The following is a 56,737-nucleotide window of genomic DNA, read 5'->3' on the forward strand; positions in this document are numbered from 1 at the left end:
GACTCCCGAGACGGACGACGTGACTCCCGAGACGGACGACGTGACTCCCGAGACGAGCGACGTGACTCCCGGGACGGACGACGCGATTCCCGGGACGGACGACGCGATCCCCGAGATCGGCGGGGCGGTTCCCGAGGAGAAACCCTCGGTGAGGAAAGGGAACGACATGTGCCGAAACCGGGAACGGCCCCGGCGCAGAACGAACCCCCCACACCCGAGAACTTTGACGAGTCGATGCTGCCAACCAGCGTGCGTGCAGAGCTGAAAAGTCTCCCGAAGGACCTGGCCAACACGGTGGGGGCCCACATCCTCGCCGCAGGGGAGCTGCTGGACGTCGACCCGGAACTTGCCTACCGGCACGCGGAGGCCGCTCGGAGGCGCGCCGGGCGCCTGCCGGTGGTCCGGGAGGCCGCCGCCGAAACGGCCTACGTGTCCGGCCACTACGACATCGCCCTGCGGGAGTTCCGGGCCATCAGAAGAATGAACGGGGGAGACGAACTCCTGCCGGTGCTCGCGGACTGCGAACGCGCCCTGGGAAGGCATCACGAGGCGCTCGAACTGCTGGCGAGCCTGGACCCCGGCACCAAGAAACTGGGGCTCCGCATCGAATGCATCCTCGTCGAGGCGGGGATCCGCAGCGACCTCGGGCAAAACGGCGAGGCAATGCGGCTGCTGAAAGCGGCAATATCCCACCGGATCGGCCCGAAACTCGGGCAGGCACGCCTGCGTTACGCCTACGCAGACCTGTTGGAGCGTGAAGGCCGGCTCGACGCGGCCCGGGAATGGTTCGAGTCCGTGGCCCGGATGGATCCTGAGAACCAGCTCGAGGTCACGGAGCGGCTCGCCGCTCTGGACGGCATCACCCTGCCCGAGGACTTCGACCTGGAGCCAAATCCCGAGGAGAAACCCGAAACGGTTGAAGAGAAAACCGAAGTGGTTGACATGGAGGACGCGATAGAAACCCAGGTGATCGACCTGGTCAGTCCGGAGGAGGAAATCGCCGAGGTGCTCGCGGAGATAGACGGGAGCCGGGAGTGAAGGCGCTCGTATCGAGCTACGACGCCGCCCTGTTCGATCTCGACGGGGTGGTCTACCTCGGTCCGAACGCCATCGACGGGGTGACGAGATCCTTGGCGAAGTTGCGTGAGGTGGGAACCCGGTTGGGTTTCGTCACCAACAACGCGGCACGCACCCCCGCCGCTGTTGCCGAGCATCTGCGGGAACTCGGGATCCAGGCCGACGACTCGGATGTGGTCAACTCGACCCAGGCCACGGTGCGCATGCTCCGCGGGGAGCTTCCGGTGGGGGCGAAGGTGCTGGTGGTCGGAACCGAAGCGCTCGCCTCCCAGCTAGCAGAGGGTGGTTTCGTTCCGGTCTCGACCCTGGAGGAGAACCCGGTTGCCGTCGTGCAGGGCTATCATCCGCAGCTTCCCTGGAGCCTGTTGGAGCTCGGCGCCATCGCCGTCCAGAGGGGAGCGGCGTGGTTCGCCACGAACCCGGACCAGACCCGCCCGACCGAGCGCGGAATCCTGCCGGGCTGCGGCGCGCAGGTGGATCTGATAGCGGATTGCGTCGGGTTCCGGCCGCCGATGGCGGGCAAACCGTTCCGGCCGCTCCTCGACGAGACCGTGCTGCGTCTCGGGGCGCGGCACCCGATCTTCGTCGGTGACCGAATCGACACGGACATCGTCGGCGCGGGAAACGTCCGCATGGACTCGCTCTTCGTGTTCACGGGGGCGCACGGCAAGTACGACCTCGCCGAGGCCGACCCCATCGGCCGCCCCACCCACATCGGTTACGACATCTCGGCCCTGCTGGCGCCGGCTCGCGAGGCGGAGCCCGTCGGGAACGGGTTCCGCTGCGGAGCGGCGGAGGCGTGGATGATAGACGGCAGGGTTGTCGCGGATGTCGTGCCGGATGACATCGAAGGACAACTCGACCTGCTGTGGTGCGTGCTGCACGCCATCTGGCGGTTCAACGCCGAGGGCGCCGACCTGCTGGCGAGACTGGACCTGCTGCGATGACGAACCCCACCCCCCGCGACGCCGCCCCGGGCGATGTTCAACGCCTGCAGGCGATAGAGGAGGCCCTGCCCGGTGACGACGAACTCGGGGAGCTGCCGGTCGATGACGCCCTCGCACGCCTGGAGGCGGCACACCAGGTGCTCGTGGAGGCCCTCAGACCCGGGCCGGGGCAGCGGGAGGAACCCGGGTCCGGGACGAACCGGTGAGGCTGGACCAGGCACTCGTTGCCCGCGGCCTGGCGCGTTCCCGCACCCAGGCCACCCGGATGGTCACGGAGGGGCGGGTCAGGGTGGCCGGGGTCGTCGTGCGGAAAGCCGCGATGAACGTGAACGCCACGACCGAGATCTTCGCCGATCCCGAGAAATGGGTTTCCCGCGCCGCCCACAAACTCCTGGGCGCGATCGCGGATTCCGGAACCCGCCTGCACGGGCGCGTGCTCGATGCGGGGGCCTCCACCGGGGGATTCACGCAGGTGGTGTTGGAGCACGGCGCGGAACGGGTCTACGCCGTCGACGTCGGACATGATCAACTGGCGGAACCGATCCGTTCCGATCCGCGCGTGCGGGTCCGGGAGGGGCTGAACCTGCGCGATCTCACCCTCGCCGATCTGGACGGTGAACCCGTTGACGTCGTGGTCGGAGATGTCTCCTTCATCTCCCTGAAACTCCTTCTACCTTCGCTGCTGGGGGTTCTCCGCCCCGAGGGGGTGGCGTTGCTGCTGGTGAAGCCGCAGTTCGAGGTGGGGCGGGGACGTCTCGGCGCTGGCGGGGTGGTTCGTGATCCCCGGCTGCGTGAGGAAGCCGTGGAAGCTGTGGTGGAAACCGCCCGCGCCCTCGGGTGGGGTTGCGACTGGCGCGGGTCCAGCCGGTTGCCCGGTGTCGGCGGCAATCAGGAGTTCTTCATCCGATTGTGCTCGATTCGCGGCGCTTATTACCCTTGATGACCGTGGAAACCCGAACCGTCGCCGTGCTGCTGCACCCGGAACGCCCCGAGGCCCTGGAAGCGGCAACAGTTTTCATGGGTCAGATGCCCGGCTTCAGGTTCTTGAGTTTCTCCGATGACGTTGACCGCCTGAGGGAGCTCGTGCCCGGAGTGGATCTCGAGCCCATCGACGGGAAACCGGCGGAGCTGGCGGTCGTCTTCGGGGGGGATGGCACCCTTCTGCGGGCCGCGGAATGGGCCCAGCCCCTGGATGTCCCGCTGCTGGGGGTCAATCTCGGGCACGTCGGTTTCCTGGCCGAGCTGGAGACCTCGGACCTCACCTCGTTGCCGCAGGCGGTGATCGACGGGCGCTACGAAACCGAACAGCGCCTGGTCCTGCAGGTTGAGGTGACCAGCCCCTCCGGGAAGGTTCTGTGGTCCTCGTTCGCCGTCAACGAGGTGTCGCTGGAGAAACTGATGCGAGAGAAGATGCTGAACGTCCTCGTGCACGTCGACGCCCATCCGCTCTCCCGGTGGGGATGTGACGGGGTGTTGGTGGCCACACCCACCGGCTCCACCGCCTACGCGTTCTCCGGTGGTGGGCCCGTCGTGTGGCCCGAGGTGCAGGCGATCCTGCTGGTGCCCCTGTCCGCCCATGCCCTGTTCAACAGGTCCATGGTGCTCTCTCCCGACTCGCACGTCTCCCTTGAGCTGGGCGGTCCCGTGCCGCAGGGCATCATCTGGTGCGACGGCAGGCGCAGCTTCGACGTGGGGCCCGGGCAGCGGGTGGCGGTCAGGGCCAGCGGGCATCCACTGCGCCTGGCCCGGCTGTCCGAGCAGCCCTTCACGACGAGGCTGGTGCGGAAGTTCAAGCTGCCGATCGACGGCTGGCGACGCCCACCCCGGAGGTGAACATGCTGACAGAACTTCGTCTGAATTCACTCGGGGTGGTGGCGGAGGCCGTCCTGCCGCTGGGGCCCGGACTCACCGCGCTGACGGGTGAGACCGGCGCCGGCAAAACGATGATCGTCGCGGGGCTGGGTCTGCTGCTGGGGGCCCGGGCCGACGCCTCGCTGGTCAGGAACGGGCAGGACAGGGCGCTCGTGCAGGGGCGTTGGGAGGTCGGAGGAAACACGGCCGAGGCGGTCGAGGCCCTCGGGGGTGACCTCGACGACGGGGTGGAGCTCGTCACCCTCCGGCAGATCTCCTCCCAAGGGCGTTCCCGCGCCACGGTCGGTGGGGCGCAGGTCCCGGTTTCCACCGTGGCCGGCCTGCTGACCGACCTGGCGACGATCCACGGCCAGTCCGAACAGACCCGGCTCTCCACCCCGGAGAGGCAACGGGAGCTGCTCGACGCCTTCGCGGCACCGGCTGCGCTGGAGGATTACCGCCGCGACTTCGCGGAGCACCGCCGGATCACCGAGGAGCTGGCGGAACTCGAGGCCGATGCGATGAACCGGGCCCGGGAAATCGATGTGCTGCGGTTCGGGTTGGAGGAGATCGCGGCCGTGAACCCCCGGGAGGGGGAGGACGAGGCCCTGGCCGCGGAGGCGGTTCGCCTGGCCGATGCGGACGACCTCAAGGCCTTGGCGATGACCGCACGCACGGCATTGAGCGGTTCGGAGGAGGACCTCGACGCCCCGAACGCGCTCGGGCTGGTCGGGGCCGCACGCAAGGCCCTTGAAACGCTGGCCGAACGCGACCCGGAGGCCATGGATCTGGCGCGGCGCCTCACCGAGACGAACTACCTGCTCACGGACCTCGCCCAGGACCTCGCCAGCCATGCCGCGGACCTCGTCGCCGACCCGATCAGGCAGGAGGCCGTCGCAGATCGCCGCGGCCAGCTCGCGAACCTGACCCGCAAGTACGGAAACGACATCGCGGAGGTGCTCGAATGGGCGGGGCGGGCAACCGAGCGGCTGGCTGAACTCGACGGGGCCGACGACCGGATAGAGAAGCTGCGCGAACGGGCCTCGGCTCTCGACGATGCCCTCGATGCCGCGGCGGCCGGGATCTCCCGGGTCCGCAGGGAGGCCGCGGGCAGGTTCGCGGAACTCGCGTCCGCCGAGCTGAAGGCCTTGGCGATGCCGCACGCCAGGCTGGAATTCGCCGTCACAGAGGCCCCGCGCGGCCCTCACGGCGCGGACCGGATCGAGCTGGTGTTCACCGCCAATCCCGGTTCCGCCCCCGGCCCGCTGGGAAAGGTCGCCTCCGGCGGGGAACTCTCCCGGGTCCGGCTGGCACTCGAGGTGGTGCTCGCGGGCCAGTCCCCGGGACACACCTTCGTCTTCGACGAGGTGGACGCCGGGGTCGGTGGGGTCGTCGGCCTGGAGATCGGCAGAAGACTCAAACGGCTCGCCGCGGACGGCCAGGTGATCGTGGTGACCCACTTGGCGCAGGTGGCGGCGTTCGCGGATCAGCATTTCGTGATCGCCAAGTCCAGTGACGGGCAGGTCACGACCTCGGACGTCACCCCCCTCGGTGAGGAGGAACGCGCCGCCGAACTGGCTCGTATGATGAGCGGTAGTGGGGACTCCGACGCCGGACTGAGGCATGCGGAGGAATTGATCAGGAGCGCACGCACCGGATGGAGTGGTTCAGAATGATTCGTGCATTGATAGTCGTCGACGTGCAACGTGATTTCTGCGAGGGAGGGGCACTCGCAGTGACCGGAGGTGCGGAGGTGGCCGTGCAAATCAACCGGCTGCTGTCGACCGATCACGGCTACGACGTGGTGGTCGCCACCCGGGACCACCACGTGGATCCGGGTGGGCACTTCAGCGACTCCCCGGACTTCAAGGACTCCTGGCCCCCGCACTGCGTCGCGGGTACCCCCGGTGCGCAGCAGCATCCCGGGCTGGTCTTCACAAGGTGGGACGGTCTTTTCCTGAAGGGACGCAACGAGGCCGCCTACTCCGGTTTCGAAGGAACCGACGAGGCCACAGGCGAATCCTTGGCGGATTTCCTGAGGAAACGCGGCGTCACCGAGGTCGATGTCTGCGGGATAGCCGCCGACTACTGCGTCAATGCCACGGCCCGTGACGCCGCGGCGACCGGTTTCGACACCACTGTCCTGACCGACCTCACGGTTGCGGTGCATCCTGATTCCCTGGTGGATCTCGTGAAAGAGTGGGGCGTGGCGGGTCTGCGGGTGCGCAGATCCGGGGAATGACCGGTCGTCCCCGTCACCGGCCCGTTTGTGGCGGACCTTAACTTTCGGATAGCCTTTCCTGCCGGGTGCGCCCGGGTGCGCGCACCCGGGAGGAACGGGCATGAGGAAACGGATCCTGGTCGGTATTTCGGTCTTGGGGCTCGGGTTGGGCACACTGACAGCCCCCGCGGCGCGGGCCGAGGGAGCTGCGATCTTGAACCTGCACGCCGTCGGGGCCAGGACGGACGGCACATCCCCGGTGTGGCTCGGAGGGCGGTGCGGCGGCAACGCGTCCAAGGCGGTCCTGCATTTCTTCTCCGAGAAGGCACCGCTGCCGGAGGCCGTCGGGGAGAGAACGGCCGAGACCGGGGGCCCGGAGGGAACGAGCGAGACCCCGGAGGCCGACAGGGAGGTGGACGTGACGCTGGAGAGCGACGGCACCTTTGAACACATCTACGACGCCACGGGCCAGCAGTACGTGGTGGCGGCCTGCATCCACTCGGAGGGGGAGGTGGTGACCAACGGCGTCGAGGTCGACGCGGACAAACCGACCGAACCAACCATTACCGCCACGAGCGACCAGCAGGACTTCCAGCCCGGCGGGACGATCAAGGTCTCCCTCAAGGGATTCGCACCGAATCAAGGTTTCGAGGTGTACATGCACTCCAGGCCCGTCAGGATCGGGACCGGCACCACGAACCAGGACGGCAGCGCTGACTTGAATGCGAAGATTCCCGATGATGCCACGCCCGGAAAGCATCACCTGACGGTCCGGGCCAAGAATGCGCAGCAGGCGATTTTCTCTTTCATCCTGAAGAACAAATCCGGGGCGAAGAATGATGCCTCCGCCACTGAGGGATCCGCACAATCCGGGAGCGAGCAGCGGGGAAAGGCGTGGAAAACCGGTGGGCAGATGCCGGCGAAACGGGTGGCGCTAAAACCCGGCCTGCCCCGGACGGGACACTGACCGGCGGTTTCATCTCCGGTAAAACCCCTTGTGAACCGCGTTAAAGACGGGGCGGTGTGGCAGTGGTGTCCCGGCACGCGGTAGAGATCGCACCGGACCGCCCGCATCCGGGGGACGGCTTTGCCCGGCGCGGAGCAAGGGTGACCGCGGCAGGTGGCGTCTGTTGAGGTGACCTTTCGGCTATCCGAATGGGCCATCAATGGTATAGCGTAAGTCGCGTGCGCGGCACTGGGCCGCGCGAAACAGAGGGGAAGATAAATGAAGAAGCGTGTCCTTGCCGGGGCAGCCGCCTTGACCTTGGCCTTCGCCGGGTTCACCGGGATCAACCAGGCCTCCGCCGATGACGGCGTCGCGCCTTCGCTGACGGTCCGTGCCGTCAACACCGCCCAGGGCGATTCCTCGGCCTATCTCGCGGCCAAGTGCCCCGAGCACACCGCGAAGGCGGTCATCAAGGTCGGCGACTGGAAGACCGAGACCATCAACCTGAAGGACCAGCCGTCCGAGTTCGGGTACATGATCACCAGCACCCAGGGGCAGACCCCGACGTCGCTGACCTGCTTCGATTACCAGGACCAGTCCACCAACACCACCATCACCGTTGACCTGACCAAGGCCGTCGGCCCGCAGGTCACCGTCACCGGCGACGGCGTGGCTCGCAAGGCCGCTCCCGGCGGGAACATCACGGTTGGAGCCACCGGTTTCACCGCCGGCCAGGAGCTCGATGTCACGCTCTACTCCAAGCCCTACCCGCTCGGCAAGACCACCGTTGCCGCTGACGGTTCCGCCCAGCTGAACGCAGTCCTCAGCGGCGACGTGACCCCCGGCAGCAGCCACTACGTCGTCGTCAAGAACGACAACGAGGTTGGCCTGGCCAACGTCACGATCGTCAACAAGGACGACCTGAAGAAGAGTGGCCAGCCCGGAGACAACGGCGGGAAGAAGAACAAGCCCGGTCTGCCTCGCACCGGTGCCGCAATCTGATCCGACCAGCAACCGCCCCGTGCCGGAAGGCCCGGGGCGGTTTGCCGTTCCCGGGTGGATCTGGAAACCCGGGGTGCTGATCCTCGCGGTGGTGGTCGGCCTGGTCACCGCGGGGGCGCTGCTGAATGCCCGGGCGAACCGCCTGGACGTGAGGCTCCACGCATCGCGGGACGACGGGCGAACCCTCCTGGTGGTCGGGATCGACGACCGCTCCCTGGCACCCGAGGGCACCACCGACTTCGGTGAGCTCGGCGACGAACACGGTGCCCGCGCCGACCTGATCCTTGCCCTGCACCGGCAGGGAGGACAGATCCGCGCCGCGAGCATTCCCCGCGACCTTGTCGTCGAGGTCGCCCCCAACGAATACGACCGCCTGGCCACCAGCTGGCTGCGCGGCCCGCAGGCCTTCGTGGACGGCCTGTGCCGCAGCCTCGCCATGCCCGTGGATCACGTGGTCGTGGTGAACCTGCGCGGATTCGTCACCCTCGTCGACGCGGTCGGGGGAGTGGACGTCACTTTGGAGCACCCTTTGCGGGACGAACACGCGCACATAGACCTGCCCGCGGGAACCCAGCGGCTCGACGGGCGTACGGCGCTCGGTTTCGTGCGCAGCAGGCAGGGGGAGATCCTCGTCGACGGCACCTGGACCGCCGATCCCGAGGGTGCAGCGGGGCGGCAGCGACGCGGCGGCGAGGTGTTCCGGGCCTTGCAGGGGCGGCTGCCACGCAACCCCGTGACCCTCTACTCGCTGGCCTGGAGGACGCTGCCGGAAACCTCACTCAGCGACGGCACATCCCTGCTGGACCTGGCCGGGTTCCGTGACCTGCCGGGTGATTTCGCCCGCATTCCCGTCGAGGGCGGCAGGGACGCCGACGACTGGGTAGCAACGGTCAACGACCAGACCCGCGCCGCCCTGGCCGAAACCGGACTGGCAGGTGGCTGTAGCGTCTGATGGGTGCGGGACGGATGACACCGCACCAGGACAGCAGCCAGGAGGAACCGGATGAGCTGGGATCGACCCGTCGCGTGGGAGGTCAGGAAACGAGTCGAGCTGGGGAGAGGGCGCGTTTCCGCGTTCGTCGACGAGACCATAGCCACCCCCTCCGGGGAGGTCATCACACGCCAGTACCTGACCCATCCCGGCGCGGTGGCGGTGGTCTGCTGGGATGAGGAACACGACACCATAGCGGTGGTGCGCCAGTACCGGCACCCCGTGAGGTACGAACTGGTGGAGATCCCGGCCGGGCTGCTCGACATGGCCGGCGAGGACCACGTGGCGGCGGCGCGGCGGGAACTCGCGGAGGAGGCCGAACTGGCCGCCGGGCGCTGGAACGTGCTGGTGGACATCACCACCACCCCGGGGGCCTGCGAAGAATCGCTGCGGATCTACCTGGCCCGCGACCCCAGGGACGCATCCCGCCCGGACGGGTTCGTCCTGGAGGGTGAGGAGGCGCACATGCGTTCCGAATGGGTTCCGCGCGCGGACCTGGTGGCGGCGGTACTGGCGGGGCAGTGCCAGTCCCCAACGCTGGTGGCGGGAATCCTCGCCCTCGAAACCGCCAGGCTGTCCGGCCGCATCGGCCAGCTGCGTCCCGCCGATGCGCCCTGGCCGATCAGGGCCGGTCGCTGAGTGAGCGCCGCCCAGGATGCGCTGGAGCAGTACCTGGCACACGTTCGGGTGGAACGGGGACTGCGTGCCAACACCGTGGCCGCCTATCGCCGCGACCTGGAACGCTACCTCGCTTTCCTCGCTGACCGGGGCGTGACCGACCTGGGGGAGGTGAGCGCCGTGGAGATCAGCGAACACGTCCGTGAACTGGCCGCGGAACTCAAGGGGGCCTCGGTGGCGCGGGCCCTCGTCAGCGTGCGGAACCTCCACGCATTCGCCCACGAGGAGAAAATGACCTCCGAGAACCCCGCCTCCGAGATCCGGGTTCCCAAGCTGGGCAAACGACTTCCCAAGGCGCTCAGCATCGCCGAGATCGAGAGGCTGCTGGCCACCCCCGACCGGGAGGACCCCATCGGACTGCGGGACGCCACCCTGCTGGAGCTGCTCTACGGCACGGGAGCCCGGATCTCGGAGATCACAGGACTCGACGTCGACGACGCCACCGCGGCCATGGCGGACGAGGGCGCGGGGTTGAGGCTCAAGGGCAAGGGCGGGAAGGAACGGGTGGTTCCCCTCGGCAGCTTCGCGCGAGAGGTTCTCGACGCATACCTGGTGCGGGCCCGCCCGGGCCTCGCGGTCAAGGGCGACGGCGGGGGAGCGCTGCTGCTGAACACCCTCGGGAGGCGCCTGTCGCGCAACTCGGCGTTCATCGTCGTCTCCCGGTGCGCCAGGGCAGCCGGAATCGGGACGGAGGTATCTCCCCACTCGCTGCGGCACAGCTACGCCACCCATCTCCTCGAGGGCGGCGCCGATGTGCGGGTGGTGCAGGAACTGCTCGGCCACGCATCGGTGGCCACCACCCAGATCTACACTCTCGTGACCGTGGACCGTCTCCGCGAGGTCTACCTGGAGGCGCACCCGCGGGCGAGGTGAGGTGTGAGGAGCCACCGCTCGAACCGGACGGGAACCCTTCACCGGCGCGAGCCCCGAATCGCGAGCGTGGCAGCTCCGGCCTCGCTAGGATGGACTTGTCGACATTTTTAGGAGGCGAAGTGGCCGACGAGCTGTTCAAGGTTCCCGACGCTCCCGCGGAGTCAACCCTTCCCGAGGAACTCGGGCCCACCGGGCGGCCCATGCCGGATCTACCCGTACCCGCGCCACCCGCGCCCGGCCGGGACATGCACGCCGTCATCATCTCGATGTGCAACCAGAAGGGCGGGGTCGGCAAAACCACCACCACCATCAACCTGGGGGCCGCGCTGGTGGAACTCGGCCACAAGGTGCTGCTGGTCGACTTCGACCCGCAGGGATCGCTGTCCGTCGGGCTCGGAGTCAACCCCCACACCCTGGAACACAGCGTCTACAACCTTCTGCTCTCTCGCGATTACACGGCGGACGAGGTGATCCAACCCACCTCCGTCGAGGGGATGGACATCCTCCCCAGCAACATCGACCTGTCCGCCGCCGAGGTGCAGCTCGTCAGCGAGGTGGCGCGCGAACAGACCCTCAGTCGGCTGCTGGAGCCGCTGCGCAGCGAGTACGACTTCATCCTCGTCGACTGCGCCCCCAGCCTCGGACTGCTGACCATAAACGCCCTGACCGCCAGCGACTACGTGATCATGCCGCTGGAGTGCGAGTTCTTCGCTCTGCGTGGCATCGCGTTGCTGACCGATACCATCTCCAAGGTTTCCGACCGCATCAACCCGAACCTGAAGATCCTCGGTATCCTCGGCACCATGTACGACGGGCGGACCCTCCACTCCCGAGAGGTGCTGGAACGAGTCGTCCAGGCCTTCGGTGACGACGTCTTCCACACCGTCATCCGGCGCACCGTGAAATTCCCCGAGACCACCGTCGCCGGTGAACCCATCACCACCTATGCGTCGGCCTCCAAGGGAGCCGACGCCTACCGGATGCTGGCGCGAGAGGTGCTGCGGAAGTGCCGGTGAACAAGAGGGCGAGCCTGCCCGGGGCGAGCGAACTGTTCCGTCCCACAAAGGCCCCGGAACCGGTGACCCCGGCCACTCAGACCCCGCAACAGGAACCGGAACAAACCGGGAAACCCAAACAACCGGAGCGGCGGAAACCGTCCCGGCCCGTGGCGACGGGCCGGGTCAAGCACGACCAGAAGATAACGGTCTATTTCTCCTCCGAGGAGCTGTTCGCGCTGGAGGACGCCACGCTGGAACTGAAACGGCGGCACGGCATCAACCTGGACCGGGGACGCCTGGTGCGAACCGCCGTCGCCCTGGCACTGCTCGACCTGGCCGAGAACGGCGCCGAGTCGGTGGTGGTGACGGAGCTCAACCGGAAGTGAGTCGACGACCTCGTGCCCGCGCCGAGGAGACACCGCAGACCACCCCCGGGTTCGATGTTCACCTGGAGAACTTCGAGGGGCCGTTCGACCTGCTGCTCCAGCTCATCTCCCGCCGGGAGCTGGACGTCACCCGGGTGGCGTTGAGTCAGGTCACCGACGAGTTCATCGCCCATGTCCGCGCCGCCGGTGACGTCTTGGGACTGGAGCAGACCAGCTCCTTCCTGGTGGTTGCCGCCACCCTCCTGGATCTGAAGGCGGCCCGGTTGCTGCCGGGCGGTGAGGTGACCGATCCCGAGGACCTGGCGGCCCTGGAGGCCCGGGATCTGTTGTTCGCCCGGCTGCTCCAGTACCGGGCCTTCAAACAGCTGGCCGCCTGGGTGGAGGGAACCATCGCCGCGGCTGGCCATCAGCACTGGCGTCCCGGCGGGTTGGAGGAACGATTCCGAGGCGTCCTGGTCCAGGTCGAGCTGCCGGTCGGTCCCGAGGACCTGGCCCGGCTGGCCGCCCGCGCGTTGACCCCGAAACCGGCGCCGGCCGTGCAGCTCACCCACCTGCACGGCAGCCGCGTCAGTGTCGTGGAGCAGACCGGGATCGTCGCCCGGCTGCTGGCCGGGAAGGGGCAGCTCACCTTCCGGTCCCTGGTGGCGGGTTGTGACCGGTTGACCACCGTCGTGCGATTCCTGGCGGTCCTCGAGCTGTTCCGTGCCGGACGGGTCAGTTTCGAACAGGCCGGTCCGCTCGCGGAGCTCAGCATCCGCTGGTCGGGTGGGGCGACCACGGGAATCGTCGTGGACGAATACGAACCCGAGGAGCAGACGTGAACGTTGCCCGCGCCGTAGAGGCGCTGCTGATCATGGCCACCGATCCCGTTCCCCCCGCCGACCTGGCGGCCCAGCTGGGGGTGCCGGAACACGATGTGGTGGCGGAACTGGAACAGCTGGCCCGGTTCTACCAGGAAACCGAACGGGGCTTCGAGTTGCGCCGCGTCGCGGGGGGATGGCGCCTGGCCACCGCCCCGGATCTCGCCGAGGTGCTGGAGGCCGCTGTGGTCGCGGAAACCCGGGCCCGGCTCAGCCAGGCGGCCCTGGAAACCCTCGCCGTCATCGCCTACCTCCAGCCCGTCACCCGCGGCCGGGTCTCCGGGGTGCGGGGTGTCAATGTCGACGGCGTCGTCCGAACCCTGCTGGCCCACGGCCTGATCACCGAGGCGGGGGAGGAACCGAATGGGGCCATGACCTTCGCCACCACATCACTGTTCCTGCAGAAACTGGGGCTCGACTCGCTGGACGAGCTGCCGGACTTGGCGCCGCTGCTGCCCGACGCCGTAGCCTTGGAGGCCGAACTTCGCGCAGCATCGGGAATCGAGGAGCAACATGACAGAGCCGGAGGGCATCCGCCTGCAGAAGGTGCTGGCGGCGGCCGGGGTGGCGTCGCGACGGGCCAGTGAGATCCTGATCTCCGAGGGACGCGTGGAGGTCAACGGCAAGGTGGTCTCCGAGCAGGGACGCCGGGTGGATCCGGAACGTGACACCATCCGGGTCGACGGGGCCCGCATCCCCCCGCCGCGCAGGCACCGCTACCTGGTGTTGAACAAACCTCGCGGGGTGGTCTCCACCATGGACGACCCGGAGGGCAGGCGCACCCTGGCGGACTATCTGCCGCGGAAATCGGAACGGCTGTTCCACATCGGGCGCCTCGACACCGACACCGAGGGCCTGATCCTGCTGACCAACGACGGCGAATTCGCGCACCGGCTCTCCCATCCCAGCTTCGAGGTTCCGAAGACCTACGTGGCGGAGGTCGCCGGCGTCGTGGACCAGCGGACCGTTCAGCGCCTGGAGAAGGGCCTGCGACTCGATGACGGTCCCGTCAAACCCGATCGGGTCAAGCTGCTCTCGCGCGGTGAGTCGCGTTCGCTGCTGGCGATCACCCTCCACGAGGGTCGCAACCGCATCGTCAGGCGCATGATGGATTCCGTGGGCCACCCGGTGGACCGGCTGGCGCGCACCGGCATCGGCCCCGTCCGGCTCGGGCAGCTCGCGGTCGGGACCACCCGCGAACTGACCCGCGAGGAGCTGGGGGCGCTGCTCGACCTGGTGGGCATGTGAGGAGCGTGGCAACCGGTCTGGGGTAACATCTGCTGGGTGCGTTTGAGTGAAGTGATGACCCGAGCACGGACGGCCCTCGCCGCCGCCGCGCTGTCCGCTCTGGCCCTGACGGCCTGCTCCGGTGATACGGGCACCGAGCCCGCCGGGGGGAACACGGATGATGCGGCGACAACACCCGCCGCGTCCCCGAGCGATGCCGCTTCGTCCCCGGCCCCGCTTCCCACGGGAAACATCACCCCCTCGGAGAACCTCGACGCCATCACCGTCTCCGACGCGGATACGCCCGAGATCACGGTTCCCGCGCCGTGGGCCATCAACAGCACCCAGACGAAGGTGCTGCGCGACAGCAGCAACACCCAGGTCGTGGGTGCGGCCTCCACGGTCACCGTCAACTACGTCGGTGTCAACGGACGCACCGGGGCAGTGTTCGACAGCTCCTTCCAGAGGGGGCAGGCGGCCACCTTCTCGATGGACGGGGTCATCACAGGATTCAAGAACGGTCTCACCGGGCAGAAGGTCGGTTCCAGGGTGCTGATCGGCATGACCGGGGCCGATGGCTACGCCCAGGGCAATCCCCAGGCCGGTATCCAGGCGGGCGATTCCCTGGTGTTCGTCGTCGACATCGTCTCCGCCTCCTACGATGAGGCGACGGGAGAGGCCGTGACACCGGCGGCGGGGCTGCCCACGGTGACCGTGACCGAAGGCAAACCGGAGTTGACGTTCCCGGAGGGTGGTGTCAACGCCGAACAGCTGGTGGTGCAACCCCTCATAAAGGGAGCCGGCACGGCGATCGAGGCCAATTCCACCATCTCGGTGAAATACCGGGTCTGGGGGGCGAAATCCGGGAAACTGATCATGGACGGTTGGCAGGGGCCCCAGACCGGCAAGCTCTCGACCCTCATCAACGGCTGGAAGACGGGCCTGCTGGGGCAGACCGCGGGATCGCGGGTGATGCTCGTCGTGCCCGCCGCGGACTCGTACCCCAACGGCGAGCCCAGCAAGGGACTGGAGGTCGGTGAGGGTGTCGTCTACGTGATCGACGTCCTGGACGTCAAGGCCGCGTCGTAGCCGAGTCGACGAAACCATTTCCCGTCCAGGTGACGGGGGCACAGAAAGCATCGGGAAGGGGCTCCGGCATCACGGCCAGGGCCCCTTCCGGCGTCTCGTGGCGTCCGAGCCCGAGCGAGTCCGTCAGCTCGGCCACAACCTCGGGGATTCGCCAACCCAGGGCCAGCAGGTCGGCCAGGGTGACCGCCCCGTCGCGTTTCGCCAGGCGCTTCCCATCGGGATTGGTGACCAGACCGATGTGTGCATAGCTCGGCGGCCGGCCGCCGAGCAGAGTCGCCAGCCAGGCCTGGCGGGGCGCCGAACCGAGGAGATCAGCTCCCCGGGTGATCCGGTTCACCCCCTGGTACAGGTCGTCGACCACGGCCGCGAAGTTGTACGCCGGCACCCCGTCGCCCCGCACCAGCACGAAATCATCGACGACACCTGTAACCTCGCCCGCGAAACGATCGGTCACGGTGAACCGGGCGCCCTCGGCGCGGATGCGGATCGCGGCAGGGCGCTGCCGCCTGCGCCGCACCCGCTCGGCCTCGGAGAGCCGCGCGCAGGTACCCGGATAGGGGCGATGACCCTCGCCGTGCGGGGCGGATGCGGCCTGTTCGATCTCCTTGCGCGTGCAGAAACACTCGTAGGTGCGGTCCCGCAGCCGGGCGAGGGCGTCACGGTGGGCGTCCAACCGTTCGGACTGGGTCACGATCTCGCCGTCCCAGGCCATTCCCAACCTCCGGAGGTCGGACAGCTGCCGGGCAGCAGCCCCTCCGGCCGCTCTCACCCGGGCCTCGTCCAGGTCCTCGATGCGCAGCAACCAGCGTCCGTTCTCCCACCGGGTCAGCAGCCATCCGGCAAGCGCTGTGCGCAGGTTCCCGAGGTGCAGATCGGAGGTCGGGGAGGGGGCGTAACGGTCGACGATCGGCATACCCCCATTGTTGCGGGGCGCAGTCCCCGGTACCCTCTAACCCACCAGGCCACCAGGGAGGTGCGATGTCGGCAAGCAAATCGGAGAGGCTGCTGAATCTGCTGATCATGCTGCTCAGCACCCGAGGCTGGGTGGGGCGTGACCGCATCCGGCAGGTAATCGAGGGGTATCGCGGGCTGGATGACCAGAACTTCGAGCGCACCTTCGAACGGGACAAGGCCGAGCTGCGGAGCATCGGGGTTCCCGTGGAGACGGGTTCCCACGACTCCGAGGGAGGAGAACCCGGCTACCGGGTGGATCGCTCCGCCTTCGAACTTCCGCCCATCTCCTTCACCACGGACGAGCTGGCCGCTCTGGGAGCCGCCGCCCGCGTGTGGCAGGACAGCGTCGCAGCCGACGACACCCGGGTGGCGCTCGCCACGCTGCGGGCCGCCGGGGCAGATCCGGACGCCGCCCGGTTGCTGACCCTGCAGCCGCAGCTCACCGCGATCGAGGGCCTCGACATCTGGTGGGAGGCGCTGCGGGACCGGCGCGAGGTGCGTTTCGGATACCGCGACGAACCCCGCAGGCTTCAGCCGTGGCGGATCGTGCAGCGCCGCGGGCACTGGTACGTGATCGGACTGGACATCGACCGCGCGGAACGCCGCCACTTCAAGCTGTCCCGGGTCACTGCCCCACCCCGGGCGGTCGGGGAGAGCGCCGCCTACGAACCACCGGACAAGGTGGTCATCGAATTCGCCTCGGCGGAGCAGCGTCCCGCGGCCAGGGTCGCCCTGCGCCCCGGGTGCGGGCACGACCTGGTCCGCAACGGCCGGCTGGCCGCGCCGATGGCCGGTGACCCTGAGGGTTTCGAGGTCTACGAGCTGCCGTTGACGCCGGTGCTCGTCGGCGAGATCTGCGCGCTGGGGGCGGATGCCATCGCCTTGGCGCCGGAGGAACTGGTGGACGATGTGGTTGCCCGGCTCCGGGCGGTCGCGGGGAGGTGGGCCCGGTGAGATCAACGGATCAGGTGCAGCGTCTCATCCAGCTGGTGCCCTACCTCACCCAGAACCCCGGGGTGACGGTGACTGAGGTGGCCCGTGACTTCCGGACCACCCCCGCCGTGATCCTGCGGGACCTGGAGGTGATCCAGTTCTGCGGGCTGCCCGGGGGACTGACCGACGACCTGTTCGACATCGACATCGAGGGGGTCCGGGCCGACGGGGAGATCTACCTGTACAACTCCGACGTGCTGGCCCGTCCCATGACCCTGACCGCGGTCCAGGCGGCGAGCCTCATGGTGGCGCTGGGAGCGCTCGTCGAGCTCGGATCCGAAGCGGCCGCCAGCGCCAGGGCGAAACTCAGCGAGGCCTGCGGGCAGGCGGGAACCGGGATCGAGGTCACCCTGACCGCGGGGGACGAGGAGATCCGCCGCGTCCTGACCCGGGCCTGCGAGGAACGCCGGGTGGTGCGGATAGAGCATGAGGGCACCGGGGGGCGGGCCGTGGTGGAGGTGGAACCCGCCCGCCTCAGGGTGGTGGACGGCATCACCTATCTCGACGCCTGGTCCCGGCTGCGGGACGCCTGGCGTAGTTTCCGCATGGACCGGATCCGCGCAGTCGTGATGCTTGAAGAGACATCCCCGCAGCGGGAGGGCCTGGAGGAGGCCACGGGATCCTGGTTCGCCGATTCCGAACGCAGGGTGGAGATGTCCCTCGGGCCCGGGGCGGCCTGGGTGCCCGAGTACTACCCGACCCATTCGGTCGAGTCCGATGTGACCGGGTTGAAGGTGGTGCTTCCCGTCGGCAGCCGCGACTGGTTGGTGTCGCTGCTGCTGCGGCTCGGTGAGGACGTGGTGATCGTCAGCGACGGTGAGGCCGTCACCGAGGCCGCGGAACGGGCCTGGGAGGCGCTTCGCGCATACGGTCACGAGGAAACCAGACCGGATCCGCCGACCGGGTCGGGTACGATCGCGTAGTGTGATCTGGGTAATCGTTCTCGGCTGTCTGGCGGCGGCCGGGGTGGTGGTCCTGGTGGTGCTCGCCATCGGGGTTCGGAACAAAATTGACGACGTTCTGGTGGAGACACGAGCGTTGGAGGAACGTCGCGAGCAGTTGAAGGAGCTCACAGCGAGCATCCAGCTGCCCCACAAGCACCACGAGTAAGCTTCACAGGAAACGAACGAATCCAAAACGAGGTAACTGCACTATGCCGAATATCGGTCTCCCGGAACTTCTGATCATCCTGCTCGTCGCCCTGCTGCTGTTCGGTGGCTCCCGCCTGGCGGGGCTCGGGAAGGGAGTCGGGCGCTCCATCCGGGAGTTCAAGGAGGAGGTCAAGTCAGCCGATTCCCCCGACCAGGACAAGGACAAATCCTCCGAACCCGAGGTGGTTGAGGCGGAGATCGTCGACGAGAGGGCCGCGGACCTGGAACGTCGCCAGCGAGAGCTGGAGGCCCGTGAGCAGGCCCTCAAGGAAGCCGAGTTGAAGGCCCGGGAGGCTGCGCTCCGCGCCCGTGAAACCGAGACGGGGAACTGATCACATTGAGTCCCGACGCCAGTCGTGCTGAGGCGAAACCGCGTCGGTCCAGCTGGTTCCGCCCGCCCAAGAAGGAGTCCCCGGACGGCAGCATGTCGCTGGGTGACCACCTCCGTGAGATCCGCTACCGCGTCACGATCTCGGCCCTGGCGCTGGTCCTGGCGGCCATCGGATGCGCCTTCTTCTACCAGCCGCTGGTGCTGTTCATCATGGAGCCGTACAACGTCGCGAGGGCGGACGTGAAGGCAGCGAATCCCGAGGCGAACCTCCAGCTCGCCAACACCGGGGTGACCGGGCCCTTCACCCTAGGAGTGGTGATCCTGATCGTCTGCGGTCTGATCATCACCATCCCCGTGTGGCTCTATCAGATCTGGGCCTTCGTGGCCCCCGGCCTGCTCGCCAAGGAGAAGAAGTACGTGCTGTACTTCATGGCGGCGGGAATCCCGCTGTTCCTGGCGGGCTGCGCCATGGGCTACTGGGTTTGGCCCAAGGGCATAGCGGTCATGCTGAGCTTCACACCGCAAGACCTGGGGATCATGAATTACCAGGACATGGGGGAGTTCGTGACCCTGGAGTTGAAGGTCATCCTCATCTTCGGGGCGTCCTTCCTGCTGCCCGTGATCGTGGTGGCCCTCAACCTGCTCAATGTGGTGCGTGGCCACCAGCTCAAGAAGTGGCGCAAGGGTGTGTTCTTCGGTTCTTTCGTGCTGGCCGCGATCGCCACCCCGTCGACCGATCCGTTCACCATGCTCTGCATGGCGGTCCCCATGACACTGCTGTTCTACCTCTCCGAGCTGGTCTGCCGCGGCCTCGACAAACGCAAGGGCATCGTCGCCGCGGAGGAGGAGCAATTCAACATAGACGTGGATGACGGCAAGTGAAGCAACTGGCGAAACCGCGCCTGCTGACCCTGGTGGTCAACGAGCGCTCAGGCGGGGGACGCGCTGGCCGCATGCTGCCCAAGGTGGCGCGCAGGCTCCGCGAACAGATTCCCACCGCGGAACTGCACATCATCTCCTCCAACTCGTGGACCGAGGCCGAGAAACTGACCCGCACCGCAGCCATGGAGGCCCGCCCCGGGGATGCGCTGCTGGTGATGGGCGGAGACGGCATGGCCCATCTCGGGCTCAACGCCGCGGCGGGCACCCAGGCGACCCTCGGGTTGATCCCCGCGGGAACCGGCAATGACTTCGCGCGCGGCGTCGGTGTGCCCCGCACCGTGGACGAGGCCGTCGGGGTGATCGTCGCGGGCCAGACCCGCACCGTCGACCTGGCCCACATCTCCAACGACACCTTCCCCCGGCGTTACGTGGGAGCGGTGGTCTCCACCGGCTACGACGCCCGGGTGAACCGCTCCACCAACCACATCAGGCTGCGGCTGGGGGCCCTCAGCTACGGCTACATCGCCATGCGGGAGCTGGCCTCCTTCTCCCCGCTGCACTACGACATGATCATCGACGGGGTGCGCCGCCGCCAGGAGGCGATGCTGGTCGCGGTCTCCAACACGGGAATCTTCGGCGGTGGCATGCGCATCGCCCCCCAGGCCGACCCCACCGACGGTCTCCTCGACGTCACGGTGGTCGGCCCGGTATCGCGGACCACCCTGCTCAGACTGCTGCCCGCCATGTATTCCGGGACCTTCGTCAAACACCCCTGCGTGGAACAGTTCCCGGCACGCAGCATCGAACTGGCCGGTGAGGGGCTGTTCGTGATGGGTGATGGCGAGGAACTGGGCGAGGTGCCCGTGCGTGTCGAGTGCGTGCCGGGAGTGCTCAGGGTCTTCGTCGCCTGAGGCACCCTGCTACCTTGGGGCGGTGACCGATCAGGTGCAGCGCTTCGCCGCGCTCTACTCCTTTCCGCTCGACGACTACCAGATCGCCGGCTGCGAGGCCTTGGCCTCGGGGTCGGGGGTGCTGGTGGCAGCACCCACCGGGGCGGGCAAGACGGTGGTGGGGGAGTTCGCCGTGTGGCTGGCCCTGGAGACCGGCACGCGATGCTTCTACACCACCCCGATCAAGGCGCTGAGCAACCAGAAATACCACGACCTCGTGGCGCGGCACGGCGCGGACCGGGTGGGGTTGTTGACGGGCGATTCCTCGGTCAACGGCGACGCCCAGGTTGTGGTGATGACCACCGAGGTGCTGCGCAACATGATCTACGCCTCCTCGACTGGACTGAACAACCTGGACCACGTCGTCATGGACGAGGTGCACTACCTGGCCGACCGGTTCCGAGGCGCCGTGTGGGAGGAGGTCATCCTCGGGCTGGCCCCCCGGGTGCAGATCACGGCGCTGTCGGCGACCGTCAGCAACGTGGAGGACTTCGGAGACTGGCTGCGAACCGTGCGGGGAAGTTTCGAGGTGGTGGTCTCCGAGAGACGTCCCGTCCCCCTGTACCAGCATGTGCTGGTGGGAACGAAACTGGTGGACCTGTTCGAGGGCGTCGCCCCGACCGCCAAGGAACTGCCCGGCGAGCGGGTCGCGAAGGTGAACCGGGAACTGCTGAAGGTTTCCCGCGCCGAGGCCACCCGGGTGCGCGACGACTCCCGGCGACCCCGCGGGCGTTCCGGCCGGGGGAAGAGACCCCACGGCTCCGGTTCCTTCGGTGGCGATGTCCATCCGCGGTTCGCGGGGCGCCGCACCTCGCGGGCCGAGGTGGCGCGGGTCCTGGAGAGGGCCCGGCTGCTGCCCGCGATCTGGTTCATCTTCAGCCGCGCCGGATGCGACGCCGCCGTCGAGCAGCTGCTCACCGCAGGGGTTAACCTGACCACCCGCGACGAGGCCGCCCTTCTCGGGGAGATCGCCGACCGGCACGTCAGCGGATTGTCGGTCGCCGATCTGGACGCGCTCGGCTACGAGGACTTCCGGAGTGCCCTCTGCGCGGGGATCGCCGCCCACCACGCCGGGCAGCTGCCCGCCTTCAAGGCGATCGTGGAGGAGGGGTTCGCCACTGGGGCCTGCAAACTGGTTTTCGCCACCGAAACCCTGGCGCTCGGCATCAACATGCCCGCCCGGACCGTCGTGCTGGAGAAGCTGGTCAAGTACAACGGCGAGGCCGTGGTGGACATCACCCCGGGGGAGTACACCCAGCTCACCGGGCGCGCGGGCAGACGCGGCATCGATGTCGAGGGACACGCCGTCGTGCAGTGGCAGCCGGGCATGGATCCGCGAGCCGTCGCGGGCCTGGCGTCGAGGCGCACCTATCCGCTGCGCTCCTCCTTCGCGCCGAGCTACAACATGGCCGTCAACCTGACCGCGTCGCTGGGCCGGGAGCGGGCACGCGAGGTGCTGAACCAGTCGTTCGCGCAGTTCACCATCGACAAGACCGTGGTCAAGGCCAGCCGTGCGGACCGCGACCGCCGCCGCGAAATCGCCGCCAGCCGCGACGAGGCCGAGTGCCACCTGGGGGATTTCATGGAATACGCGGCCCTGCGGGAGGAGATCTCCCAGCTGGAGGGCACCTCCGCGGCCGCCCGCAGGGCCCGGCGCGCCGACGACATCGCTGAGGCCATCTCGAAGCTCATGCCCGGGGATGTGATCTGGGTGCCGAGGCAGGGTTGGTGCGTGGCCCTGGCCATCGGGCAGAAGCAGAGCCGCGACGCCGTGCCGTGGGTGCAGGTCATCGCAGCCGATCACACCGTGCTGCGGCTACGACCCCACGATCTGCCCGGCGCACCCACCCCCGTCGCCCGGGTCAGGGTGCCCCGGCGTTTCTCCGTGCAGGACCGCAAGGCGCGCAGGGAACTCCTGGCGGGCCTGTCGTCCAAACTGGAATCCGTCGACCCCGAAACCCCGGTCTTCGAACCGACCCCGACCGACGAGGAACAGGCACAACGGATCGCGGAGCTGAGGCGCAGGATGAAGCGGCATCCCTGCCACGGCTGCGAGGACCGGGAACTGCACGCCGTCGCAGCCGCACGAGCCATCCGCCTCGAACGGGAGGCCACACGCAAAGAGGCCGAGCTGACGGGACGCGCGAACTCCCTGGCAGTGCAGTTCGACCGGGTCTGCGGGGTGCTCTCCGACCTCGGCTACCTGCACGGGGACGAGCTGAGCGATGCGGGGCGGATGCTGCGCCGCATCTACAACGAACTGGACCTCGTCGCCACCGAGTGCATCCGCCGCGACGTGTTCGCGGACCTGAACGGGCCACAACTGGCCGCCGTGCTGTCGTCGCTGCTCTACGAGTCGCGGCCGAGTCGCGACCAACGGCACCCGCGGATGCCGGACGCCGCCAGCGAGGCGGCGCAGTCCGCGCTGCGGACGGTGTGGCGTGAGGTCGGGGCGCTGGAACGCAACCACCGCCGCGACCGGGGACGCGAACCCGACATCGGCTTCGCGGAGGCGGTGTGGCGCTGGGCCAGCGGCCAGGAACTGGCGAAGGTGCTGCGCATCAGCGGCCTGCCCGCCGGTGACTTCGTGCGCTGGGTGCGGCAGGTCGTGGACCTGGCCGGCCAGATCGCGACTGCCGTGGGCCCCGGGGACCTGCGCCGCACCTGCCGGGAGGCGATCGCCGCGATGCGCCGTGGGGTCGTCGAAACCGATATCGAGGAGGACTGATGGGAGTCGCGTTGCGCGTGATCCCCTGCCTGGACGTTCACGACGGGCGGGTGGTCAAGGGGGTCAATTTCCGCGACCTCAGGGACGCCGGGGACCCGGTGGAACTGGCCGCCCGTTACGGGGCGGAGGGGGCCGACGAACTGACCTTCCTGGACATCTCCGCATCCACGCAGGGCCGGGAAACCACCCGGGAGATGGTGACCCGGTGCGCGGAGACCGTGTTCATCCCCCTCACCGTGGGAGGCGGGGTGCGGTCGGTGGCCGACGTGGATGCGCTGCTGCGCTGCGGGGCCGACAAGGCGGGCATCAACACCGGGGCGCTCGCCGATCCGGGGGTGATCGACGAGATCGCGGCGCAATTCGGCAACCAGGTGCTGGTGCTGTCCCTGGATGCCAGGCGGGCCGGTTGGGCACCCTCCGGGTTCGAGGTCACCACCCACGGCGGGCGCAGGCCGGCGGGCAGGGATGCCGTCGAATGGGTGAAGGAGGCCGCCGACCGGGGGGTCGGGGAGGTGCTGCTCAACTCCATGGACGCCGACGGCACCACCGACGGTTTCGACATCGAGATGATCCGGGCGGTCCGCTCGGTCGTGGATGTGCCGCTGATCGCCTCCGGTGGGGCGGGAACCGCGGCCCACTTCGTCGAGGCCGCCCGCGCGGGCGCGGACGCGGTGCTGGCGGCAAGTGTCTTCCACTACGGGAGGCTCACTATTGTTGAGGTCAAGCAGGAGTTGGCCCGGGCCGGCTTCGAGGTACGAGGAGTCTGAAGACCATGAGCGATTGCCTGTTCTGCCGGATCATCGAGGGCGAGATCCCTTCGAAGTTCGTTTACGAGGACGAAACCGCCGTCGCGTTCCTGGACATCAACCCATGGCAGCAGGGACACACCCTGGTGGTTCCGCGCCGCCACGTGACCGACGCGCTGGAGGACCCGACGGCTCTGGGGGAGATCGCCCCCGCGATCGGGGAGGTCGGTAACCTGCTGAAGAAGAAACTGGGTGCCAGCGCCTGCAACATCCTCAGCAACGCCGGCGCCGACTCCGGGCAGGAGGTCTTCCACCTCCACGTCCACATCCTGCCCCGCTATGCCGACAACCCGGGTATCTCCAACATGCGCGGACCGATCAGCGAGGACCTGGACCAGGTGTACTCCCGCATCACCGCGAAGCGATGACACCAGGTGCGGTTGGCGCGCCGCACCTGTTCCCAAGGAATCAAGAAGGGCCTGGACCCGCCGGGCGGATGGCATCTCCTCGCCCGGCCAAGGAGGTTTCCTCCCGAACCGGTCTCACACCCGCCGCATGACCGCCACCACCTTGCCCATGATGCGGGCGCCGGTGCCGTCGATGGGCGAGTAGGCGGCGTTGTGGGGCATCAGCCAGGCCTTGCCGCCCCTGCGACTCAGGGTTTTCACAGTGGCCTCGTCGTCGAGCAGCGCGGCGACGATGTCACCGTTGTCGGCATCGGGTTGCTGCCGCACCACCACCCAGTCGCCGTCGCAGATGGCGGCGTCGATCATGGAATCCCCCCGCACCTCCAGCATGAAGAAGGTGCCATTCCCGACCAGCTGCCTGGGCAGGGAGAAGACGTCCTCCACCCGTTCCTGGGCCAGAATGGGACCGCCCGCCGCGATCCTGCCCAGCAGGGGCGTCTCGACGGCCTCGGGACGTGAGGTGTGGGTCTGTTCGGGGTCGGGCAGCTCCGGTTCGGGTGCCTCGGGGGCGATGTTCTCCGGCAGGGTCACCACCATGGCCCGAGGACGGTTCGGGTTGCGGCGGATGAAACCCGCCTTCTCGAGCACCTTCAGCTGGTACGCGACCGAGGAGGTCGAGGCGAGACCGGCGCGCTCGGCCAGTTCGCGCATGCTCGGGGGGTAGCCGTTGGCCTCCACGGCGTCCCGGATCAGTTTCAGCAGCAGCTGCTGGCGAGGAGTGAGGTTGCCGGTTCCGCCCGAGGGGGATGAGAGTTCGGCTATGCGCGCCACGTCGGCGGCCGCCTGTGCCTTGCTGGGACGCCCTGCGCGCGAAGTCTTGCGGGAGGGAAGCCGGATGATGGTGGCCTCCGCGGTTTCCTCGTGGGTCTCGTCTGCCATGACGCCATTCTACCCCAGAATACGAACACTTGTTCGAGGATCGCGGCGTGGAGCGAAAATGTCGGTGCCGATGTGTTGACTCCTCCTGTGACGCAACAGGAATCGAAAAGGTGTTTGAAACCGCGTGTGGGTTCGTGTAGCGTTTCGAACACAGGTTCGATGTGCCGCGGATGGCGGCCATCGTGGCAACAGGAGGAAGCATGAGCATCGAAGCCGCAGTGACAACCACCGTCGCCCGCTCCGGTGGGGGACGCCGCGTGGGTGGCCCCGCCGGTCGTCCCACCCAGCCCGCACCCCGTGTCCGTTCATCCCGCGGCCCCGCGACGCGCGGTCCCATCAGGGGCAGGTCCTGCGTGGTCGTTCGTCCCGGTTCCCGTTTCGTGCAGCGCCTCAAGTCGGTGGCCTTCGCCGCTCTGGTGGTGCTCTCCTTCGTCGTCGCGGCGCCGGGAATCGCGTCCCTCAACCAGCCCGACCCGACCACGACGCCCACCGCGGGGGATCCCGCCTGGGCGCACGTCACGGGTCGCTGAAAAGTTCTCCAAGACTTCCCAACGACACGCCGTCGGTGTTTGACGCCGAGGGGGCATCGGCATATGGTTCCTACATCTAGTAGTTGCGACCCCGCTTTTGCTCAACACTTTGTATTTATTGGGTGCTGAAGGGGGCTTAGGGGGAGCAGCGTCGCAAGCCGCGCCCCAGGGGACGGGGCCACTTGAAAGGACTCTGCCGTGTTCTGTCCGTTCTGCCGTCACGCAGACACCAAGGTGTCTGACTCGCGTGCGACGGACGACGGCCTGGCCATCCGCCGCCGCCGGGTGTGCTGCTCCTGCCAGCGGAAGTTCACCACCGTGGAGCAGATCCAGCTCTACGTCCTGAAACGCTCCGGAGTGGTGGAGGCTTTCAACCGGGAGAAGGTGATCCGGGGGGTCGCCAAGGCCTGCCAGAACCGCCCGGTCACCGCGGCCCAGCTGGCCGCCCTCGGCCAGCGCGTCGAGGAGGACCTGCGTTCCATCGGGCAGGCCGAGCTGACCAGCGAGGACATCGGAATCGCGATCCTCGGCCCCTTGGCGGAGCTCGACCCCGTGGCCTACCTCAGGTTCGCCTCGGTCTACAAGAATTTCGATTCCGTTGACGATTTCATCGACGAGGTCGGCTCCATGAAACGCCGCCAGCCGGCTGGGGACGCTTTGCTACCCGAACCCGTCAGGGGGCCGCGGCGCAGACGTCGGCGCGAGGCCGACTCCCAGGATCCCCTCATCGGCTGACCCAATCAAACCGACGCCATTCTCGTAGTGAGGAAGACATGACCACCACTGTGACCAAATCCGCCAACCACCGGGGACGCTCCGGTGAACAGCCCGTCCTCGGGGTGGGTCTCACCATCGAGAGGGTGTTCTCCACCGAGGGCGTGCACCCCTACGACGAGGTCACCTGGCAGTCGCGCGACGTGGTCCAGACCAACTGGAAGACCGGTGAGGTGGTCTTCGAGCAGTGCGGCGTGGAATTCCCCGACTTCTGGAGCGTGAACGCCTCCACCATCGTGACGAACAAGTACTTCCGGGGGGCTCTCGGCACCCCGCAGCGCGAAGCCAGCCTCAAGACCCTCATCGACCGCGTCGTCAAGCAGTACGTCAAGGCCGGGCGGGACAACGGCTACTTCGCCACCGACCGGGATGCCGAGATCTTCGGGGAGGAGTTGACCTGGCTGCTGCTGCACCAGTACTTCTCCTTCAACTCGCCGGTGTGGTTCAACGTCGGCACCCACTCGCCGCAGCAGGTCTCCGCCTGCTTCATCCTCAGCGTCGACGACTCCATGGAGTCCATCCTCAACTGGTACAAGGAGGAGGGGTTCATCTTCAAGGGCGGTTCCGGGGCAGGCCTGAACCTCTCCCGCATCCGTTCCTCCAAGGAGCTGCTCAGCTCCGGTGGCACCGCATCCGGGCCCGTGTCCTTCATGCGCGGTGCCGACGCATCGGCCGGAACCATCAAATCCGGCGGCGCCACCCGGCGCGCCGCGAAGATGGTGGTCCTGGACGTCGACCACCCGGACATCGAGGAGTTCATCGAGACCAAGGCCCGCGAGGAGGACAAGATCCGGGCGCTGCGCGACGCCGGTTTCGACATGGATCTCGGGGGCAAGGACATCACCTCGGTGCAGTACCAGAACGCCAACAACTCGGTGCGGGTCACCGATGAGTTCATGTCCGCCGTCGAGGCGGGCACCGAGTTCGGGCTGCGCGCCCGCACCACCGGAGAGGTCATCGAGAAGGTCGACGCCCGGGAACTGTTCCACAAGATCGCCAAGGCGGCCTGGGAGTGCGCCGACCCCGGTATCCAGTACCACGACACCATCAACGCCTGGCACACCACCCCGGAATCCGGGCCCATCACCGCGTCCAACCCGTGCTCCGAGTACATGAGCCTGGACAACAGCTCCTGCAACCTGGCCAGCCTCAACCTGCTCAAATTCCTGGGTGAGGACGGGGTCTTCGACGCGGAAACCTTCGTGCGTGCCGTCGAACTGATCATCACCGCGATGGACATTTCCATCTGCTTCGCGGACTTCCCGACCGAACCGATCGGCGAGACCACCCGCAACTTCCGGCAGCTCGGGATCGGGTACGCCAACCTCGGGGCGCTGCTGATGGCCATGGGCAAGGGCTACGACACCGACGGGGGACGCTCCACCGCGGCCGCCATCACCTCCATCATGACCGCAGCCTCCTACCGCCGCTCCGCGGAGCTGGCCGGGATCGTCGGGCCCTACAACGGATACGCCCGCAATGCCGAGGCCCACAAGAAAGTGATGCGCAGGCATCGCGCCGCCAACGACTCCGCGCCCGTCATGCCCGCCGACACGGACCTCCACGCGGTGGCCAGCCGGGAATGGGAACAGGTGGTCTCGATCGGTGAGGCGAATGGCTATCGCAACGCCCAGGCCTCCGTGCTCGCCCCCACCGGAACCATCGGTTTCATGATGGACTGCGACACCACCGGCGTCGAACCCGATTTCTCCCTGGTGAAGTTCAAGAAACTCGTCGGCGGCGGTTCCATGCAGATCGTCAACCAGACCATCCCGCGGGCGCTGACCAAGCTCGGCTACGACGACGAACAGGCCCGTAGGATCGTCGATTTCATTTCCGAGAACGGACACGTGATCGGTGCGCCGGGGCTCGCCAGGGAGCACTACGAGGTCTTCGACACCGCCATGGGGCAGCGGGCCATCGCCCCGATGGGGCACGTCCGGATGATGGCTGCGGTGCAGCCCTTCCTGTCCGGGGCCATCTCGAAGACCGTGAACCTGCCGGAATCCGCCTCCGTCGAGGACATCGCGGATGTCTACCAGCAGGGCTGGAAGCTGGGTCTCAAGGCGCTTGCCGTCTACCGGGACAACTGCAAGGTCGGCCAGCCGCTCTCCGACGGCAAGAAGACCGAGAACAAGGAGAACGTCAAGGTCGTCGAGAAGGTGGTGGAGAAGGTCGTCTACCGGCCCAAGCGGGAGCGTCTGCCGAAGTCGCGGCAGGGCCGCACCACCAGCTTCTCCGTCAGCGGGGCCGAGGGCTACATCACCTCCGGCGCGTACGAGGACGGGCGGCTCGGTGAGGTGTTCCTGAAACTCGGCAAGCAGGGCTCCACCCTGGCCGGTGTGATGGACGCCTTCTCCATCGCGGTGTCCATCGGCCTGCAGTACGGGGTGCCGCTCGAGAGTTTCGTGCAGAAGTTCACCAACCTGAAGTTCGAGCCCGCGGGCATGACCGACGACCCGGACATCCGCATCGCGCAGTCGTTCATGGATTACATCTTCCGCCGCCTCGCGCTGGACTACCTCTCCTTCGACGACCGCGCCGATCTGGGGATCTACACCGCCGCCGAGCGCGCCCGCTACGTCGAGACCGGTTCCTACCTCTCGGAGGAGGAAGAAGCCGAGATGCCCGAGGCGGAGAGCCTGCGCAACGACGCCTACGACGACTTCAACGTCGACGGCGCCCGGCAGCCCTCCCTGATCGACGCCCACACCACGGCCGAGCTGATGGAGTCGATGACCGGGCGGGCGGTGGACGCCCCGCTGTGCATGACCTGCGGCACCAAGATGCGCCCCAGCGGATCCTGCTACGTCTGTGAGGGTTGCGGTTCCACCAGCGGCTGCAGCTGACCCGATGGTGAGCGGTGGGGTACGGGCGCTGCCCGTACCCCACGATGCTCTGATCCTCAACTGGGCGGTTTGTCAGATTCTCGATCCCGAGCGCCACGGGGGCAAAGTAGTCGTACCGCTGGTGCTACTATTGTGGTATGGGTCAGGTGAAGTTGAGCGTGAGTCTGTCGCCGAGCGAGGTCGCCGTGCTCGACAAGTACGCACAGTCTGCGGGTTTGAAGTCACGATCGGCGGCGATCCAACAGGCCATCAAGCTGCTGGGCGATCCCGACCTGGAGGATGCCTACACCGCTGCCTGGCAGGAGTGGGAGGACACCGGAGAGGCCGAGGCCTGGGCGGTCACCGTCGCCGACGGGGTGAAGTAGTGCTCCGCGGCGAGATCCGGCTGGTCGATCTGGAGCCCGCACGGGCGGGGGAGGCAGACAAGCGTCGTCCGGCGGTCATCGTCAGCAACGACCGCGCCAACACCGTCGCCGCTCGACTCGGGCGAGGCGTGGTCACGGTCGTCCCCATCACCAGTAATACCGCGCGGGTCTTTCCATTTCAGGTGCTTCTCACCGCGGATGAGGTCGGTATCCGCTTGGATTCCAAGGCCCAGGCCGAACAGGTCCGAGCGGTGTCAGTCGACCGCATCGGCCCGGTGATCGGGCGCCTTCCCGCCCGCCTGGTCGCCCAACTGGATGAGGCGCTCCGGCTGCACCTTCAGCTCTGAATCCCCGTCCCTTGCGATCGTGAATACGCCTTCCGGTGGGGAAAAGCCGTTGACGAGAGGCGGGGGAGCCTGCCGGAATGGGCCCTGGGTTGGTCCGCCCGGGCCGGGGAGCGGGCGCGTAGAATCACCGCCCGTGAATCAACCAGATCCCGAGTGCTACGGCGACCAGGAGTTCGAGGACTCCCTGGAACCCAGGCACCTGATCCTGCGGACCGACGCAGTGGCCCGGGCCGGGGGGATGATGCTCGGCGCCGGTACCAGTTCGCTCCGGGTCAGGCAGCTCATGCGACGCTCTGCCAAGGCCCTGGGGCTGGGACACATCGCGTCGTCGATCACGTTCACGTCGCTGGCCATGACGGTGGAACGCCGCGGGGTGTTCCGCACCAAGGTGGTCGAGGTGCCCAAACCCGGGGTGAACGCGCACCGCATCGCGATGCTGCAGAAACTCAGCAACGAGATGCCGGAGCGGATAACCGCAACCGAACTCCACCAGCGCCTCGACGCCATCGAGAAAACTCCCAACCTGTATCCCGCCTGGTTGCGCGGCATCCTCGTGGCGCTCGCCTGCGCCGCCGTCGCGATCCTGGCGGGAAGCGGCTGGCGGGAGGCCGCGGCGGTCGTTCCCGCCTCGGGGCTGGCCTACCTCATGTTCCGGCGCCTGGGTCGTTGGTATCTCAATCACCTGGCCGTCGTCATCGTCTCGGCATTGACCGCCTCGGCCGGCTACCTGCTCGCGGCGGCGGGGCTCGCCGGCTGGCTCGGTGAACCCAGCCCGCGCCTGGCGGTGGGTTTCATCTGCGCGTCGATCTTCCTCATCCCCGGGTTTCCGCTGGTCACCGCGGGCCTGGAACTGACCCGGCTCGACCTCACGGCGGGCATACCCCGGATGACCTACGCCGCGATGATCTTCGTCGCGATCACCATCGGCGTGTGGGTCGTTGCCAAGGCCGGGGGCATCACGGGCGACCCACCCCCGCCGGTCGTCCTGGCGCCCACCGTTCTCTGGATCCTCCGCGCGGTGGCCGGTTTCGTCGCCGTTTTCGGTTGGGCCCTGATGCTCAATGCGCCACTGCGCACGGCCGCGGTGGCGGGGGTGATCGGCGTCGTCGGCAACACGGTTCGCCTGGCCATGACCGACTCAGGGATCCCGGATCACGTCGCGGTTTTCACCGGCTGCGTCGTGATGGGGTTGGGCTGCGCCTGGCTGGGTGGTGTGTTCCGGCTCGAGAAGGTCATCATGACCGTCCCGACCCTGCTGGTGATGGTGCCCGGCTCGTCGGCGCTGCGCACCCTCCTGTACTTCGACGCCGGGGAAGTCAACCGCGCCGTCACGCAGGGGATCGCGACGATGCTCGGCGTGGTGGCCATGGTGGCGGGTCTGTCGGCTGCCCGCATGCTGACCGATCCGGAGTGGATCTTCACCCGCGACGATCCGCCCGCGATCCGGGTACCCGTTCCCCGGATCCGCCGGAGAGGGAACTGACCGGGGTTCCGTACGCGAACGGGGCCGAGCGCCTGGGACAGCTCGAATGACACCCCACGCCCCACCCGGACCTCGTACAGTTCGTCCGCGGTGACCGGGAACACCTCACTCTATGCAGCGTCCCGGCTCGAACGAGGCGACGTGGGCGACGATCGCATCCACCACCGAGTCCACGGAGGCGTGGTCGGTGTCCACGGCGAGACTCGCCAGCCGCGCATACGTCGGGGCGCGTTCGGAGAGCATCTTCCGCAACCGGACCACGGCGTCCTGCCCTGCCAGGAGCGGGCGGCCCTCGTCGCGCCCGATCCGCCGGGCAGAGCTCTCGGGCTCCACCCGCAGCCAGACGACGGGATGGCCGTCGAGGGCGTTTGCGATCGCCCGGGTCATCGGGGCGCCTCCCCCGAGGCTGAGAACCCCCGGCACCGCCAGGAGCTCGATCGTGATCTCACGCTCCAGCGCCCGGAAATACGGTTCCCCGTCGGTGTCGAAGATCTCCCGGATGGTACGCCCTTCCCGTTGCTCCAGGACGAGGTCGACATCGAGATGCGGCAGGCCGAGCCGCTCCGCGAGGAGCGGCCCGACCGTCGACTTACCGGAACCCGACAACCCGATCAGGGCGATTGCGTTCATGGCAGCCGTCCGATCGTGGGGAGATCGCGGACCGAATGGTTTTCCACGGCAGGAGCCTAGTGCATCACCCCTCGCAGGCCTCGGCGAGCACACGGATGAGAGACGCCCGTGCGTTCACGCACCGCTTGGCCAGGGGTCTTCACCGACAGCGGGGTCCCGGAGCGGTTGGAGCACTGCTGTTCGATGATCCTGAACTGGCTGCGGGCCTGAGCGGCGCGCTCCTCAGGGGAGGTTCGCGTCGATGAGCTTCAGGATCGGCTGGAGCTCCTCCACCGGGATCTGCCCGGGCGCGGAGGGGCGGCCCGCCATCGCGAACGTGGCACATGATCCCGTCACCCGGGGGGACAACCGGGTGATCAACCCCAGGCCACCCATGGACATGGTCAGCACCGGGGTTGACGGGTGTCGGCTGGTCATGGTCCAGGTGGCCTCCATGAGCTGGAGCACGTCGCCCGTGTTCCGGGGCATGACCGCAGCCTTGGCGACGGCACAGCCCCGCTCCTGCATCTCCACCAGGCGCCGGACCAGGTCCTCGGCCGGCGGGGTGGCCGTGAAGTCGTGGAGGCTGCCGACCACCGGCACCCCGGCGTTTCTCGCGGCCGCGATGATGGCGTCGCCGATCGTCCGCTCGAAGTGGTGCTCGACGTCGACCGCATCCACCAGGCCGGATTCGATTACGGCGATGTTGAGGTCGTGGTACTCATCGGGGGTGATGGGCTTGTTCCCGTTCTCGTGGTGGGTGCGGAAGGTGAAGAGAATGGGCCGCCCCTGGGCGGCGGCGCGCACCCGGGCGGCAGCCTCGAGGACAGCAGTGGGGGAGGGGGCGACGTCTAGGAAGTCCACGCGCCACTCGATGATGTCGAACTTCACCCCCACGAGCGTGGTGGTCTGGGAGACGAGCTCCTCTACCGTGGTACCGGTAACGGGCACGATGACCTTCGCTCTTCCCTCACCGAGGGTGACGCCTCGCAGCTGAACCGGTGACATGGTGACCTCCTATGGCCTCAGGGTAACCGAGAGGACCCGCCGGTCCCGTGCCCGGGGAAATCGTGGACCCGCGCCGCGGCGGGGTGGTGAGCGGCTCGGCGTCACTTGATCCCGCACCACCAACCCCTGCCGCGTCGGCAAATCCCTCCCTGACAAGCATCATTGCAACGGCCACGTGGCGACAGTATTAACGATATGAATTTCTATTCTATTTCCATGAGGTTTACCTGTGTTCATGGAACTCTTCTTCCCTTGGAGTTCCTAGGCTTCCCATGGTTTTTGTGTTAGTGTGTCTCTAAACCACTCGGTCCCACCAAGTGGTGCGGTGGAAGCGGCACCGGGGACACTCGAAGAAGAGGCACTCATGAAGCGTTTCATCCTTGCGAGATGGCAAGACTTCACTCGTGCCTTTACGGGCTGGACAGGTGTGGCCCTGGCTGCTCTGCTCGGCGCGGTCCTGGGTGTCGGGGTCTTCACCGTCTTCTACTCCGGGTCCACCGAGTACCTCGGTGACGACCCCGCCAGTTGCGCGAACTGCCACGCCATGAACGAGCAGTACGAGGGCTGGCTGAAGGGGTCCCATCACGACGTGGCAACCTGCAATTCCTGCCACGCCCCTCACAATGACATTGTTTACAAGTACATCAACAAGGCTGACAACGGTTTCTGGCACGCGCTGAAGTTCACGTTCCAGAACTACCCCGAGAACATCAAGATCCGCGACCACAATCGCGAGATCGTCGAGGCCGCCTGCATCGATTGCCACGGTGACTACGTCGATCAAGCCAAGAACAGTTCCGAGCACAAGGGCGAGCGGATGTCCTGTCTCCGCTGCCACGACGGCGTCGGTCACAAGAGGTGAGGAGAGATGAGCCCCACGACTGACAACAACGACAAGCCCACCACGACCGAGGCAGTCGAGCACACGCCTGACGAGGTGGAGAAAAAGAAACCCACCACATGGACGGGGCCCCGCAAGAGGTGGGTTCCCATCGTGGTGCTGCTCTTCGTGGCGGTGGTCGCTGCCGGGCTCACATGGCTGCTCACCAACATCTTCCAGCACAAGGAGGAAGCCAGGAACCCCTTCACCAAGGTCGTCGAACTGGATGATTCCACCTACGACCCGGCGGTGTGGGGGAAGAACTTCCCCATTCAGTACGAGCAGTACAAGAAGACCGCCGAGGACACCGACGGTGACTTCGTCAAGGTCGACCCCACGGCAGACGATCCGCGCGAGTACCACACCCTGTCCCGCATCGAGATGGAACCCCGGGCCCAGCTCATGTGGCGCGGCTACGCGTTCTCGGTGGACTACACCGAGCCGCGCGGCCACGAGTGGGCGCTGGAGGATCAGAAGCACACCCAGCGCACCCAGCCGAAGTTCAAGCAGCCCGGCACCTGCCTCAACTGTCACGCCTCGATGCCCGAGGTCTACGACAAGCTCGGCAACGGCGACCGGATGGCGGGTTTCCACGCCATGAACTCCATGTCCTACGACGAGGCCGTCCAGCACGCCTCGTCGACCATCGCCTGCATCGACTGCCACGACCCGAAGACCATGGAGCTGCGGATCACCCGTCCGGCCTTCATGGAGGGGATCAAGAAGGTCAAGGCGCTGGAGGGAATCACCGATTACGACGTCAACCGCGACGCCACCAACCAGGAGATGCGGTCCTACGTCTGCGCGCAGTGTCACGTCGAGTACCACTTCGCGGGCGAGGGCAAGACCCTGACCTTCCCGTGGGACAAGGGCCTGACAGCCTATGACGCCATGGCCCACTACGACGAGATCGGCTGGACCGACTACAAGCACGCGGAGAGCGGTGCTCCCATCCTCAAGGCCCAGCACCCCGACTTCGAGACCTGGTCCCAGGGCATCCACGCCGCCAACGGCGTCACCTGCGCCGACTGCCACATGGCCTACCAGCGCAACGGTGCCGCGAAGGTGAGCAACCACCAGATCATGAGCCCGATGGCCAACGACGAGACCATCAACGCGTCGTGCCTGACCTGCCATCACTCCACCGAGGCCGAGATGCGCCAGCGCGTCGAGAAGATCCAGACGACGTGGCAGAGTTCGCTCAACGTGAGCTTCACGGCCCTGGAGGGGCTCATCAACGACATCAAGGCGGCCGAGGCCAACGGCACGGCCACTGAGGAGCAGCTGACGCTCGCCCGCGATTACCAGCGCAAGGCGCAGTTCGTCGTCGACTACTCGTTCTCCGAGAACGGGCGCGGCTTCCACGCTCCGCAGTACTCGGTGTCCATGCTCAACCAGGCCACCGACTGGGCGCGTTCCGGACAGCTCGCCCTGCGCGGGGTCTCGGTGGAGAACAGCGTGCCCCCGGCCATCCCGGAAAAGCACATGCCCAACAAAGAGAACTGACCGACCACACACAGAAGGGATTGATCCGGGGCGATGAAGAACAAAGGTAGGACTTTCACGAGGGAAGACCTCGAGTCCTTCCTCACCACCGCCCCGGATCAACTCAAGGACTGGGCGCAGCAACAACTCGACCGGTTCGACGAGACCAACCGGGAAAGCCCGGAGGACGGGGACGACGACGGCGCGGACCTGGCGGATCTCCTGCCAGAAGATGAGGACGACAACGAGGAAGGCGCGGAGAGCAGTACCCCCAAGGTCTCGGCCCTGGAACGCCGCGCCGGGGTTTCACGCCTCAACCTGGTGCTAGTTACGCTCCTGGCGGCCGCCCTCGTCGTCATCATCCAGATGGCCGGGCGGCCCCAACCGGAACCGACCACAGCGATGCCGAGCAACCACCCATCCGTCGACGCCTCCGCCCTGGCCGAGATGGACAAGGCACAGAAACTCGACAAGGACCGCGAGGCCGAACTCAAGGCCCAGATCGAGGCCAACCCGGCCGATTTCGAGGCCCGGCTGAAACTGAGCACCCTCTACTACAACGCCGCCCTGTACCCAGAGGTGATTCCCCAGCTGCAGTACGTCCTCGACCAGGACCCCGACAACCTGGACGCGCTCCTCGGCATCGGAGCGGCGGAGTACAAGACCAACCAGTACGACGCCGCCGAGAAGCACTGGTTGCGCATCACCGAACTGGCCCCGCAACGCGTGGAGCCCTGGTACAGCCTCGGCTTCCTGTACATGGCACGCACCCCTGCCGACCCGGCGCGGGCCCGGGAGGCCTGGAAAAAGGTGATCGAGATCGATCCGGACTCGAACATGGCCAAGGAGGTCACCACTCATCTCAACTCCTTGGCCACCCCCACGGCGGCCACGAGTTCCGGGAGCTGAGAGATGGAACTGACGGTTCCGGTGGCCCTCCTCGCGGGGATCGTGTCCTTCGCATCCCCCTGTTTCCTGCCCATCGTTCCGGTCTTCGTCGGTCAACTCGTCGGCTCCGGGCCCGGGCGGGTGGACCGGCGCGTCGCGCTCGGGAACTCGCTGGCCTTCGTCGCCGGGTTCTCCATCGTGTTCATCGCCTTGTGGGCGTCGCTGGGGTTGCTGGGCAGATCCCTGGGTCCCCACGCCGTTCACGCCCGGATCCTCGGGGGAGCGGTGCTGGTGTTCATGGGGCTGCACGTCGCCGGGATCCTGCGGCTTCCCGTGCTCGACAGGCTGGTGAGGGGCCGGCTGCCCGTCGCGGGCGGGACCACGTCCGTGTGGCGCGCGGGACTCATGGGGGTGGTCTTCGGAGCCGGGTGGACGCCCTGCATCGGTCCGGTGCTCAGCGGCATCCTCACCCTGGCCACAGCCAGCTCCACCGTGTGGTCGGGGATGCTCCTGATGACCGCGTACTGCCTGGGCCTCGGCCTGCCCATCGTCGCGGTCGCCCTCGGATCGGCCGAGGTCACGCGGCGTTTCGACTGGTTCGCCAGGCACCACGTGGCGGTGTCCCTGGTGACCGGGGGGCTCCTGGTGGTGGTCGGTTTCCTCATGATCACCAACCTGTTCGCGTCGCTGGCCGGGTTGATCCCCGTGTTTGGAATCTAGAGGTGACCGATGAGTGATGACACACCCCGTCGAAGGGGAACCACCGACGGACTGGATGAGGCCCTTGACCTCTCGCCCGGCCGGTTCCTGCACGCGATCTATGCGCTGTTCCACAACAAGGCCTTCGGGCTCGTCCTGATCCTGCTGACCGGGTTGTTGTCGCTCATCGGGGTGCTGCTGCCGCAGAAGCCGCCGAACATCGCGGGCAATCCGGAGCGGCAGGCCGCCTGGCTCGACAAGGTGCGCGGCGGCACCGGAGGGTGGACGTCGATCCTTGACACCCTCGGTTTCTTCTCGATGTTCTCCTCCATACCCTTCCTGGTTGTGATGGGGCTGCTGGCCGCCTCGATCATCGCCTGCACCACGCACCGGATCCCCGTCATCTGGAAGGCGGCCCGCCACCCCCACGTCCGTGTGAAGCCCAGGTTCTTCGACGTCGCCGGGCTCCGCACCCGGTTCTTCACCTCGCAGAAACCGGACGACGCGCTGGATGTCATCGTCGCCGACGCCCGCCGCCACGGTTTGCGGGTCATCCGCGACGACAAGGGGCCGGGGCGGGGTGCCTACCTGGACCGCAACGCCTGGATGCCGTTCGGCACGGTGTTGGCGCACACGGCGTTCGTAATCATCATGGCGGGTTTCGTCGTCTCGTCGCTGACCGGGTTCCGCGATGAACGGTTCGCCCTTACCATCGGGTATCCCCGCGAGGTCGGGCACGGCACCACTCTGGTGGCCGAGGCCACGGGCTTCCGCGACACCTATTACGAAAACGGGGCCCCGAAGGATTACGTCGCCGACCTGGTGCTGCGCGACGGCGACAAGACGGTGGCGCAGCAGGAGGTCAGGGTCAACAGCCCACTCAGCCACGCCGGGTTCATGTTCCACCAAGCCTACTTCGGGGTCGCGGCGGTGATGCGTGTGACGGACGCATCCGGGGCGACGGTCTTCGAGGGTGGGGTGCCGCTGGAGTGGACCACGCAGGACAAGATCTTCAACTACGGGCACGTCACCCTGCCGGATCAAACCGTGATGTACGTGATCAGCCCCGCCTCCGGGCAGGTGGGGACGGGAATCGCGCCCGGCCAGGTGAGGGTCGAGCTACGCCGGGGAGAGAAGACCGCCCCGCTGACCTCGACCGTGATCGACATGGGGGTCGCGACCTCCGCCGGGGACTACTCGTTCACGTTCCAGCGGGAGCAGCAGTTCACGGGGATGATCCTGAGAAACGATCCCGGGACGGGAATCGTGTGGGCCGGGTTCGCCCTGCTGGTCGTTGGCACCTGCATGACGATGTTCTTCCGCCATCAGCGCCTGTGGGTGCGGGTGAGCGAGACCGAGGAGGGAACCTTGGTGCAGATGGCCTCCCCGGACCGGCGTGACTCCGGGTTCACGCGTTTCGTAACGGATATGGTCGAACGCGTCAGCACCCAACTGGCCGGCGCCACGACGAAGGGAGAACAACGATGATCGAGTACTCTCAGGCCTTGCTGCTCATAGCAACGATGCTCGTGGTCGTCTCCACCATCGCCTATCTCGGCGCGGTCCTCGCGGCGAGGATGTCGAGAACCTCGATTGCCACCTCGGCGGACGGGGTTCTCGTCGCTGCGGGTGACAGCGAGATCAAGGTCACGGGCGGCCTGCGGCGTGCGCCGCTGCGGCGTTTCACGGTGGCGTGGTGGGCCGCCAAATCCACCCAGCTGGCCCTGCTGCTGATGACGGGTGTGTTGATCACCCGGATGATCGCGACGGGGCACGCGCCCTTCTCGAACCATTACGAGTTCGCCATCGCCTTCTCCTGGGGCATGCTCCTGGCGCAGGTCTACTTCGAGTGGCGCTACCGGATCCGGACGATGTCGGTGATCACCCTGCCGGTGATCCTGGCCATGCTCATCTACGCCTCCACCATGTCGTACAAGCCGAACCCGTTGATGCCCGCGCTGCAGAACTCGCCGTTGCTGACGCTGCACGTGGTGACCGCGTCACTCGGGTATGGAGCCGCGCTGGTGGCCTTCGCGGCGGCCGTGATGTACCTGCTCGCGCCACACGTGAAGTGGAAGGGCTGGCCGAGCCAGGAGTCCCTCGACGAACTTGGCTACAAGGCCACCGTCGTCACCTTCCCGATGCTCACCCTCATGCTCATCCTCGGCTCCATCTGGGGCAATGTCGCGTGGGGCCGGTACTGGGGCTGGGATCCGAAGGAAACGGCGGCCCTGGTCACCTGGCTGATCTACGGGGCCTACCTGCACGCCAGGGTGACCAGGAGCTGGCGCGGTAAGAAATCGGCCTGGCTGCTGGTGCTGGCCTTCGTGGCCGTGGTGTTCACCTATCTCGGTAACCTGTTCTTCGGAGGACTGCATGCCTACACCTGATGACGACGAGGTGGCCGAGTTCCTGGAGGCCGACGAATCCACCCCGAAACCGGACCGGTCTCCCGGGCAGGAACCGGCTTGGCGCTCGAAGCTGCGTTCCTCGAGTTTCGGCCAGATCGCGGTGGTGCTGGTTACGGCCTTCGCCATAGCGGTGGCCGCCTGGTGGGTGGTGAAACCGGAGGATCAGGACCGGATCCGGGCCGAGACCGAGGCCGTGTCCCGGATCGAGGTCGCAGGGGTGCAGCACCCCCCCGCAGTGGGTGAGAGCGCCCCGGAATTCACCGCGACGGACATCAACGACGCACCTGTGTCGCTGGGGGAGCTGCGTGGCAAACCGGTGTGGCTGGTGTTCATGGCCACCTGGTGCACGGGCTGCCGCACGGAGATCCCGGATGTCCAGGGTGTCATCGCATCCCAGGGTGACGCGGTCCGGCTCGTCGTGGTTTACGTCGGTGAGAGCCGGAACACGGTGAGGGACTACTCGAAACGCGTCGGAAACGATTTCCCGGAGATCGCGGACCAGGACCAGCAGATCTCCGCGGCCTACGGAATCATGGGGGTGCCCACGCACTACTTCATCGACGCGGAGGGTGTGGTACGGCAACGGCACGTCGGGGTCCTGAGCCCCGACGCGATGGCCCAGGCCATCCAGAACGCGATGTCCTCCTAGGGTCTGCTGCGAAAGCCGTTTCCGGTCGGAGCGCCAAGTTTCCGGCCGCGTGTTCCCGGGCTTGTCGCCGCACCTTGAAACCGGTGCGCCACGGGTTCTGCAGGTGTGTTCGACCGGGCCGGGTTTTCGGCACTGTCCATGAAACACATGGCGTTCCGGTCCCATCCCCGGAACCTCCTAGACTGGGTGGGTTCGACGCATGAAGGAGAGACATGCCCGCGCTTCGTTCCCGCACGTCCACCCACGGCCGAAACATGGCCGGCGCCCGCGCGCTCTGGCGCGCCACGGGCATCACCGACTCCGATTTCGGTAAACCCATCATCGCGGTCGCGAACTCCTTCACCCAGTTCGTTCCCGGTCACGTCCACCTGCGTGACATGGGAAAACTCGTCTCGGAGTCCATCAGGCAGGCCGGGGCCGTGGGGCGCGAGTTCAACACCATAGCCATCGATGACGGCATCGCCATGGGGCACGACGGGATGCTGTACTCGCTGCCGAGCCGCGAGCTGATCGCGGACGCGGTCGAGTACATGGTCAACGCCCACTGCGCCGACGCCTTGGTGTGCATCTCCAACTGCGACAAGATCACCCCCGGCATGCTGCTGGCCGCGTTGCGTCTCAACATCCCCACGGTGTTCGTCTCCGGTGGTCCCATGGAGGCGGGCAAGGCCGTCATCCGCGACGGCCAGGCCGCCACCTCCCTCGACCTCATCAATGCGATGACCGCGGCTGTCGACCCGAATGTCAGTGACGAGGAACTGGGGCGTATCGAGGCCAGCGCCTGCCCGACCTGCGGGTCGTGTTCCGGGATGTTCACCGCGAACTCCATGAACTGCCTGCTGGAGGCGATCGGGCTGGCCCAGCCCGGCAACGGCTCCACCCTCGCCACCGCCGCGGCCCGCCGAGACCTGTTCGTCAACGCGGGGCGGCTCGTCGTCGACCTGTGCCGCCGCTGGTATGACGAGGACGACGCCTCCGTCCTGCCCTTGTCGATAGCCACGAAATCGGCGTTCAGCAACGCCATGCGCCTGGATGTCGCGATGGGTGGATCCACCAACACCGTTCTGCACCTGCTGGCCGCAGCCCAGGAGGCCGGGGTGGACTTCGACCAGGATGACATCGACGCCATTTCCCGTCTCACCCCCTGCCTGTCCAAGGTCGCGCCCAACTCGGAGCGCTACTTCATGGAGGATGTTCACCGCGCGGGCGGCATCCCTGCCATCCTCGGGGAGCTGCACCGCGGCGGGAAACTCGACGAGGACGTCCACGCCATTCACTCGCCGTCGCTGGAGCGTTGGCTGGCGGATTGGGACGTTCGCGGTGGCAGCGCGACCGAGGAGGCCGTCGAGCTTTTCCATGCCGCCCCGGGTGGGGTGCGCACCACCGTTCCGTTCAGCTCCACCAACCGTTGGGAATCCCTCGACCTGGATTCCGCGAACGGCTGCATCCGCTCCGTCGAGCATCCCTACACCGCCGACGGTGGCCTGGCGGTGCTGAAGGGCAACCTCGCACCCGACGGCGCCATCGTCAAGACCGCGGGGGTGCCGGAGCACCAGTGGGAGTTCACCGGCACCGCCTTCGTCACCGAATCCCAGGAGGAAGCGGTCGAATCCATCCTCGGCAGGAAGGTCAAGGAGGGTGACGTCGTGATCGTGCGCTACGAGGGCCCCAAGGGGGGTCCCGGGATGCAGGAGATGCTCTACCCGACCTCCTACCTGAAGGGGCTGGGGCTCGGGCCGAAGTGCGCGTTGATCACCGATGGCCGGTTCTCCGGTGGTTCTTCAGGGCTGTCGATCGGGCATGTCTCGCCGGAGGCTGCCGCAGGGGGGCCGATCGCGCTGGTGCGCACCGGTGACGAGATCACCGTCTCCATTCCCAACCGGTCGATCACGCTGAACGTGCCCGACGAGGAACTGGCGGCCCGTCGCGCCGAGCTGGAGGCCGGCAACGGTTACCGTCCCGCAGCCCGGCAACGGCAGGTTTCGACCGCGTTGAGGATCTACGGTTCGTTGGCGCAGTCGGCGGACAAGGGGGCGTCGCGGCGTTTCGACGGTTGATTGCCGCGTTTGTGTCCGAACAGGAAGAAGCTGGCCACCGCCGCGGCCATCACGGTGAGTCCCGCGATCGTCATCGCGGGGCTGTGTTCCCACGCCATGGACAGGAGCATGAGGCTGATCATTCCACCCGTGCCCCAGATGAACGCCCAGACGATGCAGCCGACGATCACGGCCGGCAGATAACGGCGCATCGGCACCCGGGCCACGCCGGCGGCCAGGTTGACCATGGTTTGCAGACCGATGACGAGGAAGCTCAGGGTGACCGCGGGCGGGCCCCAGCGTTTCAGCCAGGAGCTTCCCACCCGGTAGGGGCGGGTTTCCAGTACCCGTCGCCAGCGGGTGTGGCTCGTACCCGCGACGATGCCGCGTCCGATCCAGTAGGTGCCGTTGGAGCGGATCATGACAATGCAGAAGAGCGCCAGGATCGTCAGCCCGTAGGGCAGGTTCCAGTCCTGTGGGTGCATCGGATCCTCTCGGGTCGGGAAGCAACAGCTTAGGCCACCCTGACCTCGGGAACCAGCGGTGGGTTCTGCCCGTTCCCAAATGCACAGGGACGATGGCCGGGCGGTTCGGGTGGTGGGCCCGGGCGGTGGGGTGTGAGAATTCTCGGGCGCTCCGCCGGGGCGCCCCCCGTTTTTGGTTTGCTAGGTTGAGTCCGGGAGGTGGGCTGCATGGCTGACATTGAAGATTTTGATCTGGACAAGACAACCAGGCAGGCATGGGACGACTTCACCGAGAGACTCGCCGATGTGCTGTCCGTGATGGACGCCAGCGCCGACCTGACCATTTCCGCGGTCAACGGAGAGGAGACCCGCGAGACCCCACCCACGGTGCGTTTCTCGGCCGTTGAACCGGGGGTGGTCGAGGCCACCCTGGTCGGCGTCGACTCGCCGCGGCTCGCGGAACTGGGCTGGATCTCCTCCCCCCGGGGGATCACCGCCCGCAGGGACCAGGAGGAGGCCACCGAGCTGGCAAACCTCACCACCGCCACCATGACCGAGGTGGTGGGTGTGCTGCACCCGATCTTCCTGGAACCCGATCAGCTGGCGGAGCTGTTGACCGCCCGGGAGAGCACCCCGGTCAAACCCACCCCCGGACCCTACGGCGTGGTGCTTCCCACCAGCCAGGCGCAGCTCGACGCCATCGTCGATGCGGAACTGGAACAGATGTTCGGGCATCCCGCGCTGCGAAACGCGGCGGGGGAGGTGGCCATCCGGGTTGGTTCCACCATGGTTTTCTGCCGTTCCACCCCGGACTTCGAGGAGCTGGTGCTGTTCGCGGTCCTCGTGCACGACGTGAACGGACGCTCCCGGGCCTGTGAGGTGCTCAACGACCTGAACGTGGAGTCCCGTTACTGCCGGTTCGCCCTGCACCGCGACCGGGTGTTCGTGCAGGTCTCGGTACCCGCCCAACCGTTCGTCCCCCGACACCTGCGGCAGGCCCTCGAATCCATCTCCCACGTCGCCGATGGCATCGACGACGACCTGGCCCACAAACTGGGTGGACGCACCACCTTCCCCACCACCGGCTGAGTGGATCCAGCCACTAGAGTTCTCCCATGACCGAGGTCACATACTTCGAGCGGCTGGACGTTCCCGAGTGCCTGCGACTTCTCAGGGGTGGGGGAGTCGGGCGTGTGGTCTGGCAGGACGACGACGGACTGAGCGTGCTGCCCGTGAACTACCGGGTCATAGATGACTCGGTGGTGTTCCAGACCAGTGCCGCCTCGACGCTGGCGCGCCTGGCGGAACCCACGCCGGTCGCGTTCCAGGTGGACGAGGTCGACGACGCCACCGCGGTTGGCTGGTCGGTGCTGGTCCGGGGGACGAGCGGAGCCCGGGATGCGGGTGAAGTCGTCAGTTTCCTGCCGCGGGACCCGGCCGTCGGCGTGGTGGTGAGAATCGAAGAGGTGACGGGCCGGGTGATTTCCGGCAATCCCGTTCCCCGGAGTTGAGGAGGAAGACATGGAGGACCGCAAGCTCGTGGTGGTGGGCGTCGACGGCAGCGAGGACGGGTTGCGTGCAGTCAAGTACGGTGCCAGTTTCGCGGCCGAGACCGGCGGCGAGCTGCTGCTGGTGCACGCCGTCGACGACGCCATGCTGGCCGGGGCGTGGGGCGTGGTCTACGATCCCGAGGTGCTGCAGAACGCCGGGGTCAGCGCCAACGAGGCGGCGGCTGCCCGGGCCCGGGAGATCGGCCTGCCGGAGGAACGAATCCGCACCGAGGTGGTGCTCGGTTCACCCGGCGGGGTGTTGGGGAGGCTCAGCGAGGTGGCGGACCTGATCGTCGTGGGTCGGCGTTCCGTGTCCGGGCTGGAGCGCATGTTCGTCGGTTCCACCAGCGTTTCCGTGGTCGCCGGTTCACGCTGCCCGGTGCTGGTGATCTCCGCTGCCGCGCACCCGCAGGACGTCGGGAACAAGAAACTGATCGGGGTCGGGCTCAACACCAGCCGGGTGAATCACTCCACCTTGGCGGCCGCCTTCGAACAGGCCCAGCTGCTCGGTGCCCGGCTTGAGATCGTCCACGCGCTGCAACCACCCATCGGGCTGTTCGGCCCGAAACTGGGGCCCGCCGACCTGGAGGAGCTGATCCGTTTCACCCGGGGCGGCATCGAGGCGATGGCAACGGAACAGAGCAAGACCTTCCTCGACGTGCCCTACGAGGTGGTCGTGGTGGCGGCCACCCCGATCAACGAACTCGTCACCCGGTCCGAGAACTACGACCTGTTGGTGCTCGGTGCCGGCGAGGAGGCCATCCCGGGGTTCGGGCTGGGTGGCCTGTTGCGAGGTCTGATGGCCCACTCGCTGTGCCCGCTTTACATCACCCACGGTAAGTGAACCAGCAGCCACGGCTCGCCTTCGACCCGGCGCTGCCGATCTCCGCGGAGGCGCCGGGAATCGCATCCCTCATTCGCGATCACCAGGTGGTCGTGGTGGCCGGTGAAACCGGGTCGGGCAAAACCACCCAGCTCTCGAAGATCTGTCTGCTGGCGGGCAGGGAGCGGATTGCCCACACCCAGCCGAGGCGGATCGCGGCCCGCACCGTCGCGCACCGGATCGCCGAGGAGTGCGGCACGGAGCTGGGGGAGTTCGTCGGCTACCAGGTGCGCTTCACCCGCAGGGTGAGTCGCGCCACCCGCATCAAGGTGATGACCGACGGCGTGCTGCTCAGCGAACTGGCCCACGACCGCGACCTGGAACGCTACGACACGATCATCATCGATGAGGCACACGAACGCAGCCTCAACATCGACTTCCTGCTCGGCTACCTCAAACAGCTCCTGGCACGTAGGCCGGAACTCAGGGTGATCGTCACCTCCGCCACCATCGACACCGCCCGGTTCGCCGCCCACTTCGGCGACGCGCCGATCGTGGAGGTCTCCGGGCGCACCCATCCCGTCGAGATCCGCTACCGGCCCGTCGGGGAGGACGACGACGAGGTGGACGCCATCGCCGCTGCCGTCGGCGAGTTGGCGGCCACCACATCCTCGGGGGACGTGCTGGTCTTCCTGTCCGGGGAACGGGAGATCCGTGACGCCGCGGATGCCGTGGGTGCCCTGAAACTCGCGGGCTGGGAGACCGTTCCCCTGTACGCGAGGCTGGCGGCGGCCGACCAGCAGAGGGTCTTCCAGGCCCATTCCGGCAGACGGGTGGTGCTCGCCACCAATGTCGCGGAGACCTCGATAACGGTGCCGGGCATCCGGTTCGTGATCGACGCCGGCACAGCCCGCATCTCCCGTTACTCGGCGCGCACCAAGGTGCAACGGCTGCCGATTGAGCCGGTCTCGCGGGCCAGCGCCAATCAGCGGGCGGGTCGCTGCGGCCGGCTCGGCCCGGGGGTCGCGATCCGGCTCTACAGCGAGGAGGACTTCAACTCCCGACCCGAGTTCACCGAACCGGAGATCCTGCGCACCAACCTGGCCACCGTAATCCTCCAGATGGCCCAGGCCGGGCTCGGCGAGATCGAGAACTTCCCGTTCGTGGAGGCCCCGGTCGCCTCGCAGATCAGCGACGGCCTGCGGGTGCTGCAGGAACTGGGTGCGATCAAACCGCGCCGCCGTCACGAAAGAGTGCGGCTCACCCGCACGGGACGCCTGCTGGCGCGGATGCCCGTCGATCCCCGGCTCGGCCGGATGCTCATCGAAGGGGCCCGGAGAGGGGCGTTGCGCCAGGTGCAGGTGATCGTCGCAGGACTGACCGTGCCCGATGTGCGGGAACGCCCCAGCGAACACCAACAGGCCGCCGACGAGATGCACCGGCGTTTCACGCAACCGCCTGCCGGCGAAACCGATTCCCCCGCAGACGGAGAACCCCGACGCCACACCGTCCACACCGGCACCCGTCCCGTTGAACAGGGCAGGGGTTCCCTGGCGGGCGGCGACTTCGAGGCCCTGTTGAATGTCTGGGAATACCTCAGGAAACGTCGCCGGGAACTTTCTGGAAGCGCGTTCCGCAAGCTGTGCCGGGCCGAGTTCCTGCACTTCGTGAGATTCCGGGAATGGGAGGACCTCGTCTCCCAGCTCCGTGAGGTGTGCCGGGAACTGGAGCTGCCCGGTGAGGGAGACGCGGCGATGGATGTCGTCCTCGACTGCCTGCTCACCGGGTTGCTGTCCAACATCGGGCTGGCCCTGCCGCCGCCCCCGAAGGTGCACGGCAGGCGCCGGCCCCTGACCGAGTACCAGGGAGCGCGGGGCGCACGGTTCGCCATCGCGCCCGGTTCGGCGTGCTCGAGGTCCACACCCCCGCTGGTTGTGGCCTACGAACTGGTCGAGACCTCCCGGCTGTGGGCGCGCACCGTCGGCCCGGTGACCGCGGCACAGATCGAACGCGCCGCCGGGGACCTGGTGACCCGCACCCTCTCCGAGCCGACCTTCTCGCCCCGCAGCGCCACCGTCACCGCCAGTGAAACCGTCAGCCTGTTCGGGGTGCCGATCGTCTCCGGGCGCCGCACGAACTACGCGGCGAGCCATCCCGAGCAGGCCCGGGAAATCTTCATCCGCACCGGACTGGTGGAACGGGAATGGGAGACCCGCAACCCGGTGGTGGTGGCGAACCGGTTCGCCTACGACGAGGCCGAGAAGCTGACCGACCGGATGCGGCGACCCGAGCTGCTGATCTCCGACCAGGCCCTCCACGACTTCTACGCCGCCAGGCTGCCCGCCGAGGTGGTTTCCGGGGCAACGTTCGACAAATACGTGAAATCCCTGGGCGACGACTCCGCGCTGCGGCTGACGCCCGCGGACTGCATGACCGACCCCGGGGCGCTCAGCATCACCGATTTTCCCGACCGGTGGCAGGTATCGGGACTGGAACTGCCCGTCAGCTACGTCTACGACCCCGGGGCGGGGCACGACGGCGTGACGATCGAGGTGCGGCTGGAACAACTCGGGGTCCTGGAGCCGGAACCCTTCACCTGGCAGGTGCCGGGGCTGCGTGAGGACCTTGCGACCGCCTTGATCCGCAGCCTCCCCAAGAAGGTCCGAACATCCTTCGTACCCGCCCCCGACTTCGCCCGCCGCGCAGTGGCCTGGCTCCGGGAACGGGAAACGGGAGACAGCACCGCCTTCCCCGAGGCGCTGGGACGGGCACTCACCGCCCTCACGGGGGAGCGGGTGGCCCCCGGTGACTGGCGGCCCGAGACCGTGGACTCCCACCTGCGGCCGACCTTCGTCGTGGTCGAGGGACGCAGGGAGGTGGGCCGGGGCGAGGACCTGGCGGCTTTGAAGACCCGGCTCAGCGCGAAGGTGGCCTCGCGGCTGACCCGCTCCGCGGGGCGGATCGCGACGACGGGCCGCACCGACTGGGACTTCGAGAAGCTGCCCCTGACCCAGCGCCTCGGCGGGGGAGTCGAGGGCCATCCCTGCCTGGTGGACGAGGCAGACAGCGTCGGGGTGCAGGTGGTGGACTCGGCCGCGAAGGCGGAACGCCTCCATGCCGCGGGGTTGCGGCGCCTGCTCACGCTGGTGAACCCGTCGCCGATCCGCTGGGTGGTCTCCCACCTCGGAAACTCCGAGAAGCTGGCTCTCGGGGCGAGCCGGTACGACTCGGTGCCGGAACTGCTGCAGGACGCCTGGCTCAAGGCCTCCGACCGGCTGCTGCGGGCGGTAACGGATCCGGTCAGGGTCCGTGACGAGCAGGAGTTCCGGCGCGTCGCGGAGGCGGTACGTGCCGACTGTCCCGCCACCACGGTCGCCGTGGTCGGCACCGCGGCGCGGGCCCTGGCGGCCCAGGCGGTGGTGGAGCGGCGGCTCGCTGCGCTGCCGGGGGACGACGAGGTGCGCTCGGACATCACCGAGCAGCTGGCCAACCTCACCTTCAAACGGTTCATCTCCGCCACCCCGGATCCGTGGTTCGACCGCATCCCGGTGTGGATCGAGGCCTGCGAGACCCGACTCGCCACCCGCGGCAGGAATCCCGCGAGGGAGGAGCGCAACCGCTTCGAGATCATGGAACTGGAAACCCGGTACGGACAGCTGTGCGAGGCACAGCCCCCCGGGCCGCTGCCAGCTGAGGTGGAGGAGATCGCGTTCCTGCTGGAGGAGCTCCGGGTCAGCCTGTTCGCGCAGGGGACGCGCACCCTGGTGCCCGTCTCGGCGAAACGAATCTCCCAGGCCATGGGAAGGATTGGGCGATAATGGTCGGGTGCCAGCCACCACAGACGACCTGATGCAGCTCTTCGACCTCGTCGAGGTCGGCAGGGGAAGGTTCCGGGGCCCGCAACCGGACACCGAGTGGCAGCGGCTGTTCGGCGGGCAGGTGATGGCGCAGAGCCTCGTGGCCGCGATGCGGACCGTTCCCGAGAACCGGGTGGTGCACTCGCTGCACGGGTATTTCCTGCGCCCCGGTAGCCGCGAGGAACCGCTGCGGTTCGCGGTGGAGCATGTCCGGGACGGTCGCACCTTCTCGGCGCGCCGGGTGATCACCCGCCAGTACGACGACGTGATCTTCGACCTGAACATCTCCTTCCAGAAACCGGAGGAGGGACTCAGCCATTCGGCGGTCCAACCCGAGTCGGTGGCCTCGCCCGAGGACTCCTCGCCGCTGGGACAGGTGCTGCAGGACCGCTTCGGGGCCCCGATCCGGATGCTGTCGGAGTGGGACGCCCTCGACGTGCGGCTGGCCTCCACCCCGGTGCCGAGCCAGAACGGTGGAGTGATGCGGGCCTGGGTGCGAACCCAAGACGCCATGCCGGAGGATCCGCGTCTGCACGGGGCCGTGCTGGCCTACCTGACGGATCTGCTGCTGCTCAGCGTCTCCACCGTGCAGCACGAGGTGGAGTTCCTCTCCCCGAACCTGCAGACCGCCTCCATCGATCACGCGATGTGGTTCCACCGCCCGGCCCGCTGCGACCGATGGCTGCTCTACGACATGATCTCGCCTTCGGCCTCCGGGGCCCGGGGGTTCTGCCAGGGCAGGTTGTTCCAGGACGGGAAACTGGTTGCCTCCTGCGCCCAGGAAGGACTGATTCGGATTCTCAGGTGATTCGGATCAGGGATGGCGGGCGGTCAGGCGGCGGCCTGGTATTCGCGCATCTTGGCCAGGGCGAGACGCTCGATCTGGCGGACCCGTTCGGCGGTGATCCCCCAGTGCTGCCCGATGTCGGCCAGCTTGGCCTGGCGTCCGTCGAGGAGACCGTAGCGGCGGCGCACCACGTCGGCGGAGCGGTCGTCGAGGGCGGAGAGCATCCCGTCGAGGCGGGCGCGTTCCTCCGCGTCGAGCACCACCTCGTCCGGACCGGGGGCGGTTTCGCGGGCGATCAGGTCACCCAGCGCGGTGTCGCCGTCGGCCTCGACGGGGGCGTCGAGGGAGACGTGATCGCGGGCGTAACGGATCAGGTCGATGACCTTCTCCTCGGCCAGGTTCAGTTCATCGGCGATCTCGCCGACCTCGGGTTCGCGGCCCAGGGTGCGTTCCAGGTTGCGGCGCACCGCGGACACCTGGTTGACCTGTTCGGCCACGTGCACGGGCAGACGAACGATACGGCCCTGCTGCGCGATGCCGCGGGAGATGGCCTGCCTCACCCACCAGGTGGCGTAGGTGGAGAACTTGAAGCCCTTGGTGTGGTCGAACTTCTCCACGGCTCGGATCAGGCCGGTGTTGCCCTCCTGCACCAGGTCGAGCAGCGGCATCTGGGCGCGGCCGTACTTGCGCGCCACGGAAACCACCAGACGCAGGTTCGCCTTGATGAAACGCTGCATGGCCTGATCGCCGAGTTCGACGAGTTGTTCGAGTTCTTCGCGAGTGGCGTCCGTTGAGGTGGTCTCGCTGCCGTCGAGGATTTCGCGGGCGAACAACCCGGCCTCTATGGCCCGGGCCAGCTGCACCTCTTCCACGGCGTTCAGCAGAGGGGTCTTGGCTATCGCGTCCAGGTAGAGCCCCACGGCATCCTTGCCATCGATGCCGTCGGTGCTACGGGTTCGCGCAGTCGTGATCATTGGATCCGCCTTTCTGACGTCTACACCCATCAAAACGCTCCTGGCGGGTCAAAGGTTCCCGAAATTGTGACCCAATCGTTATCTCAGGGGTACCTCAGACCGTGGTATGACGCCTGCGGTGGCCAGTCAGGCCCGAGGTGGGGAGGAACCCGTAGAAGGTCGTGTTTGAGTGTCGGGGGAGCCCGTGGAAAGATGGATTTCAACGCCCCTTGACCGCAACGGGGGTGTTCTGTGCCCAGATGCGAGGAGAAACCGCTGTGACCTCTGGTTCGAGCTCCGAACAGGCTCCGAAGACCACCCGTAGTCGCGCGAGGAAGACCGCCACCGAAACCGTGGAGAAGGAAACCGAGCCCACCACGAAGCGCACCCGCGCCACGAAGGCCGCGAAATCCGAGGACAAGGAGAAGACGACCGGAACCAGGACCACCGCAGCCAAAACCGCCGCCTCGGCGACGGCCAAGAGCAAGGCCGCGGGAACCAAAACCACCGCATCGAAGGCAACCAAGACCAAGACCGCCGCAACCAGGACCGCGAAGGCCACGGGCGGGACGACCGGCACCAAGAGCACCAAGGCAGCCGCGAAGACCACCAAGACCGCAACCACCAAACCAACCCGTTCCCGGGCGAAGTCGAAGGCGGATGTGGAGGATGCCGAACCGACCATTGCGCAGCTCACGTCGGGGGAGATCGAGGTCGAGGTGCAGCGCGACGGCAACGATGTCGTGTTGAAGGTCGGGGGCAAGAAACGTTCCCTCGACGAGGTGGACGACTCCCAGTTCGTGGAGGAGAAGGAAGCCACCCTCGAGAAGGAGCTCGTCGAGGAGGAGGGCTTCTCCCTCTCGGACCAGGACGACGCCGACGAACCGGAACAGCAGGTCGTCTCGGCCGGCGCGACCGCCGACCCCGTCAAGGACTACCTCAAACAGATCGGCAAGGTCGCCCTCCTCAACGCCGTCCAGGAGGTGGAGCTGGCCAAACGGATCGAGGCCGGGCTCTTCGCGGAGGAACGGATCGCGGATGTCGAGAACCCCGTTCTCCCGGAGGACCTCGAGGACTTCGAGTGGATCGCGAACGACGGGCGCAACGCCAAGAACCACCTTCTCGAGGCGAACCTGCGGCTCGTCGTCTCCCTGGCCAAGCGTTACACGGGCCGCGGGATGCTGTTCCTCGACCTGATCCAGGAGGGCAACCTGGGTCTGATCCGCGCCGTGGAGAAGTTCGACTACACCAAGGGCTACAAGTTCTCCACCTACGCCACCTGGTGGATCAAGCAGGCCATCACCCGGGCCATGGCCGATCAGGCCCGCACCATCCGCATCCCCGTCCACATGGTGGAGGTCATCAACAAACTGGCCCGCGTGCAGCGGCAGATGCTGCAGGACCTCGGCCGGGAACCAACCCCGGAGGAGCTGGCGAAGGAACTCGACATGACCCCGGAGAAGGTGGTCGAGGTTCAGAAATACGGGCGCGAACCCATCTCCCTGCACACCCCGCTCGGTGAGGACGGCGACTCCGAGTTCGGTGACCTCATCGAGGACTCCGAGGCGGTCGTGCCCGCGGACGCGGTGAACTTCACCCTGCTGCAGGAACAGCTCAACGACGTCCTGGACACTCTCTCCGAACGGGAGGCGGGTGTGGTCTCGATGCGTTTCGGGCTCACCGACGGCCAGCCGAAGACCCTCGACGAGATCGGCAAGGTCTACGGGGTGACGCGGGAACGTATCCGCCAGATCGAGTCGAAGACCATGAGCAAGCTGCGGCACCCGTCACGTTCCCAGGTGCTTCGCGACTACCTCGACTGAACAACGGCCGCCTGCACTTGGGGGCATGTTAAGGAGAGAACTTGCGAGAAAATCCACGTTCCTTCGAGGACGACACCCCGACCGTGGAGCTGCCAGCCGTCACGGCGCCGCTGCCCCCGGTGCAGCCGGCTCCAGTCCGGCAGCAGGCGCCGGCGCAGCCACCCCCGACGCAGATGCAGCCGCGGGTGGGGTCGTGGGCAACCCCGACCGAGGTCGACGCCGTCGCCATTCCCGTTTCCGACAGGCGAGCCCCGGGGCCCCCGGCCGAATCCGAGAAGGAACGCCTGCGGCGCGAGATGAACGAGTGCCGGCTGGCGGTCTGGGAACGTAGGTTCGTGGCCTGCGTGCGCTGGTTGTATGCGCGTGCCAGGATGGCGGTTTACATCACCGCTGTCGTGGTGCTGCCGGGACTGCTGTTCCCGCCCGTGAAGGCATACCTGAACTGGGTGATGGTCGCGAACCTGGCCCTGGTGGGTTTCGTCGCGGTTTCCCTGGTGGCGGGGGAGGTCACCAGCCGGAAACCGCAGTGGCCCTGCATGTTCGGTGCCCTGTTCCGGCTGCTGCTGGTGGGCGGTTTCGCCATAGCCTGCGGCTACGTCAGCGATGCCGACCCGTGGAAGGAGACGTTCGCTTCGCTGTTGAGCTTCGCCAGGCCCGTCTGGTTGCAGATCCAGGCCTTTCTGGACTACGCATCCCTCGATCACGCCGTCTTCATGTGGTTGGGTGTGCTGCTGGCGCACCGCAGCCTCAGGACCCTGGCCGAGGGCGGGAGAATCCACCTGGAGGGCATGTCACGATTCGGAACCCGGCCCGGCTGGGGTCTGAAGGACTACTACATCGGTCCGGATCCGCGCAGGCAGCAGGGCCGGGTGGACGCCCCCGGCGTTTTCGCCTACCGCCGGGCGGCGTTCCGTTTCTACCTCGGCCGTTTCTGGGTGCTGCTCAGCAGCGTCTACGTCGTCGTCCTGATTTTCCTGATCGCCTCGGCGTGACGGGTCACCGGGCCCGGACCGTGGCCACGGCCTTCGCGACGGCCTCCAGGTTGCCGTCGTTTAGGGCCGCGACACACATCCGGCCCTTCTCGGTGCCGTAGATGCCGTGGTCGCGGCGCAGCGTGAGCATCTGGTCCCGGGACAGACCCGAGTAGCTGAACATGCCGACCTGCTGGGCGATGAAGTCCATGTCCTCGATGCCCTCGGCCCGCAGCGCATCCACGAGGCGGGTACGCATCTGCTTGATGCGGTCACGCATCCGGCCGAGTTCCTGCTCCCAGGAGGCCCGCTGGGTGGGGTCACCGAGCACGCTGGCGACGATGGCCGCGCCGTGGGTGGAGGGGTTGGAGTAGTTGGTGCGGATGCAGATCTTCACCTGCGACAGCACACGGGTGGCCTCCTCCGCGTCCCGGCAGACGATGTGCAGGGCGCCGATGCGTTCGCCGTAGAGCCCGAACGACTTCGAGAACGAGGTCGAGACGAACACCGGCAGCCCGGCCGCCACGAAGCGGGAGATCACGGCCCCGTCCTCGGCTACCCCGGCCCCGAAACCCTGGTAGGCCATGTCCAGGAACGGGATCAGATCGTGATCCGTGATGACCCCGATCACCCGGTCCCACTGCTCGGGGGTCAGGTCGTAGCCGGTGGGGTTGTGGCAGCAGGCGTGCAGCACCACCACGGTGCCCGGCCGCGCCGCCTCGAGGTCGGCGACCATGCCATCGACATCGATGCCTTTCGCCTCGGCGTCGTAGTAGCGGTATGTGCCGACGGTGAAACCGGCGCGGGTGAAGATCGCCCGGTGGTTCTCCCACGACGGATCCGAGATCAGCACGGGGGAGCCGGGGCTCAGGGTCGCGATGAAATCGGCGCCGACCTTCAGGGCACCGGTGCCACCCAGGCTCTGCGCCGTGGCGATGCGGCCCTGCGCGACTGCGGGGGAATCGGCGCCGAAGACCAGTTCCCGCACCAGGCGGACGTAGTCGGGGAGTCCGTCGATGGGGAGATAGGCGTGCGGTTTCGCGGCCGCGGCCAGCCGGTCCTCGGCGGCACGGACGCATTCCATCAGCGGCATCCGCCCGTTCTCGTCGAGGTAGACGCCGATCCCGAGGTTAACCTTGGAAGTGCGCTCATCCGCTCTGAACGCTTCGTTCAACCCCAGGATCGGATCGGCGGGAGCCAGTTTGACGTCTTCGAAAACGGACATGCGTGGGCCTCATTTCTGTTCAGCATCCCAAGCCTAGCGTTTCGCGTCCCGCGGGCCCGTGGTTCGCACCAGGCCGCTCGCCCGCCGGGCCCGGGTGCCGACCGCCTTCCGCAGCGCGTCCGGGGAGCCGTACAGCCGAACCCCCGATTCGGCGCGGGTGACGGCCGTGTACAGCAGTTCCCGGGTCAGCAGCGGTGAACCCGGTGGGGGCAGGATCACGCTGACCCGCTCGAACTGGCTTCCCTGCGACTTGTGGATGGTCATGGCGTGCAGTTCCTGGGCCGCATCCAGCAGCAGCGGGTTCAACAGCTCCGCGTTTCCACCCCGGTCCACGGCCGCCAGCAGACGCCCGTCGATCTTGATGATCACCGCGACATCACCGTTGCTGACCACATCTGAATTGCGAGTGACGATCAACGGTTGGCCCGGGTACTGCCCCACATCGGGTGCGTAACCCGGCAGCGTCGCGGCCAGGTGCCTGCGCACCGCCTGCTGCCAGTGCCCGGTTCCGAAGGGCCCCTCCCGGTGCGCGCAAAGCAACCGGTGACGCTCCAGGGCCCGCACGGCCCGGTTGCCGTCACCCGCCAGCGCGGCGGCCAGGGCATCGTGGGCGGCGGCCCCGACATCGGCGGCCAGCGCAGGCAGGTCGGCCAGCGGCTCGGTGCCGGTGTACGCGGTCAGCGTGCACGTCTCCGATCGTTCCAGCAGCGCCAGACAGCCGTCCGCGTCGCCATCGCGGATGGCCTCGGCCAGCCGGGCCACGTCGTCGAGGTTGCGGTGGCTGCCGCCCAGCTGCACCACGGCGGGCCCACCCGGGGAGGTGACCAGGTCCGGGGCGGCGGAGATGTCGGCCAGCACCGCCCCCGCATCCACGGAGGCCAGCTGGTTCGGGTCGCCGATCAGGACCAGCCGGGTGGAGTCGGCCACCGCATCCAGTAGCCACGACATCAACGTGATCGACACCATCGACGTCTCGTCCACGATCACCACGTCGAAGGGCAACGGGTTCAGTGCGTCATGGGTGCGTTCCGCGCGACCCGGGACCACGCCGAGGATCCGATGCAGCGTGCCGGCGGTCAGGGCGACCCGTTCCGGGTGCTGCAACCTGTCGCGCACTGCGGTCTCCAAACGGGTGGCGGCCTTCCCGGTGGGGGCGGTCAGGGCGACGGTGACCGGGCTCCGGCTGGTCAGCGCGTCGATGATCCGGGAAACCACCGTCGTCTTGCCGGAACCGGGACCGCCCGTTATGACGCTGGTGCGGGCCCGGATGGCCGCCCGGACCGCGGCGTCCTGGGTGGGGTCGGGAACCATGCCGGGCCCGGGGGCGGGTGGTTCGGGGGAGGGTAGATCCGGCAGTGCGCTGCGACGCCTGAGGCCGGCGGCCAGGTCCCGTTCCTCTGTGAAGAACCGGTCCAGGTACAGCAGACCATCGACCAGACGGAACGGCCGCGGCCCGGCCTCCGGGCCGGCCACCGCAGGTGAGGCCGCCACCGCCGCGGCCCAGGCCTGCGGTTCCGGCCAGGGCAGTTCGACGGGTTCCGCCACCGATCCGTCGTCGGTTTCGCCGGGAACGATCAGCTCGGGTGCGCAGGCCAGGTCCAGGCACACCGACCCCAGGCGCAACTCCCGCACCGTCAGGGCGAGGGCCAGCAGCACCCGGTCGTCGCTCTCCCCGAAGTAGGCGGCCATCCGGCGGGCCAGGTGGAAATCGGCCACGTGAATCATCCCGGCCTCGGCGAAGGTCCTCAGCAATCCCGTGGCCGCCACGGGAACCTCCGGTCCTCTCACCTTCCACCTCCCAGCAGATCGGAGACCTCGACCACCAGCGCGGCCGGCGGGAACCACTCGAAAACCCCGCAGCGGCCACCCGCCACCACCGGGGTCCCGGGTCCGGCCATGCCCCGCACGAACAGATAACCCACCCCACCCAGGTGTTTCCCGGGTGAATAACCGGGCAGCCGCCAGGTCAGGAAACGGTGCAGGGCGGCGCAGTAGAGCAGCGCCTGCAACGGGTAGTGGGCCTGCATCATGGCCTCCGCCATCG

At 67.5% G+C, this 56,737-nt stretch carries 57 protein-coding genes (1 of these 57 cut by a window edge); 48 read left to right on the forward strand and 9 right to left on the reverse strand.

Annotation, left to right across the window (positions count from 1 at the left end):
- Positions 1-168: 168 nt before the first annotated feature.
- The 18 genes from ACO6D6_RS06870 to ACO6D6_RS06955 all read left to right on the forward strand — a co-directional run bounded on the left by ACO6D6_RS06870 (position 169) and on the right by ACO6D6_RS06955 (position 15,146).
- Complete coding sequence (locus ACO6D6_RS06870) at positions 169-1,038, forward strand: tetratricopeptide repeat protein (RefSeq protein WP_484784381.1); 870 nt, start codon at positions 169-171, stop codon at positions 1,036-1,038.
- Positions 1,035-2,024: an HAD-IIA family hydrolase gene (locus ACO6D6_RS06875; protein WP_484784383.1), complete on the forward strand. Its 990-nt coding sequence runs from the start codon at positions 1,035-1,037 to the stop codon at positions 2,022-2,024. Before ACO6D6_RS06870 ends, ACO6D6_RS06875 begins: the two co-directional genes overlap by 4 nt.
- Positions 2,021-2,230 (forward strand): hypothetical protein, encoded by a 210-nt coding sequence (locus tag ACO6D6_RS06880; RefSeq protein WP_484784384.1) that lies wholly within the window; start codon positions 2,021-2,023, stop codon positions 2,228-2,230. The genes ACO6D6_RS06875 and ACO6D6_RS06880 overlap by 4 nt, the downstream gene beginning before the upstream one ends.
- On the forward strand, positions 2,227-2,964 hold the full coding sequence (locus ACO6D6_RS06885) for a TlyA family RNA methyltransferase (RefSeq protein ID WP_484784386.1): 738 nt from the start codon (positions 2,227-2,229) through the stop codon (positions 2,962-2,964). The genes ACO6D6_RS06880 and ACO6D6_RS06885 overlap by 4 nt, the downstream gene beginning before the upstream one ends.
- Positions 2,964-3,857, forward strand: coding sequence for an NAD kinase (locus ACO6D6_RS06890; protein ID WP_484784388.1), 894 nt, complete (start codon positions 2,964-2,966; stop codon positions 3,855-3,857). The genes ACO6D6_RS06885 and ACO6D6_RS06890 overlap by 1 nt, the downstream gene beginning before the upstream one ends.
- Before the next feature lie 2 nt (positions 3,858-3,859).
- Positions 3,860-5,551, forward strand: a complete 1,692-nt coding sequence (recN, locus tag ACO6D6_RS06895) for a DNA repair protein RecN (protein ID WP_484784389.1) — start codon at positions 3,860-3,862, stop codon at positions 5,549-5,551.
- Entirely contained in the window at positions 5,548-6,117 is a 570-nt protein-coding gene (locus tag ACO6D6_RS06900) for an isochorismatase family protein (protein WP_484784391.1), read from the forward strand. The genes recN and ACO6D6_RS06900 overlap by 4 nt, the downstream gene beginning before the upstream one ends.
- Positions 6,118-6,217: 100 nt before the next feature.
- Positions 6,218-7,063: a hypothetical protein gene (locus tag ACO6D6_RS06905; protein WP_484784392.1), complete on the forward strand. Its 846-nt coding sequence runs from the start codon at positions 6,218-6,220 to the stop codon at positions 7,061-7,063.
- A 258-nt stretch (positions 7,064-7,321) separates the two neighbouring features.
- On the forward strand, positions 7,322-8,044 hold the full coding sequence (locus ACO6D6_RS06910) for a hypothetical protein (RefSeq protein ID WP_126378514.1): 723 nt from the start codon (positions 7,322-7,324) through the stop codon (positions 8,042-8,044).
- A gap of 19 nt (positions 8,045-8,063) precedes the next feature.
- Positions 8,064-8,996, forward strand: coding sequence for an LCP family glycopolymer transferase (locus ACO6D6_RS06915; RefSeq protein ID WP_315566759.1), 933 nt, complete (start codon positions 8,064-8,066; stop codon positions 8,994-8,996).
- A 51-nt stretch (positions 8,997-9,047) separates the two neighbouring features.
- On the forward strand, positions 9,048-9,674 hold the full coding sequence (locus ACO6D6_RS06920) for an NUDIX domain-containing protein (protein ID WP_484784395.1): 627 nt from the start codon (positions 9,048-9,050) through the stop codon (positions 9,672-9,674).
- Positions 9,675-10,586 carry a site-specific tyrosine recombinase XerD gene (locus ACO6D6_RS06925; protein ID WP_484784396.1) on the forward strand — a complete coding sequence of 304 codons (912 nt, stop codon included), beginning with the start codon at positions 9,675-9,677 and terminating at the stop codon, positions 10,584-10,586.
- Positions 10,587-10,675: 89 nt separating this feature from the next.
- On the forward strand, positions 10,676-11,602 hold the full coding sequence (locus ACO6D6_RS06930; RefSeq protein WP_484784398.1) for a ParA family protein: 927 nt from the start codon (positions 10,676-10,678) through the stop codon (positions 11,600-11,602).
- Positions 11,593-11,970 (forward strand): hypothetical protein, encoded by a 378-nt coding sequence (locus tag ACO6D6_RS06935; RefSeq protein ID WP_484784400.1) that lies wholly within the window; start codon positions 11,593-11,595, stop codon positions 11,968-11,970. Before ACO6D6_RS06930 ends, ACO6D6_RS06935 begins: the two co-directional genes overlap by 10 nt.
- On the forward strand, positions 11,967-12,791 hold the full coding sequence (locus ACO6D6_RS06940; protein WP_484784402.1) for a segregation and condensation protein A: 825 nt from the start codon (positions 11,967-11,969) through the stop codon (positions 12,789-12,791). Before ACO6D6_RS06935 ends, ACO6D6_RS06940 begins: the two co-directional genes overlap by 4 nt.
- The gene (gene scpB / locus ACO6D6_RS06945; protein ID WP_484784404.1) at positions 12,788-13,417 is read left to right on the forward strand and encodes an SMC-Scp complex subunit ScpB; all 630 of its coding nucleotides are present in this window, start codon (positions 12,788-12,790) and stop codon (positions 13,415-13,417) included. The genes ACO6D6_RS06940 and scpB overlap by 4 nt, the downstream gene beginning before the upstream one ends.
- Entirely contained in the window at positions 13,344-14,078 is a 735-nt protein-coding gene (locus ACO6D6_RS06950) for a pseudouridine synthase (RefSeq protein ID WP_484784406.1), read from the forward strand. The genes scpB and ACO6D6_RS06950 overlap by 74 nt, the downstream gene beginning before the upstream one ends.
- Positions 14,079-14,132: 54 nt before the next feature.
- Positions 14,133-15,146, forward strand: a complete 1,014-nt coding sequence (locus tag ACO6D6_RS06955) for an FKBP-type peptidyl-prolyl cis-trans isomerase (RefSeq protein WP_484784408.1) — start codon at positions 14,133-14,135, stop codon at positions 15,144-15,146.
- On the opposite strand, the gene gluQRS is transcribed toward ACO6D6_RS06955, so the two are convergent.
- The gene (gene gluQRS, locus ACO6D6_RS06960; RefSeq protein ID WP_484784410.1) at positions 15,130-16,059 is read right to left on the reverse strand and encodes a tRNA glutamyl-Q(34) synthetase GluQRS; all 930 of its coding nucleotides are present in this window, start codon (positions 16,057-16,059) and stop codon (positions 15,130-15,132) included. The genes ACO6D6_RS06955 and gluQRS overlap by 17 nt on opposite strands.
- Before the next feature lie 65 nt (positions 16,060-16,124).
- Here gluQRS and ACO6D6_RS06965 point away from each other — a divergent pair, with 65 nt between their 5' ends.
- From ACO6D6_RS06965 to ACO6D6_RS07005, 9 genes are all read left to right on the forward strand, one after another.
- Entirely contained in the window at positions 16,125-17,054 is a 930-nt protein-coding gene (locus ACO6D6_RS06965; protein WP_484784412.1) for a helix-turn-helix transcriptional regulator, read from the forward strand.
- Positions 17,051-18,016, forward strand: coding sequence for a helix-turn-helix transcriptional regulator (locus tag ACO6D6_RS06970; protein ID WP_484784414.1), 966 nt, complete (start codon positions 17,051-17,053; stop codon positions 18,014-18,016). Before ACO6D6_RS06965 ends, ACO6D6_RS06970 begins: the two co-directional genes overlap by 4 nt.
- Position 18,017: 1 nt before the next feature.
- Complete coding sequence (locus ACO6D6_RS06975; protein WP_484784416.1) at positions 18,018-18,203, forward strand: hypothetical protein; 186 nt, start codon at positions 18,018-18,020, stop codon at positions 18,201-18,203.
- 43 nt (positions 18,204-18,246) lie between these two features.
- Complete coding sequence (gene tatA / locus ACO6D6_RS06980; RefSeq protein WP_484784418.1) at positions 18,247-18,576, forward strand: twin-arginine translocase TatA/TatE family subunit; 330 nt, start codon at positions 18,247-18,249, stop codon at positions 18,574-18,576.
- Positions 18,577-18,668: 92 nt separating this feature from the next.
- The gene (gene tatC / locus ACO6D6_RS06985) at positions 18,669-19,457 is read left to right on the forward strand and encodes a twin-arginine translocase subunit TatC (RefSeq protein ID WP_484784420.1); all 789 of its coding nucleotides are present in this window, start codon (positions 18,669-18,671) and stop codon (positions 19,455-19,457) included.
- On the forward strand, positions 19,454-20,368 hold the full coding sequence (locus ACO6D6_RS06990; RefSeq protein ID WP_484784421.1) for a diacylglycerol/lipid kinase family protein: 915 nt from the start codon (positions 19,454-19,456) through the stop codon (positions 20,366-20,368). The genes tatC and ACO6D6_RS06990 overlap by 4 nt, the downstream gene beginning before the upstream one ends.
- Before the next feature lie 22 nt (positions 20,369-20,390).
- Positions 20,391-23,135 (forward strand): DEAD/DEAH box helicase, encoded by a 2,745-nt coding sequence (locus tag ACO6D6_RS06995; RefSeq protein WP_484784423.1) that lies wholly within the window; start codon positions 20,391-20,393, stop codon positions 23,133-23,135.
- Complete coding sequence (hisF, locus tag ACO6D6_RS07000; RefSeq protein ID WP_484784425.1) at positions 23,135-23,902, forward strand: imidazole glycerol phosphate synthase subunit HisF; 768 nt, start codon at positions 23,135-23,137, stop codon at positions 23,900-23,902. The genes ACO6D6_RS06995 and hisF overlap by 1 nt, the downstream gene beginning before the upstream one ends.
- 5 nt (positions 23,903-23,907) lie before the next feature.
- A complete protein-coding gene (locus ACO6D6_RS07005) occupies positions 23,908-24,309 on the forward strand; it encodes an HIT family protein (protein ID WP_484784427.1) in 402 nt (133 codons plus the stop codon).
- Between the two features lie 114 nt (positions 24,310-24,423).
- Here the strand turns inward: ACO6D6_RS07005 and lexA are convergent, their stop codons facing one another.
- On the reverse strand, positions 24,424-25,227 hold the full coding sequence (lexA, locus tag ACO6D6_RS07010) for a transcriptional repressor LexA (protein ID WP_484784429.1): 804 nt from the start codon (positions 25,225-25,227) through the stop codon (positions 24,424-24,426).
- A 200-nt stretch (positions 25,228-25,427) separates the two neighbouring features.
- Between lexA and ACO6D6_RS07015 the strand changes: the two genes are divergently transcribed.
- The 6 genes from ACO6D6_RS07015 to ACO6D6_RS07040 all read left to right on the forward strand — a co-directional run bounded on the left by ACO6D6_RS07015 (position 25,428) and on the right by ACO6D6_RS07040 (position 31,575).
- A complete protein-coding gene (locus ACO6D6_RS07015) occupies positions 25,428-25,757 on the forward strand; it encodes a hypothetical protein (protein WP_484784431.1) in 330 nt (109 codons plus the stop codon).
- A gap of 198 nt (positions 25,758-25,955) precedes the next feature.
- Positions 25,956-26,492, forward strand: a complete 537-nt coding sequence (gene nrdR, locus ACO6D6_RS07020; RefSeq protein WP_484784433.1) for a transcriptional regulator NrdR — start codon at positions 25,956-25,958, stop codon at positions 26,490-26,492.
- A gap of 38 nt (positions 26,493-26,530) precedes the next feature.
- Positions 26,531-29,380 (forward strand): vitamin B12-dependent ribonucleotide reductase, encoded by a 2,850-nt coding sequence (locus tag ACO6D6_RS07025; RefSeq protein WP_484784434.1) that lies wholly within the window; start codon positions 26,531-26,533, stop codon positions 29,378-29,380.
- A gap of 137 nt (positions 29,381-29,517) precedes the next feature.
- Complete coding sequence (locus ACO6D6_RS07030; protein WP_484784436.1) at positions 29,518-29,745, forward strand: ribbon-helix-helix domain-containing protein; 228 nt, start codon at positions 29,518-29,520, stop codon at positions 29,743-29,745.
- Entirely contained in the window at positions 29,745-30,092 is a 348-nt protein-coding gene (locus tag ACO6D6_RS07035; protein ID WP_484784437.1) for a type II toxin-antitoxin system PemK/MazF family toxin, read from the forward strand. The genes ACO6D6_RS07030 and ACO6D6_RS07035 overlap by 1 nt, the downstream gene beginning before the upstream one ends.
- A 133-nt stretch (positions 30,093-30,225) precedes the next feature.
- Positions 30,226-31,575 (forward strand): threonine/serine exporter family protein, encoded by a 1,350-nt coding sequence (locus ACO6D6_RS07040; RefSeq protein ID WP_484784439.1) that lies wholly within the window; start codon positions 30,226-30,228, stop codon positions 31,573-31,575.
- Positions 31,576-31,680: 105 nt separating this feature from the next.
- Here ACO6D6_RS07040 and ACO6D6_RS07045 read toward each other — a convergent pair whose 3' ends face one another.
- Together ACO6D6_RS07045 and aroD are read right to left on the reverse strand one after the other, a co-directional pair.
- The gene (locus ACO6D6_RS07045) at positions 31,681-32,205 is read right to left on the reverse strand and encodes a shikimate kinase (protein WP_484784441.1); all 525 of its coding nucleotides are present in this window, start codon (positions 32,203-32,205) and stop codon (positions 31,681-31,683) included.
- Between the two features lie 222 nt (positions 32,206-32,427).
- Positions 32,428-33,192, reverse strand: a complete 765-nt coding sequence (aroD, locus tag ACO6D6_RS07050; RefSeq protein WP_484784442.1) for a type I 3-dehydroquinate dehydratase — start codon at positions 33,190-33,192, stop codon at positions 32,428-32,430.
- A gap of 364 nt (positions 33,193-33,556) precedes the next feature.
- Between aroD and nrfH the strand changes: the two genes are divergently transcribed.
- The 8 genes from nrfH (at position 33,557) to ilvD (ending at position 42,261) form a co-directional block, all read left to right on the forward strand.
- A complete protein-coding gene (gene nrfH, locus ACO6D6_RS07055) occupies positions 33,557-34,054 on the forward strand; it encodes a cytochrome c nitrite reductase small subunit (protein ID WP_041696525.1) in 498 nt (165 codons plus the stop codon).
- 6 nt (positions 34,055-34,060) lie between these two features.
- Positions 34,061-35,578, forward strand: a complete 1,518-nt coding sequence (locus ACO6D6_RS07060; RefSeq protein WP_484784445.1) for an ammonia-forming cytochrome c nitrite reductase subunit c552 — start codon at positions 34,061-34,063, stop codon at positions 35,576-35,578.
- A 33-nt stretch (positions 35,579-35,611) separates the two neighbouring features.
- Complete coding sequence (locus ACO6D6_RS07065) at positions 35,612-36,466, forward strand: tetratricopeptide repeat protein (RefSeq protein ID WP_484784446.1); 855 nt, start codon at positions 35,612-35,614, stop codon at positions 36,464-36,466.
- A 3-nt stretch (positions 36,467-36,469) separates the two neighbouring features.
- Positions 36,470-37,165 (forward strand): cytochrome c biogenesis CcdA family protein, encoded by a 696-nt coding sequence (locus ACO6D6_RS07070; protein ID WP_484784447.1) that lies wholly within the window; start codon positions 36,470-36,472, stop codon positions 37,163-37,165.
- A 9-nt stretch (positions 37,166-37,174) separates the two neighbouring features.
- Positions 37,175-38,632 (forward strand): cytochrome c biogenesis ResB family protein, encoded by a 1,458-nt coding sequence (locus ACO6D6_RS07075; RefSeq protein ID WP_484784449.1) that lies wholly within the window; start codon positions 37,175-37,177, stop codon positions 38,630-38,632.
- Positions 38,629-39,534 carry a c-type cytochrome biogenesis protein CcsB gene (gene ccsB, locus ACO6D6_RS07080; protein WP_484784451.1) on the forward strand — a complete coding sequence of 302 codons (906 nt, stop codon included), beginning with the start codon at positions 38,629-38,631 and terminating at the stop codon, positions 39,532-39,534. The genes ACO6D6_RS07075 and ccsB overlap by 4 nt, the downstream gene beginning before the upstream one ends.
- A complete protein-coding gene (locus ACO6D6_RS07085; protein WP_484784452.1) occupies positions 39,521-40,204 on the forward strand; it encodes a TlpA family protein disulfide reductase in 684 nt (227 codons plus the stop codon). Before ccsB ends, ACO6D6_RS07085 begins: the two co-directional genes overlap by 14 nt.
- A 212-nt stretch (positions 40,205-40,416) precedes the next feature.
- A complete protein-coding gene (gene ilvD / locus ACO6D6_RS07090) occupies positions 40,417-42,261 on the forward strand; it encodes a dihydroxy-acid dehydratase (RefSeq protein WP_484784455.1) in 1,845 nt (614 codons plus the stop codon).
- Here ilvD and ACO6D6_RS07095 read toward each other — a convergent pair.
- A complete protein-coding gene (locus ACO6D6_RS07095; protein ID WP_484784456.1) occupies positions 42,204-42,725 on the reverse strand; it encodes a DedA family protein in 522 nt (173 codons plus the stop codon). The two genes, ilvD and ACO6D6_RS07095, sit on opposite strands and share 58 nt — an antisense overlap.
- A 207-nt stretch (positions 42,726-42,932) precedes the next feature.
- Here ACO6D6_RS07095 and ACO6D6_RS07100 point away from each other — a divergent pair, with 207 nt between their 5' ends.
- Genes ACO6D6_RS07100 through ACO6D6_RS07120 form a run of 5 tightly spaced genes read left to right on the forward strand, consistent with a single transcriptional unit; the run spans position 42,933 to position 49,742 of the window.
- Positions 42,933-43,793, forward strand: a complete 861-nt coding sequence (locus tag ACO6D6_RS07100) for a T3SS (YopN, CesT) and YbjN peptide-binding chaperone 1 (protein WP_484784458.1) — start codon at positions 42,933-42,935, stop codon at positions 43,791-43,793.
- Between the two features lie 26 nt (positions 43,794-43,819).
- Positions 43,820-44,215 carry a pyridoxamine 5'-phosphate oxidase family protein gene (locus ACO6D6_RS07105; protein ID WP_484784460.1) on the forward strand — a complete coding sequence of 132 codons (396 nt, stop codon included), beginning with the start codon at positions 43,820-43,822 and terminating at the stop codon, positions 44,213-44,215.
- Between the two features lie 10 nt (positions 44,216-44,225).
- Positions 44,226-45,098 (forward strand): universal stress protein, encoded by an 873-nt coding sequence (locus tag ACO6D6_RS07110; protein WP_484784461.1) that lies wholly within the window; start codon positions 44,226-44,228, stop codon positions 45,096-45,098.
- On the forward strand, positions 45,095-48,895 hold the full coding sequence (gene hrpA / locus ACO6D6_RS07115) for an ATP-dependent RNA helicase HrpA (protein WP_484784463.1): 3,801 nt from the start codon (positions 45,095-45,097) through the stop codon (positions 48,893-48,895). Before ACO6D6_RS07110 ends, hrpA begins: the two co-directional genes overlap by 4 nt.
- 7 nt (positions 48,896-48,902) lie before the next feature.
- Complete coding sequence (locus tag ACO6D6_RS07120; protein WP_484784465.1) at positions 48,903-49,742, forward strand: acyl-CoA thioesterase; 840 nt, start codon at positions 48,903-48,905, stop codon at positions 49,740-49,742.
- A 23-nt stretch (positions 49,743-49,765) separates the two neighbouring features.
- Here the strand turns inward: ACO6D6_RS07120 and ACO6D6_RS07125 are convergent, their stop codons facing one another.
- Positions 49,766-50,695, reverse strand: coding sequence for a sigma-70 family RNA polymerase sigma factor (locus tag ACO6D6_RS07125; protein ID WP_484784466.1), 930 nt, complete (start codon positions 50,693-50,695; stop codon positions 49,766-49,768).
- A 239-nt stretch (positions 50,696-50,934) separates the two neighbouring features.
- Between ACO6D6_RS07125 and ACO6D6_RS07130 the strand changes: the two genes are divergently transcribed.
- Positions 50,935-52,497 (forward strand): RNA polymerase sigma factor, encoded by a 1,563-nt coding sequence (locus ACO6D6_RS07130; RefSeq protein ID WP_484784468.1) that lies wholly within the window; start codon positions 50,935-50,937, stop codon positions 52,495-52,497.
- Between the two features lie 41 nt (positions 52,498-52,538).
- Complete coding sequence (locus ACO6D6_RS07135; RefSeq protein ID WP_484784470.1) at positions 52,539-53,489, forward strand: hypothetical protein; 951 nt, start codon at positions 52,539-52,541, stop codon at positions 53,487-53,489.
- A 4-nt stretch (positions 53,490-53,493) separates the two neighbouring features.
- On the opposite strand, the gene ACO6D6_RS07140 is transcribed toward ACO6D6_RS07135, so the two are convergent.
- The 3 genes in view from ACO6D6_RS07140 to ACO6D6_RS07150 are tightly spaced (at most 33 nt apart) and all read right to left on the reverse strand, a layout consistent with a single transcriptional unit that may run on beyond the window.
- Positions 53,494-54,693, reverse strand: coding sequence for an amino acid aminotransferase (locus tag ACO6D6_RS07140; RefSeq protein WP_484784472.1), 1,200 nt, complete (start codon positions 54,691-54,693; stop codon positions 53,494-53,496).
- A gap of 33 nt (positions 54,694-54,726) precedes the next feature.
- The gene (gene recD, locus ACO6D6_RS07145) at positions 54,727-56,481 is read right to left on the reverse strand and encodes an exodeoxyribonuclease V subunit alpha (protein ID WP_484784474.1); all 1,755 of its coding nucleotides are present in this window, start codon (positions 56,479-56,481) and stop codon (positions 54,727-54,729) included.
- Positions 56,478-56,737: the final stretch of a UvrD-helicase domain-containing protein gene (locus tag ACO6D6_RS07150; protein ID WP_484784475.1), read on the reverse strand. It continues 2,896 nt past the right edge of the window; only the last 260 of its 3,156 coding nucleotides appear in the window; the start codon falls outside the window, past its right edge; it ends in the stop codon at positions 56,478-56,480. The genes recD and ACO6D6_RS07150 overlap by 4 nt, the downstream gene beginning before the upstream one ends.

It is taken from the genome of Arachnia sp. (assembly GCF_057238465.1).

What these genes read in the sequence shown, in the direction of transcription:
- ACO6D6_RS07045 (WP_484784441.1), bottom strand. Translation starts at nt 32,205, where the DNA reads ATGAACGCAATCGCCCTGATCGGGTTGTCGGGTTCCGGTAAGTCGACG.
- ACO6D6_RS07015 (WP_484784431.1), top strand. Translation starts at nt 25,428, where the DNA reads ATGAGCATCGAAGCCGCAGTGACAACCACCGTCGCCCGCTCCGGTGGG.
- ACO6D6_RS07110 (WP_484784461.1), top strand. Translation starts at nt 44,226, where the DNA reads ATGGAGGACCGCAAGCTCGTGGTGGTGGGCGTCGACGGCAGCGAGGAC.
- ACO6D6_RS06910 (WP_126378514.1), top strand. Translation starts at nt 7,322, where the DNA reads ATGAAGAAGCGTGTCCTTGCCGGGGCAGCCGCCTTGACCTTGGCCTTC.
- ACO6D6_RS06920 (WP_484784395.1), top strand. Translation starts at nt 9,048, where the DNA reads ATGAGCTGGGATCGACCCGTCGCGTGGGAGGTCAGGAAACGAGTCGAG.
- aroD (WP_484784442.1), bottom strand. Translation starts at nt 33,192, where the DNA reads ATGTCACCGGTTCAGCTGCGAGGCGTCACCCTCGGTGAGGGAAGAGCG.
- tatA (WP_484784418.1), top strand. Translation starts at nt 18,247, where the DNA reads ATGCCGAATATCGGTCTCCCGGAACTTCTGATCATCCTGCTCGTCGCC.
- gluQRS (WP_484784410.1), bottom strand. Translation starts at nt 16,059, where the DNA reads ATGCCGATCGTCGACCGTTACGCCCCCTCCCCGACCTCCGATCTGCAC.
- ACO6D6_RS07085 (WP_484784452.1), top strand. Translation starts at nt 39,521, where the DNA reads ATGCCTACACCTGATGACGACGAGGTGGCCGAGTTCCTGGAGGCCGAC.
- ACO6D6_RS06905 (WP_484784392.1), top strand. Translation starts at nt 6,218, where the DNA reads ATGAGGAAACGGATCCTGGTCGGTATTTCGGTCTTGGGGCTCGGGTTG.
- hisF (WP_484784425.1), top strand. Translation starts at nt 23,135, where the DNA reads ATGGGAGTCGCGTTGCGCGTGATCCCCTGCCTGGACGTTCACGACGGG.
- ilvD (WP_484784455.1), top strand. Translation starts at nt 40,417, where the DNA reads ATGCCCGCGCTTCGTTCCCGCACGTCCACCCACGGCCGAAACATGGCC.
- ACO6D6_RS06965 (WP_484784412.1), top strand. Translation starts at nt 16,125, where the DNA reads ATGTCGGCAAGCAAATCGGAGAGGCTGCTGAATCTGCTGATCATGCTG.
- ACO6D6_RS07105 (WP_484784460.1), top strand. Translation starts at nt 43,820, where the DNA reads ATGACCGAGGTCACATACTTCGAGCGGCTGGACGTTCCCGAGTGCCTG.
- ACO6D6_RS07140 (WP_484784472.1), bottom strand. Translation starts at nt 54,693, where the DNA reads ATGTCCGTTTTCGAAGACGTCAAACTGGCTCCCGCCGATCCGATCCTG.
- ACO6D6_RS07025 (WP_484784434.1), top strand. Translation starts at nt 26,531, where the DNA reads ATGACCACCACTGTGACCAAATCCGCCAACCACCGGGGACGCTCCGGT.
- ACO6D6_RS07065 (WP_484784446.1), top strand. Translation starts at nt 35,612, where the DNA reads ATGAAGAACAAAGGTAGGACTTTCACGAGGGAAGACCTCGAGTCCTTC.
- ACO6D6_RS06890 (WP_484784388.1), top strand. Translation starts at nt 2,964, where the DNA reads ATGACCGTGGAAACCCGAACCGTCGCCGTGCTGCTGCACCCGGAACGC.
- nrfH (WP_041696525.1), top strand. Translation starts at nt 33,557, where the DNA reads ATGAAGCGTTTCATCCTTGCGAGATGGCAAGACTTCACTCGTGCCTTT.
- ACO6D6_RS07070 (WP_484784447.1), top strand. Translation starts at nt 36,470, where the DNA reads ATGGAACTGACGGTTCCGGTGGCCCTCCTCGCGGGGATCGTGTCCTTC.
- ACO6D6_RS07130 (WP_484784468.1), top strand. Translation starts at nt 50,935, where the DNA reads ATGCGAGGAGAAACCGCTGTGACCTCTGGTTCGAGCTCCGAACAGGCT.
- ACO6D6_RS07095 (WP_484784456.1), bottom strand. Translation starts at nt 42,725, where the DNA reads ATGCACCCACAGGACTGGAACCTGCCCTACGGGCTGACGATCCTGGCG.
- lexA (WP_484784429.1), bottom strand. Translation starts at nt 25,227, where the DNA reads ATGGCAGACGAGACCCACGAGGAAACCGCGGAGGCCACCATCATCCGG.
- ACO6D6_RS07075 (WP_484784449.1), top strand. Translation starts at nt 37,175, where the DNA reads ATGAGTGATGACACACCCCGTCGAAGGGGAACCACCGACGGACTGGAT.
- ACO6D6_RS06930 (WP_484784398.1), top strand. Translation starts at nt 10,676, where the DNA reads ATGGACTTGTCGACATTTTTAGGAGGCGAAGTGGCCGACGAGCTGTTC.
- ACO6D6_RS06950 (WP_484784406.1), top strand. Translation starts at nt 13,344, where the DNA reads ATGACAGAGCCGGAGGGCATCCGCCTGCAGAAGGTGCTGGCGGCGGCC.
- ACO6D6_RS07125 (WP_484784466.1), bottom strand. Translation starts at nt 50,695, where the DNA reads ATGATCACGACTGCGCGAACCCGTAGCACCGACGGCATCGATGGCAAG.
- ACO6D6_RS06880 (WP_484784384.1), top strand. Translation starts at nt 2,021, where the DNA reads ATGACGAACCCCACCCCCCGCGACGCCGCCCCGGGCGATGTTCAACGC.
- ACO6D6_RS07100 (WP_484784458.1), top strand. Translation starts at nt 42,933, where the DNA reads ATGGCTGACATTGAAGATTTTGATCTGGACAAGACAACCAGGCAGGCA.
- ACO6D6_RS06900 (WP_484784391.1), top strand. Translation starts at nt 5,548, where the DNA reads ATGATTCGTGCATTGATAGTCGTCGACGTGCAACGTGATTTCTGCGAG.
- ACO6D6_RS07060 (WP_484784445.1), top strand. Translation starts at nt 34,061, where the DNA reads ATGAGCCCCACGACTGACAACAACGACAAGCCCACCACGACCGAGGCA.
- recN (WP_484784389.1), top strand. Translation starts at nt 3,860, where the DNA reads ATGCTGACAGAACTTCGTCTGAATTCACTCGGGGTGGTGGCGGAGGCC.
- ACO6D6_RS07005 (WP_484784427.1), top strand. Translation starts at nt 23,908, where the DNA reads ATGAGCGATTGCCTGTTCTGCCGGATCATCGAGGGCGAGATCCCTTCG.
- ccsB (WP_484784451.1), top strand. Translation starts at nt 38,629, where the DNA reads ATGATCGAGTACTCTCAGGCCTTGCTGCTCATAGCAACGATGCTCGTG.
- ACO6D6_RS06955 (WP_484784408.1), top strand. Translation starts at nt 14,133, where the DNA reads ATGACCCGAGCACGGACGGCCCTCGCCGCCGCCGCGCTGTCCGCTCTG.
- ACO6D6_RS07030 (WP_484784436.1), top strand. Translation starts at nt 29,518, where the DNA reads ATGGGTCAGGTGAAGTTGAGCGTGAGTCTGTCGCCGAGCGAGGTCGCC.
- tatC (WP_484784420.1), top strand. Translation starts at nt 18,669, where the DNA reads ATGTCGCTGGGTGACCACCTCCGTGAGATCCGCTACCGCGTCACGATC.